This window comes from Aureimonas glaciei, assembly GCF_014643375.1.
Taxonomy (GTDB): domain Bacteria; phylum Pseudomonadota; class Alphaproteobacteria; order Rhizobiales; family Rhizobiaceae; genus Plantimonas; species Plantimonas glaciei.
This window is the reverse complement of the sequence record NZ_BMJJ01000012.1, coordinates 1-57,671: the sequence shown is the minus strand read 5'-3', so window position 1 is coordinate 57,671 and position 57,671 is coordinate 1. Positions and strand designations below refer to the sequence as shown.

The window sequence follows — 57,671 nt, the reverse complement described above, 5'->3', positions numbered from 1 at the left end:
GACGAGATCGACGACCTCATCGAGGTCGACGGCGCCGCCGAGACGATGGCGGAGCTGCGCCGCCGTTTCGGCGACAGAATCCGCGCACTGCTGTCCACCGAGACGCTTCGGCTGGCCCGCTTGGATGCCGGTACGGCGACGGGGATGCGGCTGAGCTGCACCGAGGCCTTCCTGCCCATGGATGGCTCTCTAAGGACGCGTGCCGCGACCGACGTGGTCGACGACGACACATCCCTGTCGTGGCCAGCATCGCCGGGTGCCGGCAACGTTGCCGGCCGGATCAGAAATAATTTCCGTTCTGCGGCCCCGCACATACCGCGCACCATCCGCGTCGGCTTCGCCAGAGCGCGCCTCGACGCCTGATCCCGGCCGCGGCTCGTGATCGCCGACCGATCCCGAACCGCAGCCACTCCTCACCCTCAGATTCAACCTCGCCGCCGCCGCTGAATGCCGGGGCGATGCAAGGGAAAGCCATGTCCATGCCCCAGCCCCACACACCCGCCAACCGCCCGCCACAGATCCAGCCGCAGCCGTCGCCCCTGCGCCGGAAGCTGACGGACACCGTTGCTCCGTCAGCGATCGACGCCTGTGAGGCGGCCCCGTCCGCACTGCCCACTGAACCGGTCGCAGCCATCGCTTCGTTGCCGACAGCAAGCCCCTGCGAGCAGGCCGATGGACACGACCCCGCCATGCTGGTCGGCCTCTCCCTCTGGACCGCCCGCCAACACGAGCGCTACATCGAAGCTGCGGCAACCCGGAACGACGGCCGGCCGCTCCACATTTACCCCACCGTCCTCGTCGACACCCTGCGCCGCCATGCCGATGCCGGGGACCCGACCTGCCGTCTCGTCCTCGACTGGCTGCTCGGCAAGGGCCTCCTCGAGACCGGCGCCGGACGCTCGCGCAAGGGAGCCTTCTGATGGCGGCACCCAAGCAGAGCGGCAAACTGCGCAAGCGCCAGTTGGACGCCGGATCAGGCGCCTCGGCGCTCGAGATCCACTACGCCATCGGCGAACACCCCGTCGCCGAGAGTGTCGCGACGCTGCTTCTCGTCGAGAAGGCCTTGCAGCAGAGCGGCATGGTGATCGGCGATCTCGCCGCTCGTTTCGATCGGCCGGGCTCGGTGGTCGTGCTGCGCGCCGAAGTCGCTGGCTTTGCGGCGTCGGCCCTGCGCCTCTTGGAAGACGGATCTATCCTGCCCGGTCGCACCCAGACACTCGACGTCGGCTATGTCAGGCCAGGCGGGCATGTGCGTTTTGCCGACGACCTCGACATTCGCTGGCGCATCGTGTCGATGCTGTGCGAGCCCGACGGTGATGACCCCGAGGGCGAGAGCGACAGCGTCCTGCGCACGCGCATCGCCAACGTCACCCGTGCCGGCTATCCGCTGCTTGTCATTGCCGAGAAGATGGCCATTCCTGCTCTGCTGTCGCTGGCTGCCGACCAGGTGCTGGATGCCGGCGCTCTCGACGTCGACATGATCGCCGAGACGGCGGCAAGTATCACGGGAGACGATCAGGCCTGCATCCGCTCGGCGCTTGTGACGGCTTCGTTTGATCCGGCACACCTCTCCGTCGACGATCTCTCGGTGGCGATCCGGTTTGGCGTGCCGATCGACCGGATGATTGAGACACTCACCCACTTGGCGGCCACCGTAGACGGTGGCGACGGCGATGGTCGCGCAGAGACTTGGTCCGGCAGCCGAACCGCGTCACAGGACGACCGCGACTGGGATCGCCGACCAGCGAGCCTGTCGACCGTGAACAAGGGGCGCAAGGAGAAGGGGCGCAGCGACAAGGGTCAGTCCGATAAACGCAAGAGCGGTGCGGGCTCTGTGAGCGGCTCCGCGGTCATCCTGCCGGATGCCTCGACCGATCCCTATCGCCTCAGCGTCGAGACCCTTGCCGGCTATGGCGACGCAAAAAACTGGGCGCTCGACCTGAAGGTCGATCTCGATCTGTGGCGCACAGGTTCACTCGCTTGGGACCAGCTCAGCTCGCGCCTGCTGCTCTCGGGACCGCCCGGCACTGGCAAGACGACGTTTGCCCGGGCGCTCTGCAACAGCCTCGACTTGCCACTGCATATCTCCTCCGTCTCCACCTGGCTGGAGGCTGGCTATCTCGGCAGCGTCATCTCCCGCATGAATGCCGCCTTTGAAGAGGCAAGGGCCAACGCACCCTCGATCCTCTTCATCGATGAGTGCGACGGCATCGGCAAACGGCAGTCCCAGGACCGCGACTTCGCCGACTATTGGAATGCCCTCGTCAACAAGATGCTGGAGCTGATGGACGGCGCCGCCAAGGCCGAGGGCGTGATCATCGTCGGCGCGACCAACAGGCCGGAGGCCATGGACGAGGCGCTGAAGCGCTCGGGCCGCTGGGAACGGCAGATCGCCATGCCAATGCCCGACCGCGAGGCGTTGACTGGCATTCTCGCCCACCACCTCGGGCCCGACCTCGCCGCCGTAGTTGCGACGGGGGCGGCGTTGAGCAAACCAACGTCACCGTCATCAATGCCGCATCGCCGCGAAGAGGTTGGAGCGGTACTGACACGTCTTGCCCGGCAGGCAGTCGGCCTCAGCGGCGCCGATGTCGAGCGGCTGGTCCGTGAGGCCCGCGCCAAGGCGCGCCGCGACGGTCGCAGCCTGGCCTATGCCGATCTTGCCACCGGCCTGGCCGCTGGACGTCCGATCCGCCCGCGCGACCTGCGGTGGCGAATGGCTATTCACGAGGTGGGCCACGCGCTGGTCCGCCGCGCGCTAAAGGTCGGCACCGAGGTCGGCCTGTCGATCGAGGCGGCGAGTGGCGGCTATGCCGAGTCCATGCTCGACGTCGACGTCGTGCAGTCAGAGGGTTGGGTGAGCTCCCTGATCGCGGTCTGCCTCGCCGGGCGCGCGGCCGAGACGCTGATCTTCGGCGACACCACGAGCGGATCGGGCGGCTCGCCGACGAGCGATCTCGCCAATGCCACGCGTCTCGCTTTGTCGATGGAGATCGAGCTCGGCTTCGGCCGCTCGACGCCACTGCTGCATCGCTCGATGGATGGCGCCGAACTGCTGCTCTTGCGGGACGACCCACTGCGCGACGCCGTCCATGCCCGGCTGGAGGCCGCTCTGGCGCTGGCGACCCGCACGATCGAGGCGGAGCGGGCCTGCCTGCTGCGGCTGGCAGAGGCTCTGGCGGAAGCCGGCAGCATGAACGCAGCCGAGATCGCCGCCGTCTTCGCGCACGCTGCTACCGACGCGAGGCAGGCCAGCGCGCCGGATCAGCCCGAGCCGCCCGTCTGAACACGTCGTCCTGCGCGCCTATGCAAGCCGCCGCACGCACGTTGCCGCCAACCATCACCACTCGGTCCGTCTCGATGTGGACACCTGTCAAACGATCAAAGGAACATTGCGGATGAGCATCATCATTCTGCCGAACGGCACCGCTCTTCACATGGATCAAGAGCTGCACCTCCTGACCCAGCTACAGCGCGACATCGCCCGCATCGACGAGGGACCGCACCCAACCACCAAAGATCTGGCCGACGCCCCGATCCTCGAACACTGGTCGCTCGGCATGCGCATGCAGCCGTGCCTCACGGGCGAGGTCTACAACCACCCCAAACTGCGCACCGGCGCCAAGACGGTGACATCGCAGCTCTTCGTGTTCGCGCCGCATCATGGCTATGCGCGTACCCTCAGCCGCTTCTACCGCCTCGGCCGTCCGGCGACCGACACCGAGCGGTAATTGCCGATATTGCGAGGCTCCACTGGCGACAGGCTTGCGCAAGGCCGAACCCGTACCCATCTGGGTCATGTGCAGCGCGTCCGGCATGACCGGGCTGTCGCGCAACAGGCTTCCAAACTGCCGTCCGACCACGGATGTACTGGCGAGTTGGCAAGAGGAAGCCGGGATCCCCGCAAGGGGACGTGGGCCGCCGGAGGAAACTCTCGGCGGCTTCTTCGTATCTGGGGCATGGCATCGACGCCATTCTCGCCTCGATCACCAATCGGCTTGCGCCTTCCCCGCGGGATCGCGTCACGATCGTCGTCGGCACCGCTGCGCGACCTCGATGCTGATCGAGGTGCGCGTGACCTATAGCGACTTCCCGGCAACGCAACTCAAGTCAGGTCAAGTTGCGCATAGGCGTTGCAGACCTCTGAGCCACCGTTGCAAACCTGCAGTTTGCCGTTGCGAAGCTCGAAGCCCGCGTTGCGAATGTCTGGACACGCGATTCAGCGGACCGATCGGCGACGCTGCCCTGCGGCCCGCCCCCTCTCGGCAGCCGCGGTTACGCTGTCTCAAAGTGCGCGCACGTCGAGTCGACCTGAGATGAGTTGAGTCAAGTTGCGCATCTTCGTTCCGAAGCTCTGTGCAAACGTTGCGAACATCCGGATCGTCGTGTCGAGGCTACGTTCAACCGTTGTCATGCTCTGTCACGGCGTTGCGAAGCTCAGGCGGCCCGATTCAGCGGCAAACGCCGTTGTCGCTGGCGCAGGTGGACACGTCGAGAAGCTGGAGATAGTCGCCGTCAGCGAGGGCTTCAAAATGGCCCCAAGGCTGCGCCCAGGCGACAGGCCAGCGATACTTGTCGTTTACATCGCGTTCGCCGCAGAAGGCGGATGGAGCCTCTCTGCTGAAGGCGCAGGCGGCCCATGGGCCCCGCTTCGGTGAACGCGAACAGATAACATGCATCGGCGCCATAGGGATCGACAATCATTCAAAAGCTTAATTGCCGTCGAAAAAAGTTAACAACGAGCAAGAAAGCCATTTATACTATAGGCGACGCAAGCAAAATCATCTGAGTGCAGCGAGTTTAGCAGTCTATTTGGCGATTTTTGCTTGGTTGACAATTCCAGTGACTTTGACTGATCCCGATTTATGCAGTATGTTCAATGGGTTGCGGCCATTCAGGCAACGCAGCATAGGAGACTGACATGAGCGAAGACATGAACCCGCCCGAGCCGAACGACGCCGACATCACGCCGCAGGAGGCCGCGCCCGCGCTGCCCGACGCGCCCGATGCGCCCGATGCGCCCGACGCGGGCGGCGTGCCCGCAGAGAAGAAGGAGCGGCGCGCGAAGCCGAAGGTAACGAAGGGCCCGACGGCAACGAAGGCTGCCCGCGGCAAGAAGGCGCCCGTCGAGAAGAAGGAGAAGACCCCGAAGCCAGAGAAGCGGCGCATCTTCGACAAGTCGATGCTGCCGCCCGAGAAGCGGGAGCGCGCTGACCAGCGCTTCGAGAGGCTGCACGTCCTCGGCCGCAAGTCCGTCGAGAACATGCTGGACATGGGAGAGGAGTTCCACGGACTCGCCCTCGACGTCGAGGACCCGAAAGACTGGGAGGACCTCGTGAAGGCCGAGACCGACTACGAAGTGAAGACCGCCAGGAACTGGAAGGCGATCCACGCGAAGATGGGCCACCACCGGGCGGAGATCATCACGCACAAGGTGACGCCGACGGTCCTCATCAAGCTGCTGCCGGCGACCGAGGAGACGATCGACGCGGTGATCGCCTCCTTCGCCGAGGGCAAGCGCCTCAAGGTCTTCGAGGTGAAGGCCCTGGTCGACGGCTCGAAGGAGCCCGGAGAGGCGGGAGCCGACGGATCGGCCCGGCAGGGCGGCGCCAAGGGCATGCGGCTCTTCGGCCTCGCCAAGCTCGCGCGCCAGCAGAAGAGCGTGATCGGGGGGCTGAAGGCGATCCGGCAGACGTTCGCCGCCGCGCTCGAGGCGAAGAAGCTGGAGAAGGGCAAGCTCACGGGCGAACTGGTGCCGATCGCCAAGCTCGCGCACCGCGAGCTGACCGAGATCCTCTGCGACATCGACCAGAGCTCGCTCGTCGGCGGACAGGCGCTGCGGCACCTGAAGGTCGAGGACGAGACCTGGGCCGAGCTCCTCGGCATGCTCTACGCCATGGCGGCGGCCGACGGCTGGCCCGACAAGGTTCTGCTGAAGAGCTGGATGACCGACAAGGTCATGCCGCTGCTCGCCTTCGCCCTCGACGGCGCCGCCGTTCCGTCGACGAACGAGGTCGAGGTCGCTGAGGGCGAACCCGTCGAGGGCGGGATCGAAGAGGAGGTCGTGGTTGCCCAAGAGCCGCAGGCGATCGCTGCCGCGAGCGATGCGCCAGGCGGTGGGTCCGAGCCGGAAGAGGCGAAGGCGGTGACGGCCGGATTGGCGAACAGCTCGGTCTCGCCGGCGATGGCCAGGCTCCGCAAGCTCCGGGCCGATCGCTCGAACGTCGTTAGCTTCCTCCCCGAGACGCAGGATCAGGCGAGCCGGGCCGGGCGCGAGGTCACCGGACCGAACGGCGCGAGCTGATCAGGTTGCCCTCACTACTGGCCCCGCCGTCTTCGGACGGCGGGGCCCATCGCCCTTCATCACAATGACCGATCTAAGAGACCTGTCGATGACCGACACACCGCCGAAGCCACCGAAGCCCGCGCGAGGTTCCAAGGCCAGCCGTGAAATCCCCATCGTTCGGTCGGCTCGTAACGAGCGCCAAGCCGAGTACCAGCGAGCCTATCGCGCCGACCAAAGGCTAAAGCGGATCCCGTCGCGAGATGATGCTGCCCGTGTGGCTCTTCACTGGGCAATCACCCAAATGATCGAAAAAGGTGATGAGGATGGGCTTTCCCGTATCCACCGTGGGATCGTCCGGCGGTTGGTCGCGCTCGGCTTTGACCCGCAAGGCGCCGACCGCCGGGTCAGCGATCTCATCGACCGTTACGAGGACGGCTGGACCTTCCAGGCGAAGCCACACCTGCGCGCGAACCCCGAGGGCGATAAGCAATCGTGACGTCGGTCGGTCGCCTTGGCTCTGCGGCGACGAGGGTTGCGACGCCTCCCTGGCCTTCGGGTCGTCCAACGCTGATTCCGGTGCCATGCGATCGAGGTGATCTTAGCGTCGAGGTGCCGAAGGGGCGGTTGCGGCCATTACTACAGCAAACGGCGTTTGCCATTGAAACGGTTATCCAGACCAAAGCGCTTCCTGCGGCTTGGCTTCGGCAGGATTGCAGAAATCATTTCCGGGCTCGGCAAAGGCGATAGCCAGGAGCGGCTGCGGCGCCGCACCTCGCCAGACCGGCTCGCACCGGAACGTCTCGGCAAAGCCGCGCTCGCCAGCCCCGCTGATCCGCAGCGTCCGGCTCTTCGGCACGCGCGCGAGCCAGCCGAACTCGATCGTGCGTTCGAGGATGGCCGCGCCGAGCTTGCCGGAGAGATGCAGGCGGCGTTCGCTCCAGTCGAGGCAGGTCCGGCAGAGCGGGCGCTCGGCTCCGGCGAGCGCGTCGCTGTCGATGCCGAGATCGGCGAGGAAGCGGCGGCCCTCGCCCGAGACGCGGCCGACGCCGTCGTCGAGATGGACAATGCCGCGGCGCTCCAGCGCGTCGGCGATGGCGACGCCAAGACGGCCGGCGAGATGGCCGTAGCAGGACCGCGCCAGCCGCATCGCCGCATCGCGCGGGCCCCTAGATGCGGGGGCCACCCGGCGGCACCGCCCGATAGCGCCATGAGCCCTTCCAGTGCCTGCGCCACGTCGGGCGAGGCCAGGCGGAAATAGCGGTGGCGGCCCTGACACTCGACGGCGACGAGCTGGCCCTCCCGCAGCCGCGCCAGATGGCCGCTCGCGGTCTGCGGCGTGACGCCGGCTTGGGCAGCCAGTTCCCCGGCCGTCAGCGCCATCCCGCCCATCAGCGCCGCCAGCATGTTGGCGCGGGCGGGGTCGCCCATCAGGAAGGCGGTCTCGGCCCGCGAGACGCTGCTCGGCCGGCTCCAGATACCATACAATCACAGCTACTGCAGGCTCTACGGATGTACGAACCCATCACAACAGGCCCGGCCGCAAATGGACTAACCGCGCGTTGAACGGGTGATGGTCAACGCGGCCGCACGGAAGGCCGGTTAAGAACAAAGATATTCTTGAGGTCATTTTTCGGATGGCGGATTGAGAGAATTCGGCCATCGAATTGATCAATGGTGACTTCGACCTCATCGCCCGCACGATTAACTGCCGTCACTGTAGGAGGCTGTCGCCGGGCAACGCGGATGCTCCGGTAGCCCTGTACAGTCAACCTCTCCTTCGCCCAATAATACGCCTCCAGCGACGGGGGCTTCGCTATCATACTATCGTCAACCTGAGCCGACGTTTTTTGCAGCATAGCACCTGCGATGCATGTTGAGACCCCCAATAAAACTGACTTTCTCATACAAACTCTCCTTTACTGGGACAATTGGCATCTTCAATCTGAAAACATCGTTCAGTTTGATATAGATAGTTATATATTCTGCCCGTAGTCACAAGAATTGGTGCGCAGGATACAAGTGCTCTTCAGCCGACGACCCTGCTCTGCGAGATTAGTAGGAATCGGTCCCTACTGCTGCGCGACCACCCTCTGTTCCGATATCGCGCGCTTTGCGCGGCTCGCAGCAACCTGCTCAGACAGGCCGGCGGTGCATCTCGCCTTCAAGCCGCTTCGAGGACCATGTTCAGCGGTGTCGACGCGACACGCTGGACCCTTTCAAAGCCGCCTGACCGGATAACTTCGGCAAGCTGCTTCTCGCCTGCCTGGGCGCCGAGGGCCAGGCCGGTATCCTGCGCCAGCGAAGTCGGTACGCAGATCATTGTCGAGGCCGAGTAATAGATGCGCCCGATCGGGTTCAGGTTCTCGTCGAGTGAATCGCCTGCTGCCGGCTCAACAACCATCCACTTACCGCCCGGCTTGATCGCCTTGCGGATGTGCGCCGCCGCCGCCGCCGGGTCGCCCATGTCGTGCAGGCAATCGAAGCAGGTGACGAGGTCGTAGTCCTTACCCGGGAAGTCCTGCGCCCGTGCCACCTCGAATCGCACGTTGTGGACGCTATGCGCCTTTGCATGCGCCGCCGCCGCGGCGACGGAGCCCATGTGAAAATCGTAGCCGATAAACTCCGAGCTGGGAAAGGCTTGTGCCATGACGATCGTCGACAGTCCGTGGCCACATCCCACGTCAGCCACCTTCGCGCCGGCTTCCAGTTTGTCGACCACGCCGTCGAGCGCCGGTAGCCAATCCTGCACCAGTGCGTTGACATAACCGGGCCGGAACAGTCGGGCCACGGCGCAAAACAGGCACCCGGCCTGATCGCCCCAAGCGACCCCGCGGCCCGTCTTGAAGGCGGCCCGAACCTTGGGCTGGTTCTCGACCATCGCCGCCGCAGTGTCAAAGGCGCCAATCAGGTTAACCGGACTGTCGAGGGTCGCGAAAACCATCGCCTGCTCGGGGCTCAGCGAGAAACGTCCCGCGTCGACGGTTACGTAGCCCGACGCCGCCTGCGCCGAGAGCCATTCGCGCACATAGCGCGCTGCGCATCCGGTAGCCGCGGCCAAATCCTCGGCCGTTACAGGTCCACGGTCGCGGAGCGCCCCATAGAGGCCGAGCGCGTCGCCGATTTGGACCAGCGGCACGCTCACCGCACCCCCGAGGTCATTCAGCACACGACCGACAAACTCATTCAGCTTTGCTTCATCGAACTTGGTCATCTCTGTTCTCCGATCCAGCGGCGGAAATCGCAACCGCAATCGGAGGATGACACTGCGTGGGGCGTGGCGCATGGGCCATGCGTCCCGCCAAGCCGCACAAAAGCCCTTTGGTGCAGAGACAAATGCCCCGAACAATTCGCGGTCGTTAGTGCCTAAGCGTCAGCACGATCGCCTGCGCGCGACTGTGCACGCCGAGCTTGTCGAAGATCGTCGAAAGCTGATTTCTAACAGTCTTCTCGCTCTTGCCCAGCTTCAGCGCGATCTCGCGGTTGTTGAGCCCATTGGCGACCAGTTCCATGACGGCTGCCTCAGTTGCTGTCAGAGCGGCACGCTTCAACGCAATCGATGGCGTGCTGGCATCGTATCCCAGAAAATTGGCGATCTCCCGGTGCAGGACGTTCCATGCCGGCTCGTCTGGCAGCAGCACATGGTTGCGGCTTTCGAGCGGAACGAACAGTGCGCCAGGAATGGAGGCCGCCAGCTTGCAGCCCTCATCGAAGGGCACGCGCATGTCGCCCCGGCAATGCAGGATGAGGGTAGGCACCCGGACTTGGGATGCTATGTCGATAACGTCGATTCCCTGCACCTCTCGGAGGATCGCTGCCGCAACCTCTGCGCTGGCCGTCCTCTGCTCCAGGTTGCCCCACCAACGGTGCTGCTCATCCGAACCATCGGGAATAAACAGGTTAGTGTGAAAATGGCAGAACGCGGGATTCTCCCGCCCCCAACCAATGCGGGTAAAGTTGACGTAGGTTTCGGCCTCGAACAGTTCCTCGGCCGTCTTGGCCCGCACACGGGCGCCTTGCGCATAAGCATTGATGAGCACCAAGTGCGTTACTCGCTCAGGACAAGAGGCGGCAAACCGCACCGCAAGAGCTCCGCCTTGTGACAACCCCATTAGTACGAAGCGCGGCTCCGGGATCGTAGCGGCAACGGCCTCAAGGTCGGCTTGCCAAGCGTCGAGCGACAGGTCGGACACGAAACGGTCCGACAAGCCGCAGCCACGCGGATCGTAGCGCACGAAGCGGTGAGAGGCCGAGAAGGCGTAGAGCCATGGTCGCCAAACGGGGCTCTCAAGGTCGTACTGACAATGGCTCAACCAGTGCGCGGCACGCAGAATGACCGGGCCTTCCCCGCAGGTCGCCACGGCTATCTGCGTGCCGTCAGCAGATTTGCAGAACCGTATGTGCTGGCGCAACGTCATGGAAAATGAGCATACCTTTGACCTTGGGTCCTGACCAGATGCTGCCAATTTGGTGCGGTGGAAGTGTCGGCCCCGCAACTGCGTAGTGCGGGAATGGCAGGCTTCTTCTGGGTCACCAGCCGAACGACGGGTTTCGCCGGGCGTGGGCCCGGAAGCGGACGATCAGAATGCGACGCGAACGGGCCAGAGAGGGACGGAGAAATTTCGGGCGATCAGGCGGAAGTCGCCGTTCGGCTCTCGACGCTGTTTCCCAAAGTGTCGTTAGGCGCCACTACTCCTTTAGCCTCCAAGCAATGGCACGCTTATCGAACCGGGTGTATAATGGCTGTCTGCCGCATGTTTTGGCGGCGGATGCGTGATCGGCTAAAGCGGCGAACGGGGCTGGCACAGCCACACGCGAACGCAGGAATGTCGTTGCATTCGATCCTCGAGACCGGCGCGAGCTGGACGCTCGCGTCTTGGCGTGAACCGACTCATGGAGTTCGTCATGACGATAGGAAACGCAGGGCGTCGCCCCCTCTCAACGCATGCCCCCTTGTTCGCAACCGTTGCCGTCACCATGCTTCTTTCAAGCAGTATCGTTGTGGGTTGTCCCCTAGACGGACATAAGGGACCACGAGCGCACCACCTCCACAGGCTTTGGCAACTGGCACAGCTTTCGTCCGAAGGAGAGCAATACCGCGCTGAAGCTCGCGCCCCCGCGCAGAGCAAACCCGGCGGCACCGAAATTGGAGCCTATGGCCGCGATCTGCCGTCGGGCGCCGCTGCTCCCCAGAGCAAGGCGCGCCCGAAACTCTATGACAACTTGGGCAGGCTAAGCTGGCCGGCGGCCGGGCAGATGGTGCCCGAGGCACGCTCCTATTTTGACCAGGGCTATCGCCTTGGCTGGGGTTTCAACCATGCCGAGGCGGCCAGAGCCTTTCGGGCGGCGCAGGAACTGGATCCCAATTGTGCCATGTGCTTTTGGGGGGAAGCCTGGGTATTGGGGCCGCACATCAACTATCCCATGCAGGAGGATGCCAATGCGCGCGCACTGGCGGCGCTGCAAGAGGCGCGCCGGCGCCTGCCGAACGCCGACGAGAAGCAGGCAGCCGTGATCGAGGCGCTCGCCAGGCGGCACTCCGCCGACGCGGCCTCCGACCGCAGGGCACTCGACGAAGCATACGCCGACGCCATGCAGGCAGTGCAGGCACGTTTTCCCGAAGACGCCCATATCGCCGTGCTCACAGCCGACGCGATCATGAATCTTTCGCCTTGGGACTACTGGGGCGAGGATGGCAGAACGCCGAAGGGCCGCACCGCCCACATGGTGGCCCTGCTCGAGGCGGTACTCGGCGATACCCAGCTCAGACCGTTGGTGCCGGATCCGGATCACCCCGGAGCTATCCATCTCTACATCCATGCCGTCGAGGCATCGAACTACATGGAACGGGCGATACCGCATGCGCGACGGCTCGAGGCGTTGATGCCGGGCGCTGGGCATCTCGTGCACATGCCCAGTCACATCTGGTACCGCACGGGACGATGGAGGGACAGCCTGGAGGCAAACATCCGCGCTGCAAAGGCCGACGAGGATCTGATCCAGCAAGGTGGTGCGAGCCTGCTCTATGCCGAGGGCTATCATGCCCACAACGTCCACTTCATCCTGACCTCGGCCTTGATGGGCGGCGACGGAGCCACGGCCTTGGGCGCAGCCGAGGCGCTCGCCGACATGGTCTCAGACCGAGCCAAGCGAGATGTTCCCTGGACGCAACCCATCGCGGCGGCACCATACGCTGTCCACGCGCATTTCTCCGCGCCCGACAAGGTGCTCGCCCTCCCCGAGCCCGCGGCGGGTTTTCCGTTCGTGCGGGCGGCGTGGCACTACGCACGAGGCGTCGTCCTGGCCAGAACTGGGCGGCGACAGGCTGCCCTCGACGAGGCGGCTGCGATCGATGCCCTAACCCAGGCACCCGACATAACGGCGATGCCAGCCCAGGGCGTGCCCGGTCCCGCCCTCCTTGCCATATCCGCCAAGGTGATCGAGGCCAGGGTCGCGCAGGCCGACGACGACCATGCTAAGGCCGCCGGCATGTTTGCTGAACTGGCGGCGATTCAGGATCAGATTCCCTATATGGAGCCGCCGTTCTGGTACTATCCCCTGCATCAGTCTGTCGGTGCGGCGTTGCTGGAACAGGGCAGAGCTGAGGAAGCGGAAGCAGCCTTCCGAGCGGCCTTGGAGCGCTCCCCTAACAATGGCTGGGTGGCAGCAGGATTGCTAAGGGCGGCCGAAATGCGCGGGGATGTCCGAGCGGCCGAGGATGCCCGACTGCTGATGCAGAAAAACTGGTTCGGTGCCTCGCCGCCGGACCTTGGCCAGTTATGACAAAGGGGAACTGAAAAGCGCTTGTCAGTGCTCGGAGGCGGCACTTTTTTAGTCGCGTTCGCGCTTTACCACCGGACACTCGGCCTGGAGAAGCAGTGCGGCGCGAGATCTGGAGAGCAGGTGAAAGACCGGATTGTCGCTTAACGACCTGGAATAAGGGACCCTGACGAGTGGCGTGGACGACTTAATCCGGCCTGCATTAAGCGTATCGATCTCATCGGCGCGCGTCCTCTTTGGCGACGAGAGGGGCGCGATCGGCGACCATTGTCCATTCTGGTCAGTTCGCGTTGGCGCCCAGACGCATTCTTCGGTCTTCCGCTTCAACGGTCGACGGCCTATCTCGCGTAGCGAGCATCGCTCCTGGGACGTCCGAAGCCCGCTACTGTCAGGCGTAGAGCCGCCGACCGCACCGAGATGCTCCCCTGCACGGCAGGGAAGGACGAGGTCCGCCTTTTTCAGAAGTTCGCCGACCAATCGGGCGTCTGGCGACCGGGTCGCGCAGCCGAAAACCAGAGCGCGACTGTGACAATCTCGCGCAACCCGCGAATGTCGACGGGGCGCAGCCCGTCCGGCGGGTTCGCCGATCCGCGACCGGGTTCCATCGCACCGAGCAGCGCTGCCGACGCAGCCATGACTGCTCCTTCGCTTTTCGCTACCTCCATCAGCCGGCTAGCAAGATTGACGGTGTTACCACTGACGCTGATCTGCTGGTGGTCGCGATGACCCAAGCGCGAGAGGATCACGGGCCCGAAATGCAGGCCGAGCCTCACGCCCAAACCATGGCCATCGCCCGCTTGGTGCTCCAGCCACTCGAGCGCCCGCGATGAAAGTTCGACCCCCGTCTCGAAAGCCCGTCCCGCCGGATCCGGCACCGTGTCCAGCGCCCCGAACACCATGATCGCACCGTCTCCCATGAAGTTAAGCACGAGTCCGCCATGGGACTCGGCGACGTCCACGACAAGCGTGTGGAAGCCCTTCAAAAGATCCTGCGTTCGCACCGGGCCGATGGCTTCGCTGCGTGTGCTGAAGCCGGCGATGTCAATGAACATGACGGCGGCCTGCTGCTCGACCGGCTCTTGCAGGAAGGTCGCGTCATGGGCAATCCGCTCGGCGATGGCGGCCGGCTGAAACCGTCGAAGCTCGGTCTCGGCATCGGCAGCGGCCCGGGCCCTCCGTCGCTCGGCGAGCTGCCGACGGAAAGCGGCGGCAGCGAAAGGCGGAACCGCGGCGACCAACGGCAACCCGCTGCTCATCCAGATTCCGGCGGAGAACGCGACCGCCGTTCCGGCAAGAACGAATGTGAGCAAAAGCGCCATGATCGGGAGGCTCTGCGTCAGGGGGAGGCAGAGGGCGAGCAGGGTTCCGCCAGTCGCCAGGGCCAGCGCTATGGCAACATCGCTCCGGCGAACGGCATCGTTGCGAACGAGCCGGGGGCCGCCAACGAGTGCCGCGATCCCGGTCGCCTGCACCTCGACGCCTGGCGTCACGGGATCGAACGGCGTCCCGAAGGTATCGCCGACAGCGGTTGCGGTGACACCAACGACGGCAATCGTTCCATCGAGCCGGGGCGCGTTGTCCTGGCCAGACAGGAAGGCGCTCGCGCTGATCGTGCGGATCGATCCAGACGGGCCAGAAAAGCGGATCGGCAGGTGCCAGTTCAGGTCCAGCGGGATGGAAAGGCTGCCGATCTGGATGCTGTTCTTCGTCAGGATCGGATCGGTGGACTCTCGGAGCGCGGCAGCTCGAAGGGCGAAACCGGGTATGGGACCGGCGTCGCCCATGAACAGCAGCGGCAGGTGGCGCGGCGTGCCGCTATCGGTCGTCGCGACATTGGCAAGACCGACATCGGCGACCGCCTCAAAAGCCCGCAGGGGTCGAAGCTGCTCGGTCACCAAAGGGGCGCCGGCGGCACCCCGGCCTTCCCTTGCGAACCGGCCTGCCGCGGCTATCACGGTAGGCCCCGCCGACAGCGCTCGTGCCAGTGCGGCATCGCTCTGCGCCGCCTGCGGGTCGATTAAGAGAATGTCGATTGCCAGCACCTGCGCCCCAGCCGCCCTCACGGCATCGAGAAGGACGGCCAGGCGCTGCCGGTCGAGAGGGTAACCGCCTTCCGCGGCTACGGTCGCATCGTCAATGGCGACGATGACGACCGTGGCGGGCGGAGCGACCGGCCCCGCCAGGAGCGTGCGCCAGTCCGTCAGCGGATCCTCCAGGACGTCGACCGCGCTGCGCTCGCCTCCAAGATGCCGGGCGCCGAGCCAGGCGACCCACGCCAGCGCAGCGACGACGAGCGTCGCGCCGCCGAACCGGCGCAGCAGTCCGCCGACGCGCATCGACGTCAGCGACCGAAGCGGGACAGAAGGCGCCGCACGCGTTGCTCGGGCCAGCGGCGCACCGTCAGTTCGACGCCGGAGGTCACGTCCACACCCTCGCCTGGTCCCAGGATTGCGACACCGCGCCCGCCTCTCTTCGCGACCTGAACCTTGCCCTCCGCGACGAACACGGCTGTCGAGCCAGTCGTGACCTCGACAGCGTAGACCGTCCCGCGTACTGACGCGATCGCGTGGGGGGTGCGGATCTCGAAGCGACGCGGCAGGCTAAGGTTAATCAGTACGGCCTGACCAGACACCTCGGCAGAGGTCGGCGGCCCGCCTGAGGTCGGCGCCCGGATTAGCAGCCCTGTCGCCGCCTCTGCCTCGAGCACGAGACCCCCGGGGCACCGAACGGCCACGCGCGCAGGATTGCGCAGCTCCACGGAAACGCAACTGGAGGCACTCTGCGCAAAGCTTGCGGCACAGGGAAAAGTGGCAAGAAAGGCGGAAGCCGCGCCAAGAAAGACATCGCGCTTTGCCATGCGATAGGATCCTCGCTGCGCCATTTCAGTCTCAAGTCACGAGCTATGGCAGGTCGGCCCCAAGCTACGATAAAATCGTATCATTGCCAGCGCGTGTCTTGTAAAGACCTAAGAGTAGTCCGCATTCATAAGTTACAGAAGTCGTTGTTCTCGATCGTCAGCAATTTGGTTCAGTGCCATTCGGGACGCGTCGTGCCAGTTCTCCGGTTTAGAGAGTTGCGCAATGTACGTTCGACGACCTACTTTGTCTTACTGCCGCGATGTCCCTGACGTACCGCAGGAATGCATAACGGTATCGCAGGCAAGAGGCGTTTTGGCGCCGTGGAAGAAGTGTTCAAGCTGGCGTCCATGTCGAGTCGGAGGAGCCTGCGTCAAGCCAAATCGAAAGTAGTCGGCACCACCGGGATCAACACACTGGCAAGATCACGGGTACCGTCTGCGAACTGGAAGCTCTCGACGTCGATGACGGTGTCGATGCCATCCGTTGACAAATTGCCGCCTGGGCGAAGGTCGCGCACGGTCAGGGAGCCGTCGGCGTTGTGCGTGATCTGGTAGTCTGACCAGTTTCCGCTGTATTCCGCCGTATCAGTCCCGGCGCCGCCGTCAACGATGTCGTTATCGCCCCGCCCCCTCAGGATGTCGTCCCCGGCATTGCCCTGCAGGATGTTGGCCTGCCCGCCGCCGCGGATCCAGTCATTCAGGGACGTGCCATTCACGTTGCGGATTTCCACGATCTGGTCTCTGTTGCCGAACGTGTCGACGGCCGTATCATGGGGCAGTGGATCACTTGGGTCGTCTATTCCCAACTGGTTGACCTCGACCCCGCGCAGGGTCTCTGCATTCCCGCGCTGGATCAGTTCCTCGGCCCCGTAGTCTACCCAGTCCTGCCCCGCGCCACCCGTCATACTGTCGGCGCCCCGTCCGCCGATGAAAGTGTCGACCCCGTTGCCTCCGATCATCAGGTCGGCGCCATCACCGCCCTCGAGCCTGTCGTCATTATTGCCGCCATCAAGGAAGTCATCTCCGGCACCACCAAGCAGGGTGTCGGGACCCTCGTCACCCAGCAGGGTGTCATCCCCGTCACCGCCATCCAGCAGGTCGCCGCCGCTTCCGCCGGAGATGAAATCGTTTCCGCCGAGACCGCTGAGCAGATCGGCCATCGTCAGACCAGAGATGGTGTCTTCCTCACCCGTTCCGACCAGCGTGTCCTGTCGCTGATTGACGTCCTGGTCCCCGACTAGGATACTTCCGGGAAGGTTCGAGATCGTCACAGCAATATCCTGTGAGTCAGTCCGCCCCGTACGATCCGTCACCCGGACCGTGACGTCGTAGACGTTGTCCATGTCAAAATCGGTCGGGTTCTCGAAATCGGGCGCCGCCAGGAAGGCGAGGTCACCACTCCCGGAGATCGAAAACAGCGCCGCGTCGGTACCTTCGACAGAGTAGAGGACCTGGTTCACGGCCAGAGCCGCAAAGGGCGCGAGCGCAAGCGGCCCTCCGTCGTCGTCCGAGTCGGTCACAGTAATGGCGGTCACAGCCAAGCTGTTCTCGTTCAACGAGAGCGTCGCCGCGGCCCCGCCGCCATTTGAGGTAATGAGCGGTGCGTCGTCGTCCACGGGCGCGACCTCGATCGTTATAATTGACGGCGTCTCGTCCCGCGCCTCGTCGTCGTCCACCGCGACGTATTCAAGCGTCACCGTTCCGTTCAAGACGGGGCCTGGGATAAACCATATTGTCGCCGAGTTTGCCGCATCGGCCGGGATGTTGTCAGGATCGACAGCCTGGGTGCCGGCTGCATCCAGGAACAGCCCTCCGTCGTTCGGAAGGGACGTGACCTGGAAGGATGCAACTGTCCCGTCCGGGTCGGTACCGGCCAGTGTTATCGCGATCGCCACACCCTCGTCCGTCGCGACCATAACCGCCGCCGTATCGGGCGCGACGTTCGGTTGCCCGGAGATCACTTCAACGTTGACGGTAGCCGTCGCCGCGGCCCCCTTGCCGTCTCCTATCGTGTAGTCAAAGGACGCGGGGCCGCTATAGCCCGCTTCTGGCGTGTAGGTGATCTGCCCGCCTTCCAGAAGTACCGTGCCATGCGTGCCATCCGTTGCGGCAACACCCGTGACGGCCAGAACATCGAGACGGTCGATATCCCTGTCGTTGGCCAAAAGATCCGACGCGGCGATGATCAGTGGCGTGGCCTCCCGCGCGGATGCCGTATCACTGATGGCGACCGGCCCGTCGTTCTTGCCGTATATGGTCAGCTTCACCCTGGCGGTAGCGAAGCTCCCGGAGCCGTTGCCGACGATGTATGAAAATTCCCTTTCGAGCATTTCCCCGGCGGACAGGGAGTCGTAGGAAGCACCGGGGTCGAGCGCGAGTTTGCCATCGAAATCGAGCTTGACGGCAATGCCGTCGACCACTGCAACAGTATCCCCGGCCCTGGCATTGCCGCCGCCGATCTTCTGGATCTTAAGCCCGCCGTTCGACAGCGACTGGTCGTTGGCCAGAACGTCGACTTTGATGGCCTGGTTTTCAGCGACCTCGACGCGATCAGTGCGCGCGATCGGCCCCATGGCGCTGTAGGTCTTGTCCCCAATTTTTAGGTACTCGAACCCTTGAAGCGTATCTTTACCTTCGGATCCTTGCACCTGAAGGATGCCGCCCCAATGGTTTCGAAACACCATGTTGTCGACCGAGCCCTCGAAAGCCGCCGTATCGGTTCCGCTCCCCCCGATCAGCGTGTCATCACCGCGGCCACCCCGGACCATGTCGTCGCCTTGTCCGGCCACAACGAAATCCGCACCTGCCTTCGCATCGATGCTGTCGTCACCGGACAAGCCGAGGATCAGATCAGCCATGTCCGTTCCGACAAGAGCATCAGCCCGCTTCGAGCCTCTGACGATGTGCATGGCTTGCATCCCACCTTCTCTGAGGCGCCCGCGCGCCGTTAATTGGCAACCGCAAATTAACATGTCTAAGATCAGAAGCGATTATCCCTTAAGCAGATGTCCCCGACCCACGGTGGGGAGGGATCTGATGCGATGTCGGACCGGAGCGTGTTCTGATGCCTCTAAAGGCGGTGTCCGCCCGTCCCACTCAATACCTACCGAAGGAGAAGGTCATCGCGCCGACAGCCTCTTGTCGCTATGCTGCATGACAAGGCAACTAGAATCGACTATAGTCTGCCGGTTATGGCTTATGGAGGCTACCTCTTTCTGGCCGGGCGGCATGGCCGAGAAGGCACAGACATCGCCTATAGCTACAACTGTGTCGAAAGCTCTGATGATCTTAAACGCGGGCGACTCCGCGCTGTTGTTCCGCAGAAACGGCGCGGAGATTGCCCCCCTCCCCATCGTTCAATTCGTGACGGCGCATGGCAACCTTCCTGGCGGGAGGTCGAACCAGCCAACGATGCCGGCGCAAAGCCGGCTTATGATGACAATGCTCAGCGCACTTCCCGCCTAGTACTCACATCAGTTGGTAAGCCCTGGTTGATATCGAGTTTCTGCACTTCCGGGCCGCGGCAGTAGGACAGCCTGGTGCCGGACCATGCGAGGGACCATCTGACTGCAGTCGAGACTCTACCTCGAAAGAGTGAGGTAACTAATCGACAAAACACGACAGGTGTCCGCCGCGACGGGATATGATCCTACTCCTCAAATCAGGGGAGCAGGAAATGGTGACGAGGCTTGTTGCGACAGTTGAGTTAAGTGATGAATCAGGCCAGTTGCATTACGCCAGCAAATTCGAGAGGCCTATTTCTCCAAATCCAAAATCGAGCGATCGTTCCGGCGCCGAAGCTTTCACATGGCAGATGAGGGATGGTCGGGTACTAAATACGAAAGACGAATGGACGTTTCAGGGCCTCGATGGCAGCACTTATGATCTGATGAGGTGAGTTAGGAATGACCGGCATGGTGGATTTAGCAAAGGTCATCGCGCTAGTGCCGACGCTCGACGACAACGAGCTGCGAGCGCTTGCTGTGCGAATATACGAGGAGGCAAAAGCCCGCGGTCTCGCGCCACGCCGGAATGTCGTGCGAGGTGAAGGTCATCAAAGTTAAGGTCAGTTTTTTCATATTGTGGCGAGCGGCGGCTCTGGTTGGAAGTTCAGAAGCTGCGAGATCCGCGGAAGGACGATGTATTATGGCCGACGAGACCGATCCTGACGTAAAGCTCTCGAGCCTCGGCGGCCCCACCACACGGGACGACGCACAGTCCAGGCCCACATCTACCGTGTCGCCGGCAGCGGCCACGGTTAGGCCCTTGAGGTTGTAGATGCAGACGACGTCTCGACCACCTGGATAAACTCTATGCCACAGGCCTGGCACTTTGAGGAATGCAGTTGGGTGCTCGACGAGGGCGGCGACCAAACGTTCTTGGGTGATAAATTCTTGCCACATTAAGCGGCTGCGACTGCTCAGAGCCTGAGATTGTAGCCTTAACTGCTGAGGTAAGCTGAATGAGCTATCGTGGCCGACATTCAAGCGTAGTCACAATTTATATATCAGTTACCCTTTCAATATCTGTTACGCTGTTACCCCTTGCAGCCGGACCCGCAGTCGCCAATGGCATAGCCAAAACTTGGCCACTTCGGATGGTGGTTTCCCGCGACCCCAGTCCAGAGCGGTTTATCGGCATCACGCTCCAGAATCTATCTGTTATTGTTTTTACTGGCGAGTGCAACACTTGCGCTGATGAGTTTCGAAAAGACGCGATTGTGCTGTGGTCCGCCGCCGCCGAAAGCAAATGGACGATCTTACCGCCGCGTCGCATCGAGCCGACAGTGGAGCAAGGACCCTAGTGCGACGGACCCAACCCATAGTGTTCGATGCTGCGCCTACAGTGTAGACCAGCACGAGGTAGGTTCTCTTGACAAAGCGGATTCCCAGCTCGCCTGAGGCTTGGTTCAACGCTTGCATTCAGGAGCCGGCATAAGCGCTTCCACTACGACAGTCACGACCAGGTCCGGCAACATCTTGCGGACTTCGTTGCGGCCTATGCTTCGCCTGCAGCCTTAAGACCCCACGCAGTGTCACTTCATACGGCCATCTGCCAAGCCTGGGAACCGGCCGTCGAGGTTCACCCGGCATCCGAACCACAGTGACAAAGCATTTAGCAGCAGCTCCGGTGCCGGTGGTGCCTGCGATGGTGAGCCGTCCTACATCCTAAGTTCACCCGATGCGGCACTGTCCATGGCTCTTATGAGGTAGACCTGCATCGTCAGACAGGACAAAAAATAGCATCTTGCGAAAATATACCAGGTACAAGTTACTGCGCGAATGGACTCCAAAAGCGAATGTAACGTTCACAGGAAGATGCTCCGCGGCCTGACGCGCTCTGAAGCGGCAACGCTGTATTTTCTCCACTCGCGGCAGCTAAGCAACTCGGGAGGCGCAGGCGTCTGCGACTTGGATGAAAATCAGCGAGCGAGGATCAAGGTGCTCTTGGTTCGCGGGCTCGCGGAGTTTGTATTGGCGCTAGACGGAACCCGCCGCTGCATTCCCACCAAGACCGGGCGCGCGATCATTGCCTGCATGGCGCCTCAATAGGCTGGATTGGTCAGTCGACGCTGTGCTGTTCACCCAGGGGCAGCCGTATGCTCACACAAGCGTCGGATAGCGCTGGCCTAGCTCGGGCGCAGTGCTCGATCCGCCGCAGTGGTCGTCCTCGTGCGTCGTGCCGTTGATCCGACACTCCGTCAATACCGCGTCGACGATTTGCAGGCCGACGGTAAATGCGAAGGCAAGCCCAACACCGGAGCCACGACACGGGGCAGCAGGAACGGCAGGGCAATTGTCATAGAAGGCCGATTTGATCCACTGATGCGTAAGTATGCGTACAGCGTGCCTGTGTCATACCTACAATGGGGCCCTTGCACTTAGATCGGCAACTGCAATCATGTCGGAATGGAAAAGGGGCCCGAAGGTGACACTTATAAAAATTCGCTTTGCGGTCTAACGGCGGCGGAACTCCGAACACTTTCGCTTCTCAGTACCTTTCAGTTATGCGGCTCTCCGGGAGATATGTTTATTGGACTGACCGGATCCCGCCGCGCGTGCTTGAAAGTGCTGCTGGTTCGCGGGTTCGCAGAATTTGTTCTCGCTCCGGACGGGACCTGGCGCTGTATCCCTACGACGGCCGGCCGTTGTTTACTCGCGCGGGCGGGTGGGCCCAGCCATGTATAACGTCAGCCGTTTTAATCCACATTGATCCTTGTCCACGCTACCTGTCGGCTGCGCTTGCGGGAACATAGTGGCCGCATCCGTGCCCCCTGCGTCGATGAACGCCTTCATGCACAAGCTCATCCCGTAGCGTAGCCGTTCTCGTCTGCGCAATTTAGGGTCCGTACTACTTCTGACACCTTGCATGACAGTTGAATTTTCCGATCATTCGGGAATGGAGGCAGGATCAGGTTTTTATCCGCATCATAAAGCGCTTCGCGGCCTGACGGCTTCCGAGCTGCAGACACTCCTGCTTGTCCATGCACATCAATTGGGCTCGGCCAGGGGCGCCAAGCTGAGTGAGCTTGATGACATCCAACGCCAGAACTTCAAAGTGCTGTTGACAAAGCGGTTGGCAGACTTCGTCTTAGCCCCCGACGGAACTTGGCGTTGCATACCGACAAGAATGGGGCGGGGCGTCCTAACGATCTGGGAGCTACACAAGCTCATGGATCTGCCGTAGAGAAAGTTTTGCGTCTCGGCACTCGAGAACAGTGTGCCGCTGCTTAGCTATCCTTGTCTGCGCCGCCTGACGGCTGCTTCCGCTCGAGTGGTAGGGGCAGTGCAGTTGGGGCGAGCGCTACTCGCGGCTCCCGGCCCTCAGAGTAAAAGTATGGGTCGTGTCCGTCAACGTGGTGGAGATTGGGTGTAACTGAAGCGGCACCGTTTCAGGCGGCTGCGGTGGAAATGCGTACGGTTTCGGGCTTGGTGCTGGCGGCCATGAGTTCGGCCATGGGTTCGGTCTGCATGTAGCGGTTCTGCGTCTGCCATTCGTCGTTGGCCTCGAGGAGGACAGCGCCGATGAGGCGAATGATGGAGCCCTCATTCGGGAAGATGCCGACGACGTCGGCGCGCCGCTTCACTTCCTTGTTCAGGCGCTCCAGCGAATTGGTCGAATGGATCCGGGTCCGATGCTGGCCGGGAAAGTCCAGATGCGCCAGCACGTCGGTCTCGCTGTCGTCGATGAAGCCGCCGAGCTTGGGACACTTTCCCCGGAGCTGATCGGCGACGTGGCGCAGCGCCTGGGCCGCGCCGGCGCGATCGGGTCGGATGAAGGCCTGGCGCAGGGCCGCAGCCGCCATGCTCTGCTGCGCCTTCGGGGTATAGGACAGGGCGTTGCGCATCCAGTGGACGCGGCAGCGCTGCCAGGAGTCACTGAACACCCGGCGGATGGCGGCCTTCAACCCTTCATGGGCATCCGATATCACGAGCTTCACGCCTGAAAGGCCGCGGCGCACGAGGCTCTTGAGGAAGGTCGACCAGAAGGTCTCCGCTTCCGATGGCCCGATGTGAAGGCCGACGATCTCGCGCTTTCCGTCGGTGTTGACGGCGACAGCGATTATTGCCACCACCGAGACGATACGGCCGCCTTCGCGCTGCTTCAGGTAGGTCGCGTCGAGCCAGAGATAGGGCCAGTCGCCGGTGAGCGGGCGATCGAGAAAGCCGCCGACGCGCTCGTCGATATCTTTGCACAACTTCGACACCGTGCTCTTGCCGATCCCCGACAGTCCCATGGCCTGCACCAGATCGTCGACGCGACGCGTGGACACGCCGCTGATCCAGGCTTCCTGGATGACCGCAACAAGCGCCTTCTCCGAGAGCTTTCTCGGTTCCAGGAACGGCGGAAAGTAGCTGCCTTGTCGAAGCTTGGGATGCGAAGCTGCAAGAAGCCAAGCCGGGTATCGAACGAGCGGTCCCGGTAGCCGTTGCGATAGGTCGCCCGTTCCAGGGTGCGTTCATGGCGCCCGGCGCCGATCATGCCCTCCACGTCGGCCTCCATGAGAAGCTGCATCACGCTCTGGGCAATCGTCCTCAGGAAATCGCCGTCTCCGGCTTTCGCCAGAAGCTCGGCAAGCGGTAATCTGTCCTCGGTCATCGGGTGCTCCGGTCAGGTTGAAGTCTCGCAACTCCACCTTAGCCGGCCAATCCGGTGGCCACCTCCGTCACACCATCTGAGGTCCGAGTTTCCACCACCAGCACGGACACTACCAAAGTATGCGTCGTCCTCAAGCCATGTCGACGAGCGCATCCGTGACGTTGCCGCCTCTGTCTGATCCAGTTTGAGGTTCGTTCTGGCCCACCGAGAGGGCCAGGACATGAAGCGCAGTCGCTTTTCGGAAGAGCAGATCATCGGCATCTTGAAGGAGCACGAAGCCGGGGCGCCGGTCGCCGAGCTGTGCCGCAAGCACGGTGTCAGCGATGCCAGCGTCTACAAGTGGAAAGCCAAATACGGCGGCATGGACGTCAGCGAGGCGCGGCGCCTGCGAGCGATCGAGGATGAGAACGCCAAGCCGAAGCGGATGCTGGCGGACGCGATGCTGGACGACGTCGCGCTGAAGGATTTCCTGGGAAGTGGTGACGCTCCGGCCCGGCGGACTGCCGTCGCTCCTCTCGTGCAGCGCCACGAGAGGAGCGACGGGGAGCGTACACAGATCCATCGGCAGCTGCCGCATGACGTCCGCTATCAGTCCACTCGACCACAGGACGAGGTCCTGCGCGAGCGCATGGTCGCCCCGGCCCCGGGAGCGCCGGCGCGTTGGATACCGGCGCCTGCACGTTTTGCTGAGGCGGGAGGGATACGCCGTCAATCGTCAATCACAAGAAGCTCTTCCGTCTCTACCGCGAAAAGCGATTGGCTCTGGGCCGCCGCGGCGGTCGCAAGCAGGCGATCGGGACCAGGCGCCGATCCGGGTGCCCCTGGCGCCAGGCAAGCGCTGGTCGCTGGACTTTGTCTTTGACCCGTTCACCAATGGCCGGCCCTTCCGGATCCTGACGGTCGTCATAAGTGGAAAATCCCAGCTCAAAACGGTCCGAATTCCTGGGGCACGCCAGCCCGCCCGCCGGCGTACCGCCCGAGGGCGGATTTCGCATTCGCCTCACACAGACTCTATGCTCAACCCCATCGAGGATGGCGCTTCGCGAACAAAAGCCTGCGCTGGACGGGAGGCCTAAGCGGCCGGTAGTCGATTGATCATGCTCGCCGTCACCTTGGGCAGCATGAGGCTCTCCATCTGGTCGATGCCATTCAGTGCATGTGTCGGCTCGTCGGCATTATACTTCGCCTGTGCTAAAAGAGCAGCCTGCGTTCGATTGCTTGCCCCCATTTTGCGCATGATCTGACGGACATGCACCTTTACCGTTGATTCCTGCATCTGAAGTTCGCGGGCAATCACCTTGTTCGACTTGCCGCGTCGCAATCCGTCGAGAACTTCTGCCTGACGCTTAGTGAGCGCTTCTCGGGTTCCGTCATGCTCAAAGAGACGGGCGTTCTCGAGACCACGCTCACCTTGTGAGCCAGCCAAGAGGGCTTCGAGTGGGAAATACGTCCCACCGTTCATCAAAAAGCTAAAAGCTTTAAGTACTAGGGCAGGATCAAGATCAGAGGAAACGAAGGCCTTGCGTCCAAGCCGACAGGCGATGAGCGCCTCCGCCGGGTCGGCACGGTCGGAAACAATGGCACATGGCACTTCAGGACATTTAATGCGCAGTGTGTCGACAAGTCGTGACATCTGTGGGTCATGAAGGGACGCGCTGCCAACGTTCAGTACGATCAATTTCGCCTTCTCAGCGTAATCCTCGACCTGCCCGACGTCATCAGAAGAGATCGCGATAACCTTCAGATTTAAGCCATTGGCCCATGGCGCTACAAGTGCCGTGAGACAGTCCCTGCGCAAGTGGTGACCGTCGATAATGAGAATGATGCCAATTAACTCCATCACGAATGCCCCCCACCTTTGATGAATGCATGAGAAACTATAAGGAACACGTACCAAATCCCTCAGGAGAAGACTGGAATAGCCCTTCATCCCGCTCCCTGAATGGATAGCATATAATACCAGTTCCTTAAAGCTACGACAATTTCGTGTAATATAGCTTTTGAGGTATCGATATCCGCAGCAGGCTGCATCCACGTAGTGCTCATACGGATGCTACACAATGTACTTTAAGCTGACGATAAAATGATGGGTGGCTAACATTCAGATTTATACGGACTTCCAGAATGCGTATAGGCGATTCGGATCTTGTAATCCTTGGGCAGCAATTACACCTTCAGTATCAGGTGGTTGCTCAGATCGGCATGGCGCATCAAAAATTCAAACTGCTCTACGCTCTTCTTTTCCGGCGCCGTACCAGGGGAAAGGTGAGAGCGCCTCTCCCTTGGCTAACTCTTCCGGCGGAGTGTCGGGAAGAATGCGCGTGCCGGTTGAGAGGTGCGGATCCAACAAATAGAAGTTGTAATACTCCTTTCGCTATTACCTTTGTGTAGGACTAAGTATCTTAAGGCGTATGCTCGCTTGCGCGCATCCGAAATCTGACTTCGGACCTATACTTCCTCTGAAGCTTGAGAGGGATGAAATCATGCGTAGTCATGGAGAATGCGACACGGGCCACGATAGAGCCAGCAGCCGCTGCACACCCCTATCTCGCGATAAGACCTCTTGCCCGCCGGCGCCTACTCATTCGGTGCAGAAGGACATGGCCGTGAGCATTTCCGTCTCAGCCGAAGCGGTTGGAACATCGACGCTTGCTGACGTCTCGCTTTCGAGCCGCATGCTCGATCGCGGCCTTATGTCCTTCGCGCTCGGGCATGTCGCACTGTCAGCGGCGGCGGCAACAGCCGGAGAGGGGCTCAACTTCGTCTCCGTTGACGCCTCGATCCACGTCGCAAATGCCGACATGTCCGTCGTTCATTCAACGCGTTCCGCGGCCGACGGGTCCCGGGACGGTGTTTCGATATCTAGCCAGACTCTTGAGATCGACTTCATTGCAGTGGACTTCGGTGGCCTGAACCCCTTTTGCGCCCCCCTGGTGCGGGAACAGAGCGAGACCGCGCCGGGACACCTGCCGGCCAGCCCGTCGGGCAATGCCGCCGTTTTTGACATCGCCGTGACGGCCTCGGGCGACAACTCCGCGATCGATCTGGCGCTCGACGCCTTCACTCTGGAGGACCAACTCTCCTCCGTGACGGCTACGGCCACGACGGCGGTCGAAAACCAGACCACCTACCGGATCTGTAATGGCACGTCGCGGGCCGATACCCTGACGACCGCGGATGACGACAGCTTGGTCCGCGCCGGCCGCGGCGACGACACCGTACGCACTGGTGCGGGCGACGACTGGATCTTTGGCGAGAGCGGCAAGGACAGGATCTATGCCGGCGGCGGTGACGACAATGTCTTCGGCGGCGAAGGCCGCGACTGGATCGCCGGCGGCCACGGCGGGGACTGGCTGTTCGGCGGCGACAGCGACGATGAGGTTCAGGGTGATGACGGGCATGATTTGCTCTTTGGCAATGACGGCGACGACCGCCTGACCGGCGGCAATGGCGACGACATCCTCGTCGGTGGCGACGGAGACGACGCCATGTCTGGTGGGGCAGGTAACGATCTCTTCGTTTTCGGTGCCGTCGACGCGCGGCGCGATGATGGCGACGATCTCTATGACGGCGGCAGCGGCGCCGACACTTTTCTCCTGCGGGGCGAGTTCGGCGACGACGTCATCCGCGACTTGCGATTGGCCGAAGGTGACCAACTGGTCGCCCTCAACGGCGACTGGGGAAGTGAGGCCGGACTCCGGGCCCTCAACGGGAGTGTGGTCCTGCTGGAACGCGCCCGCGCCGACAAAGACGATCTTGTCGTGACTTTCCGTTTCGGGCGCGAGACCTCGACCCTCATGCTGGACGAGTTCTTTGCCCTCAATCGGGGCTTCGATACTGCGCCTCGCTCTGGCGCTCTCAGCGACGCGCAGGCGCTGCCGCTCCTGCACGCGCTGTTTGCCGACGAAGGCGCATTGAGCGTTAATGTGGCGTACGCCGATCTCATTCAGATCGGGGAGGTATTGAGCCTGCTGGGTTAGGCGCCCGCAAACGGCACGACGTTTCTGTCGTCGGTTGACGCGGGCGAGGACTGCGGAGCCACTTTTGCGCCAATCTACCTCAAACTTGCTGAGGCAGGGCCAATTCGCACGCCGGATCAGTCCTTTGGACGGATCGCACATTGACAGACTGAGAGAAGGAGCCGCGACGCTGTATCGTTCTTTCACCTCGATACGAAAGCCGACAGCACCGCCATGGGATCGTCAGTCACCTCATCGCAAAGCGTTTCTCAACAAGTTAGTTTGGGCGCTGACGAAAACAGTAGCTTTGTCAGCGCCTCGACTTTGGATCTGCTCGTGATACTCGGCTCTCCTCCATCGCCCAGCGGCACAGGAGACGCGCTTCTGATCAGCGCTGATGTCACGGCCCTAGGCGTTGATACCTTCGCCTCGCTTGAGATCGTCGCCGCTCTTGTCGCGACTTCGTCGACCCAGCAGGCATCCGCCTCGATCGATGCATCCGCGGTTGGGCAGGACCTGACCGGCCAGGACGCAGCCTTTACTGTGGCCAATGTAGACTTTTCTGGAGACGCCACGGTCTATGTCTACATCCAGCAATCGGAGACGTCTTTTACGCAGGAGGCGGAGAGCAGCACCTCAACGTCCAGTCTGACTATCGATTTCTTCGCGCTCGAGATTCTTGCGCCGGGAACAAGCGGGGGCGGCGCAGCGGCCGATCCGAACCCAGACGCCGTCACGGTGGCGCCGGCAGCCATCCCTGACCCGCTTCTCATTCCTCCGCCGGCGGTCCTCGGCATCGACTTCAACATCGACGGCAATGTCGCGCTCTTCCATACCGAGGCGGTGGCGATCGGAGACGACAGCTTCGTGTCGATTGATCTCGCAGCCTTCACCCTTGAGGACCAGCTCTCTTCGATAACCGCCGTCGCCACATTGCTGATCGCCTAAGACGAAAACCGTTAGTGCGCCTGGCACCGGGCTGGCAGAGGCAGCCAGTTTACCGTCAGCTGGGCTGGCCGTTGACGGCCTTTGCGGAGCCCGGGGGCATAAAGCCTGCCGCGCCAAGAACTCCAGGCGTTCTCTTGCCCGTCGCTCAGACCCTGGCAATCTCGATCTGCGTTGAATCGAGCACCCGCGTCCGCTTTTCCATTGCATCAAGGAAGCGGTCGACTTCGGTGTGCAATCCGGACACTTGGTTCTCGACCGAGGCAAGCGCCCGGACCATGCTTCGCTGCTGCCACGTCGCCAGCGTCAGCGCCGCCATCGAGACGACCAGCATGACATAGATCCCCGTCTCTTCCGACCTCGGCGAAATCGCAAAAACCGCCAATATGGCTCCGGCCGCGATCGCAACGATCCAATATCTGACGATGAGAGAAAACAGTGTCAGCACAATCAATGTCGATGCTACGGCAGAATCTTCCTGAACTACGCTCAATAAATGCTGGAGCTGAGGGTTATTACTCAATTCATGCCAATTTAAATCGATAGCTCTAAATATATCCATTTTACATCTCCGGGTCTCGATTTTGAACTTAGTCGTGATTGTAATATTATTACTTAATAATATTTGCTAACCTGGGTAATGGCAAATGCAATTTGAGCAAAACCCGGCGCATGCGGCGTACGCCTTATGGCGCACCCGTACGCCACGGTGGCGAACGTCGCCGGGCCGGGAAGCGACTGAAGGCTTCGCCCCCGCCATGGCGCTGCGATCATCTCCGCTAACCCCGACGAGACCGATCGCAGCCCACATGCCCGCGCCCGTGGCGGGAGAGGCCGCCGGGCGCCAGGACCGGCTGGCCGCGCCGACATCACGCTGCCGCCGGACAATCTCGTTCAATACGCCTGAGGAGAGAGGCAGGCCCAGATCGCACTCGCCTGGGGACGTAGCCGGTCCAAAGCACTGCGCCCGAAGTGACTACCTCCATTGGGCAGAACGCGAATCACATTTCAGCCCCGCTCTCCCTGCATCCTCCGACGAAATCTTTTTCAAGAAGGTAGCGAAGCTAAAGCGGGCTGCTGGAGGTAGGACTATGGCGGATGGCACCGCGCAGGCCGACGGATCAGGGGTTATCGGGCCGATTACGGACGAGGACTACAGCGAGCGCTGCCTGGACTGCCAGGCCGACCTGGCGCCCGACTTCTGCATCCTCGTTCAACGGGCGGTGAACGCCGGCTGGACTGAGGACGACGTGGCTTCCGCCTTATTCGAACTGGCCAGGGCGCATATCAAGGTGCTGATGGCCGAGCGCACGAGGCCGGCACCGCGCGATCAAGGTCACGGCTGGGCGTCGGCGGGCTGACCCACGCCGCCCGCTTCCGTCCCGCATAGGCCGGCGATCGCAACCGTAAGAATCGCCTTGGCCCATGGCCGAACCTGCGGCGACCCGCCCCCGATAGCCCCCAAGCGAGATCGCCTCGGTCGCGCCGTGTTGGCGGCGTTCTCGCCCGCCCATTCGCGCTTTCCAAGCAACTTCTATTCGCTGCTCACTCGCGTAATCTAGATTCAATCCGGTATTTAATAAATACGCCGAATTTCTGACTCCGGTCGCTTGGCGCTCCGCGAAACCATGTTTTTTATGATTTATAGTTGTAATCATGAATTGCATAATGACATGTATTCACTTCTTTCCCTAAACTCTCTTTGCTGCAGACGGAGTCAGATGGTTTCGACGTCTTCCGCGGCGGGAATGCGGACCGGCTGGGACAAGAGGGATGATAGGCCCAAGGCCTATGCGAAAGGCGATGGTGAAAACAAACATTCAGACGCATGTGATCATTGTCGATGGAATGCAACTGCGGCGCGCGCAGATTGCGGCCTTCTTGCTTCCCTGGTGCGTTCAGCACGGGCTCAACTTACAGACGGTCGAACCAGAAAAGATCGACGCTCTCGAAGTGGCTCGGATGATCGTGCTGCCGTTCAGCGCCAACTATCTGACCTCGGCCGAGCGGCTGCGCCTGATCCGGGAACTCCGCCAGGCCATGCCGCAGACGCCTATCGTGATTCTGACCGACCATTCAAGCCAGGAGGAGATCGTGGCGGCGCTGGAAGCGGGCGTCATGGGCTATATTCCCGGATCAATCGAACCGCACTTGGCTCTGGATGCGCTGACCTTTATCCTGGAAGGCGGCCACTATTTTCCGACACCGCCCGCGGTGGAAAAGCCTGCATCGGGCTGAAGGCGGATCTTCGGGCATGCGTGCGCCGCTCTCGCCCCCGTGCCCGACTGGCTCGACCCGTCAGGCTCCGTGGGGGGCTCAGTCCTCGCGTAGACCCCGCCGGAACGCGTCCTCGAACGGCTCGAGGAGATACCGCGCCATAGTGCGGTGACCGGTGACGAACAGAACTTCCGCCGGCATGCCCGCGACCAAAGTGAGCTTCTTGTCGATCCCGGCAAGCTCTTCTGGGGAGACCTCGACCTTGGCCAGATAGTAGGGCTGCGCCGTCACCGGATCGACGATCCTGTCGGCCGAGATCGATCGCACGGCGCCCGATATCCGAGGCAGGCCGCGGGCGGAAAAGGCGTTCAGGTGGACGGTCGCCGGCATGCCGATGGTGACGACGTCGACATCGAGCGGCGAAATCCGGGCGTCGATGAGAAGTTTCTCCTCCGAGGGAACGATGTCGAGGATCGGCTCGCCACGTTGCACCACGCCGCCCGGCGAGGAGAACTTGCTGTCGACGACAGTTCCGCTGATCGGCGCCATCACCACGGTCCGATCGAGAATGTCCTGGCTGGTGTTCAGCCGTTCCACTGCCAGAGCAAGATTGCCACGGGCGAGGTCGAGGTCGGAGGCGAGTTTGTTCTGCCGGTCCGCGTCGAGTGAGGCGATCTGAGTCTGCAGCTCGCCGATTTTCTGACGAGCCTCGGCAATGTCGCCCAGATATTCACCGCGCCCCCCCTCCAGTTCGGCGCGGGCGCGCCGCAGCCGCAACACGTCTGGCTTTGAGACAAACCCCTTCTTCAGGAGCTTTTCCTTTCCGACCAGTTCCTCGGCCACCGATTCGATCTGGCTTTCAGCGCTTGCCACCCGTGACTGCGACGCCAGGACCTGCTCGTCGAGCTGGGCGATGCGGTCGGCCAGGACCTGACGCTGGACCTCGTGCGAGGCTCTTTCCCGTTCGAAGATTGAGCGCTGCCCCTCCATGATGGGGGCGACGGCGAGCTGATCAACGTCCTCAACAAGGTCTCGGGGGAAAGTGATATTCGGCGCGTCGCGCTGCTGTGCCTCGAGCCGGGCGAGCGTCGCCTGCAGCGTGCGGTGCTGGTCGAGCGAGGCGCGGTTGCTGGAGGCGGCCTGGATGCTTTGCAGCACGACCAGAGGGTCACCCTTGCGCACGCGGTCACCGTCCTTGACCTTGATCTCGGCGATGATGCCGCCTTCCAGGTGCTGCACCGTCCGCCGGTTGCCGTCCGGACTGACAATGCCGGGCGCGATGGCGCCCGCGGTGAGCGGTGCCAGGACTGCCCAGCCGAAGAAGCCGACCAGGAAGACGACGATCAGCCCGTGGCCCAGACGCATCGTCGGCGCCACGGTGCGGCGCAGCGGCACGGTGGCGGCCAGAGCATAGACCGTACCACGCGCGGTCGAATGCGGTTCAAAGGGAAGTATTTCTCTCGATGTCGGGGCCAATGCCCTCTCCTCCCATACGATGCAGGCTTTCGCCCTTTGTAGTCGCATGCTCTTTTCAACAGGCCGGATGGCCTGCTTTCGCCGTCACGCTAGATCGCGGCGCCACGCTCGTCGTTGGCCGACTCGACCGTTGGGGGAGCTTTGCCAAGTTGCGGACCGTCTGCGACATTCGGCATGGCCGCCGCCTTGGCCACCTCGGTCGCGGCGTCGCGCAGCCGCTTCAGCACCTCCTCCCGCGGACCAAACATCTCGATCCGGCCGTCGCGCAGCAGCAGCACCTTGTCGGCCTGGGCCAAGGTCGAGGGGCGATGGCCGACGATGATGATCGTCCGCCGCTGGCTCTTCAGCTCGGCCACGGCCGCGGCGAGCGCCGCCTCACCGACCTGGTCGAGATTGGCGTTCGGCTCGTCCAGAATGATCACCCGGGGATCGCCGAAGACGGCGCGGGCGAGCCCGATGCGCTGACGCTGGCCGCCGGAGAGCCTCGTGCCAGAATCGCCGATCTGCGTCTCGTAGCCCTGCGGCAGCTTCTGGATCATTTCATGCGCGTGGGCGAGCTTGGCGGCGGCCACGATCGCTTCGTCATCGGCGTCCTTCATCCGCGCGATATTCTCGCGCACACTGCCAGAAAACAGCTCAACGTCCTGAGGGAGGTAGCCGATATGGCTGCCGAGCTGGTCGGCGTCCCAGTGCTGCAGTTCGGAGCCATCCAGCCGCACCTCGCCCTGCGACGGGCTGAGGATACCGGTCAGGAGCTTGCACAGCGTGCTCTTGCCGCTGGCCGAGGGGCCGATGGCCGCCACCGCCTCGCCGGGCACCAGCCGCAGGGTGATACCTTGCAGGACACTGCTGCGGCTCCCCGGCGGTGTGAAGCCGACCTGACGCATTTCCAGAACGCCGTAGGGGTCGGGCAGGCGCGTGCGCCGCGTTTCCGGGGGGACTGCCTGCATGCGCGCTTTCAGGCGGTAGAAGGCGATGCGGGCGGTGCCGAAATTGCGCCAGGTCGACATTGCCGCCTCGACCGGCGCCAAGGCCCGGCCGAGCAAGATGGACGAGGCGATCATCGCGCCGCCCGACACCTCGCCGCGCAAAACGAGATAGGCACCGAGGCCGAGCGTGGCGGACTGGACGAAGATGCGGATGAACTTGGAGAGGCCGGTGACGAAGGCCCCGATCTCGGACGACCGGCGGATCGCCGCAAGCGCGGCCTCATTGGTGGTCATCCAGCGCTCGGCCAGCCGCGGCATCATGCCCATGGCACGCACCACCTCGGCGTTGCGGATCGTCGCCTCGGCCTGTTGGTTGGCACGGATCTGAGCGGTACTGGCGTTCTCGCTGGCGGTGCGCGTCATCAGCTCGTTGGCGACGCTGAGAATCAGCAGCACGATCGCTGAGCCCACCGCGAACATGCCGAGCACCGGGTGCAGGAACCAGATCAGCGCCAGGAACAGGGGCGTCCACGGCGCGTCAAAGAAGACGGTGAGGCCCTGCGATGAGATGAAACCCTGCAGCGTCGCCAGATCCCGAAGGGGCTGGGCGCCGGAGCCATCACCGGCGAGCCTGGTGCTGACGCTGTTGGACAGCAGGACTGGGCCGAGCCGGCTGTTCAGCCAGCATCCCATTCGCACCATGACGACCGAACGGAGCGCGTCGAGGGCACCCATCAGCAGCATAGCGGCGACGGTCATGCCGGTCAGCAGCAGCAGCGTCTCCACCCGTCCGGTCACCAGCACCCTGTCATAGACCTGCAGCATGTAGATCGGCGAGGCGAGCATAAGGAGGTTGATCGCGAAGCTGAAAAAGGCGATGCCACCGAACAGCGAGCGGCATTGCCCCATCGCCTCCTCGAGATCAGTCCTGGCTCGGCGCCCCCGCGATGCTCTCGAAGCCGCAGCTGTCACGCTCATGCTGGATTCCCCCTGCACCATCTGCCCCAGCCGACCCGGCGTCCCTGCGGGCCCAATACCTGTCATCCCGCCGATTCCCCGCCCGCACGGGCTCAAAGCAGGTGCGGGGCGTTTTGGCACCGCGGGGCCTCGCCGGAGGGGTGCCGCGGCCCGGATCGCGTCCCGCAAGAATTCGTCATACCCTGCCCGCCACCGGCGGGGTCTCCGCTTTCCCTGTCGCCGGCCGCCTCGCCCAGTCAGGCGATGAGGCCGGGATCCACGAACAGATCGTTGTTGACGAGCGTCGCCAGCGCCGCCTGTGCCGCCGGCACGTTCGTGGGGGTGCCGAGGATGACGAAGGTCGAATGGGTGGCACCGATGAAGCGACCGGCCAGGACCGCCGTGCCGTTGACCGTGATCTGGCTGAGGGCCACCGAGGTCAGGCTGTTCAGCTGCAGGTCCTCGCCGGTCTGATAGTCGAAGATGATGTTGTTGGTGCCGCCGAGGATGCGGAACGTGTCCTGCCCCGCCGTGCCGCCATCGGCAAAGCCCTCACCGTAGAGCGACTTTGTGCCGGTGCCGTTAGCGACGATGAGATCGGCGCCACTGCCGCCCTGCAGAAGGTCGTTGCCGGCGCCGCTCACCAGCTTGTTGGCCACCGTGCTGCCGCGCATCTGGTCGTTGAAGGCCGAGCCGATCAACGCCTCGATGGTGTTCAGCTGGTCGCCCTGGGCGTCGCCGCCCGTGCCGACCGCGGCGCTGGCGGGATTGGCCGTCAGCTGGATGGCGATGGCGGCGGCGGAAGTCGAATAGTCCGCGGTGTCGAAGCCATCGCCGCCGACGAGCACGTCGGCGCCGCCGCCGCCGCGCAACAGGTCGTCGCCGCCGCCGCCCTGCAACGTGTTGGCACTGGCGCTGCCGATCAAGAGGTCGCCGAAGGCCGAGCCGATGAGGTTCTCGATGGTGCTGAGCTGGTCGCCCTGGGCATGGCCGCCGGTGCCGGTGACGGTGACGCCGTCGATGAGGGCGATGGAGACCGCCGCGTCCGAGTTGGAGTAGCTGGCCGTATCGACCCCGTCGCCGCCTATCAGGAAGTCGGCACCCTGATCGCCGCGCAGCAGATCGTTGCCGCCGCCGGCCTCGAGCCGGTTGACGCCGGCGCCGCCGATCAACTGGTCGACGAAATTGGAGCCGACGAGATTCTCGATCTGGCTGAGCTGGTCGCCCTGCGCATCGCCGCCCGAGCCGGTGGTGACGATGGTGGGATCGTCGCTGGCAAACAGCGAGACGATCACCCCGGCGCCCGACGTCGAATAGTCGGCCGTGTCCGTCCCCGAACTTCCGAGCAGGCGATCCGCCCCGGCACCGCCCCTCAGGAAATCGTCGCCCGCGCCGCCGTCGAGGCGGTTGGCCTCGGTGCTGCCGACCAGGCTGTCGGCAAAAGCCGAGCCAATGAGATTCTCGATCCCCGTCAGCTGATCGCCGGCGGCATCGCCGCCGCTACCGACCGTGGTCGCGGCCGCATCGAGGGAGACGGTCACGGCGGCGGAAGAGGTCGAATACTCGGCCGTGTCGACGCCGTCGCCGCCCGTCAGCTGGTCCGCGCCGACGCCGCCGACGAAGGTGTCGGCCAGGCCGCCGCCGATCAGCATGTCCGCGAAGGCCGAGCCGATGACGCGCTCGATGAGCTGGAGCTGGTCGCCCTCGGCGTCGCCGCCAAGTCCGGTGCCAACGGCGACGGGATCGGCCACCGTCGAGTTCAGCTGGATGGTGACGGCCGTGGCGGAGCCGGAATAGTCGGCCGTGTCGAAGCCGCTCTGGCCGACGAGCAGGTCGGCGCCGGCCCCGCCGGTCAGAGTGTTGTTGCCGCCGTCGCCGATCAGCTGGTCGGCCAGCCCGCTTCCGATGAGGTTCTCGATGCCTGTCAAAACATCGCCCGCCGCGCCGCCGACCGCGATCCCGTTCAAAAGGTCGATGCCGACCGCCGAGCCCGAGGTGGAATAGTCGGCGGTGTCGATGCCGGCGCCGCCGTTCAGTTGGTCGGCGCCGAGCCCGCCGATCAGCCGGTCGTCGCCGTCGTCGCCGTTCAGGATGTCGTCGCCGTCGCCGCCGTCCAAGACGTCGTTGCCGGTACCGCCCGACAGAACGTCGCTGCCGCCGCTGGCGAGCAGAGAATCGTTGCCGTCATCGCCGTTGAGGATGTCGGCGCCGTCGCCGGAATTCAGGTCGTCGTCGCCCTCGCCGCCGTTCAGCGTGTCGTCGCCGATCGAGCCGTTGAGTGTGTCGTTGCCGCCGCCGCCGTTGAGGATGTCGTTGCCAAGGCTGCCGATCAGCTCGTCGTCGCCCTCGCCGCCGTGAAGGAGATCGTCGCCGTCGCCGGCCGACAGCAGGTCGTTGCCGTGGCCGCCATGCAGGATGTCGTTGCCGAACCCGCCCAGCAGCGTATCGTTGCCACCACCGCCAAAAAGCCTGTCGTTTCCGAAGCCGCCATCGAGGAGGTCCGCGCCGCCCGTCGTCGCGGTATCGGTGCCGTCGGGAACACCGTCATTGTCCTCGTCGTCGGGCACGCCGTTCTGGTCGACGTCGAGCATGGCGTCGCCGATCAAGACGTCGTTGCCGTCGAGGCCGCGCAGCGTATCGTTGCCGGCATTGCCGACGAGCTGGTTATCCAGCTTATTGCCGCCGAGGAGATCGTTGAAGGCCGAGCCGATGACGTTCTCGATGCCGCCGATCGTATCGCCGGCGGCGTCGCCGCCCGAGCCGCGCGCCGTCCTTGCGGGATCTGACGCCAGCATGACGGTCACCGCCGCGCCGGAGGTGGCATAGTCGGCGGTGTCGATGCCGCCGCCGCCGATCAGCGTGTCGCCGCCGCTGCCACCGCGCAGGATGTCGTTGCCGTCACCGCCATCGAGCGTGTCGGTGCCGGTGCCGCCGTCGAGGAAGTCGTCGGTCTGAGCCGCCCGGAGCTGATCATTGCCGTCACCGCCAATGAGCTGGTCGTTGCCGCTCGTGCCGACAAGGACAGTGACGATGTCGTTGCCGCCGAGGGCCTCGATCCGGTAGCTGCCCTGAGCCGTCAGCTGGTAGGAATTCGCAGCGCCCGTCAGCTGGACCAGCTGGTAGCTGGGAACCGCCAGAAGGCTAGCCACGAGCGTGGGCTGTGCCAAAACGCTCCTGGCCGTCGCGGGGGGCGGCACGACCGACGTAATTTCCGCGATTTCTAGTGCCTCATTCGATGAGGTTTTCTTGCTCGTGGATACAATCCGGGCCAGCTTTGCCATAATACTCATCCTACGGTGAATTTTTGGAGCCGTTATTTCGTGCCGATAGTCAGATTTTCATAGCGGTTCTCGAAAGGCTAAGACGCGTTGGGTGCAACAGCTTTAGTTGTAGACCTTCCGGTCACGCGTCTCAGTCAAACGGGGTGGATGGTCAGGCGCCTGATCACATAACGAACGAAGCCCCGCAGAAGCGGGGCTTCGCTGCGAGCATTGGCGAGGGGACAACCGATGCGGCTGAGGGACGCCCCGTCGGCTGAGTGCCGATGCTTACCCGGTGACCGAGAAGCCCGATGCCGTGATGCTGGCATAGTCTTCGTTCGTGAACACAACGAGGTTCAATTCGACGGCCCCGTCGTCGCCGTAGGACTGAACATCGAGATTGAACACCGCGGAGTTGCCTTCCACGTCGACGCAGACATCGAAGGAGTAGTCGACATCGACGTCCGAAGTGATATTGACGTCGCTGTCGAACGAGATATCGATATCAGAGGAGAAGTTGTACTCGCCGCTGAAGTCAACCTCGTCATGTCCCCATGAATAAGTCATTGAATGCTCCTCTACGCCTAAGCGTGTTTTGTTGTGACCGTCGGTTAGGCCGACTGCTATCGATTATAATATTATCGCCGTCGATACAAAGCTCCGAAAGATGTATTGCCCCGAAGGTGTACGAATATCCGATGATGGTACGCAGGTTGCGACGTATGGTGTGGCTCATAGGGTGTTCTAGTCACCTGAATCGAGCGGATCGTGTCCGGGGTGAGATCGGCCGAGATCCTGTCTGGACCGGCGGTCCGGTGCTTTGAGTCACTTGCCTTCCAATCGTCGAAGATGGCCGAGACGAGCGGCCGGGTGCAGCGTGACCTCGCGGAGGACTTCGAAGTTGGGCTTTCCACACCGCGGCACTGGATCGACAAGCCGCGCAATGCCTTGATGGAGAGCCCGCCTCGAGACGGCGTCTAGGACAGGGCGACGGAGATGAAGCGGCTGCGGCGGGAGAACATATCCTTCGCCAGCAGTGCCGTCGCCGAGGCGTACTCCTGCACCCTGGGAACCCCAAGTTAGTCCTCGGGTGGCTTGTGATCATGTCGCTCAGGGTTAAGCCCGACGCCGCCCTTGGGACGGTGGCCGTCGCCTACGAAGGCTGCCTCCTTCCCCTCGGCGTTTTGATCCTCTCCACTTAGGCAGTTCTCTTCCCAAGTGCACCGGTGATTCGGGGCTATGGCGTCGCGCTCGACGCTGGATCGACGGGGCGATGGTCGTTTTGTTCCCAGATGCTGCATCCGTCCGATTATCTCCTGCTAATCGTGCCTCAGGAGCCGAGCATGACCTTTGCTTCGCCCTTCCAAGGTCTGTCCGCCTTCCCAGTCACGCCTGCCGACGAGAACGGCCGTGTCGACGTCGAGATGCTCGCGCAGCTGGTGTACTGGTTGTGCAACGCGGGCGTCGACTCGATCGGCCTCCTTGGGTCGACGGGCACCTACGCTTACCTGACCCGCCAGGAACGGAGCCGCTTCAGTTACGCCCCAATTTCAACACGTTGACGGACGCGACCGATCCTCCCGCGCGAGGGAAGGCTCCCAGGGGAAGGTGCAGGCGGCAGCTGGACCCTCTCTGACCATCAGCGAGGATCAGGCGCGCCGGGTGCCGCATCGCACGAGGGATGTCTGGTTAGCAGAACGGTGAACTGCAACCCGAGCATCTCTGGTGGTCGAATGCGGAATGGCATCTTTTTGATTGCCTTGTCCGAGAGCCGACCGTCCGCTCTCGGCCCACAGCAGCGTCAGAATTATTCCCTAGCTCTGCCTATCGGCGGCAACGGGAATAATTTCTGAGCTGTGCCCATGCCGGCCATGTGCTCAAGCCTCTCAACGAAGTGCGCCGGGCGGCAGACGTCAAGCAGCACACTTCCTGTCGGCCATTCTGGCCGTGGCCGACCGGCTCGGTCCCCGAGGTCGTCGACGACGGCCGATCCGGTTTCCTCGTCTCTTCCATCGAGGATGGCGGTGGATGCTGTTCACAGGATCGGCAACCTGCCGCGGGAGACGGTGCGCCGCCGTTTCGAGGCGAGGTTCACCGTCGGGCATATGGCGGCACAATATTGCAGCTTGTACAAGACCTTGCTCGCTCGCTCGCGAGCGAGTGAGCCTGATCGATACGCGAATGGGCGGACCATCTCTCTTCCAACACGCTGTTCACCTTCGTCCGGAAGGCCGGATGCCGCCCTTCGCGGTCGAAGCGAGATACTCAATGCCCGTTTCCGGAGACGCCCGATGAACTCCGCCTCGCGGCCCGCCCAAGATCGTTTCGAGAGCGACGATCATCCGTCGGAGCACGCCATCACGGCCGACACCTCACTGGTGGAACGGTCGCTGCGCGCCTTAAAGCAGGACAACGCCTTCGCGGTGCTGGATGCCTATGGCGACATGGGTAACGAGTCTGACCGGGCGGAAGGCCTGTTCTATAACGATACGCGCTATCTCTCAAAGTTCGAGATGCGTCTGGAAGGACGGCGGCTCCTGCTGCTGGGTTCGGCGATCCAGGATGACAACGCCGCGCTGAAAACGTAGCGTGAGCGGCCGGGTTGGCTGATCGACACATTGGGGCGTGCCTATCATAAGGCTAGCCGCCATAGGCCGTCCCTCGCGATCAGTGTTAATCCGCTTCCTGCTTAGCGTTGGATTGCCACTCCTGCGCCGCCAATCTCGGACATGACGGTCGCTGACAAATTTTCCATCGTCGAGGCACCCCGCCGCTTCGGCCTGATCGACGGGCGGGCGCATGGCCGGCCGAGTGAGCTGCTCGCCCTCGTCGGATGCGAGAACGTGCATCCGAGCGAACTCGTGAAGAACGTGCCGCTCTCGCTCAGCGCGCGCGGGGAAGAGATCTCGCGCAGAGAGCGATCTCTGGTCTCGCCAGAATAGTAATGAATACGAATGTTTACTTGATTGCCTATTTTCTCATCAGTTCGCTTACAGCTTCAGCGAAATTGAGCAATCGCAATAGACTTGCCGCCGGTAGTTAATCACGATTCCGGACAATTTCGGGTCTGGGCACGGATTGCCATTGATTGCAGTGCACCTTTCATGGCTTCACTGAACCAATATAACGCATCCCCTCATGTTTACATAAAATACAGAATATTCATCCCTAGGAGTATGGCATGCGCGCCCTTATGACGTCCGCCCTGTGGATTGTTTCCGCGACTATAAGTATTTTGCTCATTGCTCAGCCCATTAGCGTGGACACTCAGATGCACCTGTCGCTGACGGCTATCGCGCTATGCCTTGCGATATACGTCCTTCGTCTCAGAGGGGTATGGAGATACGTCTTTTTGGCAACGGCGACCGCCGTTGTACTCCGCTATGCCTACTGGAGAACGACATCGACGCTGCCTTCCCCGGAGGATATGGTTAGCTTTGTTCCGGCGATCGTCCTCTATGGTGCCGAGATGTACTGCCTCCTCATGCTGGCAATGAGCCTGTTCGTGGTGGCGGACCCGATCGAGCGCAAGCGCGCCAGGCAGTATCCGGGCGACGAGCTGCCAACGGTCGACGTATTCGTCCCGTCCTACAATGAATCGGCGGAGATCCTCGCCCTGACGCTCGCGTCAGCCAAGGCGATGGACTATCCCGCGGACAAGCTGCGGGTCTATCTACTTGATGACGGCGGCACGGACGAGAAGCGCCACTCCCGCGATCCGAAAACTTCCAGTCTGGCGCTGCGCCGGCACGAGGAGCTGAAGCTCCTCTGCCTCGAGCTCGGCGTGACCTACCGCACCCGCATCGCCAACGTTCGGGCCAAGGCCGGCAATCTCAATGCAGGACTTGTCGGCACGGACGGCGAGCTGATTGTCGTCTTCGACGCCGACCACGCGCCGGCCCGCGAGTTCCTGCGCGAGACGGTCGGGCATTTCGTTGAACAGTCAAAGCTCTTCCTGGTTCAGACGCCGCACTTCTTCTCCAATCCCGATCCGTTGGAACGCAATCTCGGAACCTTCGACAGGATGCCATCGGAGAACGAGATGTTCTACGGCACCATCCAGAAAGGGCTCGACAAGTGGAACGCCGCCTTCTTCTGCGGTTCCGCTGCCGTGCTGCGACGCGCGGCGCTGGAGCAGGTCGACGGGTTTTCCGGCGTGACCATCACCGAAGACTGCGAGACCGCGCTGGAACTGCACTCGCGCGGTTGGAAGAGCCTGTATGTCGATCGGCCGATGATCTCAGGCCTGCAGCCCGACACCTTCGCCAGCTTCATCGGCCAGCGGTCGCGCTGGTGCCGCGGCATGATCCAGATCCTGCTGCTGAAGAACCCGCTGATGCGTCCCGGCCTGACCTTCGCCCAGCGGGTCTGCTACCTCTCCAGCGCGCTGTTCTGGTTCTTCCCCTTCATGCGCCTGATCTTCATGATCGCGCCCTTGCTGTTCATCGTCTTCAACCTGAAGATCTATGATGCTTCGGTGCAAGAATTCACCGCCTACACGATCACTTATCTCGTCATCAGCGAGCTCCTGCGCAACTACCTGTACGGACAGGTCCGCTGGCCCTGGATTTCCGACCTCTACGAGTATGTCCAGTCGGTCTATCTGGTGCGGGCGATCATTAGCGTCCTCGTCAACCCCCGCCGGCCGACCTTCAACGTCACGGCCAAGGGCGAGACGCTCCAGCAGAACCGGCTGTCGGAACTGGCCTGGCCCTACTTCGTCATCGTCGGCGTGCTGCTGGTCGCCTTCGGCATCTCGATCTATCGCTACAACACCGAGCCGGAAGTCGGCGGCCTGCTCCTCGTCGTCGGCGCCTGGAACGTCCTCAACCTGATCGTCGCCTGCGCGGCGCTGGGCGTCGTCACGGAACAACGGGAACGCCGGACGGCGCCCCGCGTTGCATGCCTTCGCGATGCGGAACTTGTCATCGACGGGGACGTCATCCCGGTCTGCGTGAACGACATCTCGCTCGGCGGCGCCAAGGTTTCACCGCTCCGGGAACTGCCGACGCTCGGCCCCTCCTCCTCGGGACGCCTGTCGGTGATCGCCACCGACGGCAAGACACGCCTCGGCTCGATCCCGGTCACCGCCAACATCGTTGCCGAGGGAGGCGACCTCGTCCTCGGGCTGCGCTTCCATGCCACCACCCAGCACTACCCGCTGATCGCCGAACTGATGTTGGCCGACATTGATCCGATGCGGTCGAAGCGGTCCGCCCGGCAGAAGCGCCACGGGATCGCCTCGGGCACCGCCGGCTTCCTGCGCTGGAGCATCCGGCATCCGTTCGTGGCGCTGCATCACCTCGTCTTCGACCGTGACAAGCCGGCGGAGGGCCAGGCTGTCCAGCCCCGTATCGCCAGCGCCGATGGGCAGCCGCTGCCCGCAAGCCCAACCGTCTGACCCGGAGCGCACCGATGACCCTCTATCGATCCCTTGCCTGTGCCGCTCTTGCCGGCTTGTCCGCCATCGCCGTCACAACCGCCGCGGCGACCGCGCAGCAGACCGCAGCCGCCTTCGCCATCGGCGGCACCGCGCGCGCCATATCCCCCGCGACGGAGGCGGGCCGGCTGGCGCCGCTGCCGGCCACGGCTGAGCAGTTGAGCTTTTCAGGCGAAAGCGGCGCGCGCCAGTTCGCGCTATACGTGCTGCCGGTGGAGACCACGCGGACGAGCAGACTGGTCCTGTGGCTGCAGAGCGCCGTCTCGATCATGCCGGAATCATCGAGCCTGCGCGTCTTCGTCAACGACCTCCCAGTCGGCACAGCGACGCTCGGCACCGGCGAACAGGCGCTGTCGATCGACCTGGCACCCGGCACCTTGCAGCCGGGTTTCAACCAGATTCGGATCGCCGTCGACCAGCACCACCGAGTCGACTGTTCACGGGCCGGAACCTACGAATTGTGGACGACGATCGATCCCAAACGCAGCGGCCTGTTCTTCGATGGCGGCATGACGGCGGTCACCGCGCTTGAGGACATGCCGGCCCTTGCGCGCCGCTCCACCGACGGCGTGACCACCATTCATGCCTTCTTGCCTGCCGGAGCCTCGCCGGCGGACGTCGACAGGACGATGAGCGCGGTCCAGTCCGCGGTCCTCCTCGGAGAATTCAGCAATCCGCAGGTGACGTTCGCCAAGCCGGCCGACCCGGCGGCCATCGAGGTTGTCGTCGGCACCCAGTCCACGCTTGCCGGCGGCAATCCGAGCCGGCTGGCCGGCAACACGCCCATTCCCTCAGTCACTTTCGAACCGGGCGCGATAGGACGGGCGCCGCGACTGATCGTCAGCGGCACGACCGTCGAAGACCTCGAGCAGAGCCTGCAGCAGTTGTCGGCGGCCGCGGTTAAGCATCGTCCGGCCGGGACCGCCTCCGGCCAGCGCGCCCTCGCCGAGGCGAAGGGCCGCGCTTTGGCCGGCGGCCAGAGCATCAGCCTGGCTGCGCTCGGCATGCAGACGCGCCAGTTCACCGGCCGCTTCTATACTGAGCAGGTCGCCTTTCAGCTCCCCGCCGATTTCTATCCCGCCGACTATGCCGACGGTGAGCTGGCCTTGAACGCCGGCTATACCGCTCGGCTATCGGACGGGGCGCAGCTCGTCGTGCGCGCCAACGGCAGGGTCGTGTCGACCATCAAGCTCCACTCGAGCCGACGTGGCCTGATCGACAACCAGAAACTTCGTCTGCCGCTGAGCGCCCTTCAACCCGGCAAGAACATCCTCAGCTTCGAGGCCAATCTGCCCAGCGACAGCGATGCGGCCTGCGATCCCGCAGTCCAGGCTAATCCCCCTGTCCGACTGTTCATATCGGATACCTCGACGCTGAAGATCCCGCCGTTTGCGCGGGTCGGCCATCTGCCGGAACTGGCCGCCATGACGGGCGGCGGCGGCGGGGCCAATGGCGGCAGCCAGCGAGACCTTTCGGTCGTCGTCGGGGCGCTCGACCCCGCGCATCTCGACGTCGCCGGCAGCTTCCTTGCCAAGCTCGCCTGGTCGGTCGGTCGGCCGGCCGACCTGCATTTCCAGACAACGATGCCGCACGAGGAGACCGGCGACCTGATCGGCTTTGGAACCTATACCCAGCTTCCCCAGGAGCTTCTGGCAGCCGCCCGTCTTGCCTCACCCGAAACCGGCTTCGGCAGCGGACAGACCTCGGGCCTTCTGGTCCGCGATGCGGCGGCCGCCGACTTGAGCGAAGACTGGAAAAAGGCCTTCGAGACGGACACCGGCGACCAAGGCATTGCAGAAGCCGCAGCGCGCGGTGCAACGGCCGCGGTTTCCGGCTTCCAGAGCTTCGTGTCGAGCTTTGCCGAGCCGGTGGATCTCGCAACACGTCTGAAGACCCTCGGCGCGGATCTCGGCGACCGGGCTTTGGCCTTTGCCGGCCTTTCGCAGTGGGCCGGTGACGACGATTTCGACCCGGCGATGGCCTACCGCCCCGCCAGCGATGCCTCCCTCGTCATCGCACAGGGACCGGCTCCGGAAGCCGAGGGCGCGGCCTGGACGATCGTCGCCGCCAGCGACGCACCGGCGCTGGCCAAGAGCGTCGCCATGCTGACCACGACGAGCCGCTGGAATGCGATCGGCGGCGGCTTCACCAGCATGCGCGGCGACGCCGGCGCGATGGAAAGCCGCCCGGCGGCCGAGGAGCGGCTGTTCGAGACGCAGCCCCGCTCGCTCGGCAATCTGCGCCTCGTTGTCGCCGGCTGGTTTTCCCGCCACACGCAGAGCTACGTGACGGGCCTTCTGGCCATCTGCCTGCTGCTGGGGGCGACGACCTACCTCTTCGTCAGAAGCATCGGCGAGCGTCGCCCATGAGCCGCCTGTCTACCCTCGCGGTATCGGCGCTCGCCCTGCTCGTCGCCGTCGGCGCGCTGCTGCCGCAGCCCGCCCGGGCTGCTGGGGACAGTGCCGGCAGGATCCTGCCGAGCGACTACGTCGTCGGATCGTGGGAGCTCTACCGCGCCCGGTTCGTCACCGCCGAAGGAAGGGTGACCGACGACGACAACGGCATGATCAGCCACAGCGAGGGCCAGGGCTACGGGATGCTTCTGGCCGTGGCGGCGGATGATCGCCGCTCCTTCGAGCAGATCTGGGCCTGGACACGGCAGGAGCTTTTCATCCGCGACGACGGGCTGGCGGCCTGGCGATGGGACCCGAAGGCCACGCCGCACGTGACCGACCTGAACGACGCGACCGATGGCGATTTGCTGATCGCCTGGGCGCTGCTGCGCGCCGGCAGCAAATGGTTGGTCAGCGACTACAAGGCCAAGGCCCGCGGCATCGTCGATGGCCTCGCCGAACTAGCGCTGGCCGACAGCCCCTATGGCCGCGGCCTTTTGCCGGCGGTCACCGGCTTCGACGCGCCGTCCCAGCCGGATGCGCCGGTGGTGAACCTGTCCTACTGGGTGCTGCCGGCGATCGCCGAACTGGAGGTCATCTCCCCAAAGCTCGCCAAGGCCGGGCTCATCGACAGCGGCCTTCAATTGATCAAGGCGGCCCGCTTCGGGCCGGAGATGCTGCCGACGGACTGGATCGGATTCGGCGCGGACGGCATTCGGCCGGCGCAGAACTTTCCGCGGCACTATGGCTACAACGCGGTTCGCATTCCGCTTTATCTCGCCTGGTATTCGGACGACCATGCCGATCTGCTGGCGCCGTTCGCCGATGCCTGGCGAAAGGATGGCCCCCTGGTGCCGCGGGTGGTGGAGGTCGACGGCGGCACCACGATCAACGAAATGGTTGGACCGGGCTATCTCGCCCTCGACGACCTCCTCCAGTGCAGCCTGCAGCGAGTCGAGATGGTCGCCGCGGCAAAGAATTTTGAGCCGACCACCTATTACCCCAGCACCTTGCACATCCTGAGTCTGATGGCGCTTTCTGAGAGGTACCCGCAATGTCTTTGAAAAAGTCCCTGCTTCTGGCGTCCATCACCCTTGTCAGCATCACGGTCGCCGATGCGCAGCAGTCCGTCCTTTTCAACCAGCCCCAGCAAGGCGCGCCAGCGGGTCAGCTCGACGATCCCTTTGCGGCGCCGGCGGCGACGAACCTCTCCGCCGCGGCCAGCCCGTCCCCGACCCCGGCGATGCTGCAGGCACAGGCCGAGGCCCTTGCCTTCGGATCGCCGGCGGGCACCTTGGCCGCTCCACCGGCGGACTTCCCTGCGCCGCCTGCCAGCGCCTCGCCTGCGCCGACCTTCTCCCCCGCCGTCGCTTCCCCGGCGCCCAGCTTCGTCATCGCCGCGCCGGCGCCGGCGCCGGTGGCAGCCGCGGCTCCCGCGGCCAACCCTTTCGCCGCTCCTTCAGCCACACCCGCGCCCTCCGGCGCCGCGCAGGGTGCTTTCGATCCCGGCCTCGCCGAGGCACAGGCGACGACACCCATCGCGACCAACAAGACGGACGAGTCGGCTCTGCGCTACTACGCCTCGCAGCGCGACCTCGTTCGCGTCGGCGCCGAAATCCGCCGGCTGAAGACGCTGTATCCGAACTGGCTGCCGCCGAGCGACCTGTTCGCACCGCGCAGCACTGCCGACGAGCAGCCGCTGTGGGACCTCTACGCCAAAGGCGACTACGCCGCCGTCCGCCGCGCCATCGACGCGATCAGGGCGACCAAGCCGAACTGGGCGCCGTCCGAGGACCTGGTGACGAAGCTGGACGACGGCGAGGCCCGGCAGAAGGTCAACGCGGCCGCCACCGCCGGCAACTGGCAGGGCGTGATCGCCTCGGCGCAAGCGCGCTCCGGCCTCCTGGTCTGCGCCAGCATGGACGTCCTGTGGAATGTCGGCGAAGGCTTTGCCCGCACCGGCAACATGGCGCAGGTCTTCGACCTCTACGCCTATGTCCTGTCCCATTGCGACAAGCCGGAGGAGCGCCTTGCAACCTTTCAGAAGGCCAATGCGCTGCTGCCACCCAAGGGCACCGAGGCGCTCGTCTCGTACGGCCGCACCCTGCCGAACGGCCAGGGCGAATTCGACGACCTGCGCTTCGACCGGCTGCGCCAGCAGATGGCCGACGTCGCCTCGGGAACGTCGTCCCAGTTGCCGCCCGTCGAAGAACTGACTGCTTACGCCAATTTCGTTCGCAGTTCCCGCTCCGCAAGCGACATGGGTCTGGTCGGCTGGTACTTCTTCGGTCAGCAGAACTGGTCGCGCGCGGCCGAGTGGTTCCGGGCCGGCATCGAGGCTGGCGGCGACGCGAAGCTCACCGAAGGCTATGTGCTGTCGCTGCGCAACGACGACAAGATCGCCGAGGCCGAGACCTTTGCCTATCGAAGCCACCGCTTGTCGCCCGACCTTGCCAAGATCTACATCGAGATGGTCGCCGACGAATTGACCGCGGACGAAGCCTCGAACCCCGTCGACAGCGGTCTCATGGATCGTTTCCAGCAGGTCGTCACGGAAGCAAAATCGCCACTGGGCGCCCAGGCGATTGGCTGGCGGCTCATTCATGAGGAGGAGTTTCCGGACGCGCAGGAGTGGTTTGCGCGGTCGGTGAAGTGGAAGCCGACGGAGGAGGGTGTCGTCGGCCTTGCTGTGGTCGCGACGCGGCTGAAGCAGAATGCGGCTCTGAAGGACGTCCAGAAGCGGTTCCAAAAGGACTTTCCCGCTCTCGCCGACTTCAAGGACTACGTGCCGCCGACGGCGGCGGTCAGCCGCTCGACCCGTCAGGCCCAGACGACGACCGCGAAAGGCGGCAACCGACCCGCCAAGCACGGCGCGCGCTCGGGTGGTGGTGACCGTCTGATGGCGGAGGCGAACCGTCTGTTCAAGTCCGGCGACTATCAAGGGGCGCTCGCGGTTCTCGACAAGCGCGAGGCGCGGCGCGGCAAGGAGTATGGCGCGCAGATCCTGCGCGGATGGGCCAATCACAAGCTCGGCCGCTGGGATCAGGCGCGCCAGGTTTTTAAGGAGCAGGACAAGAAGCGGTCTACCAAGGATACCCGGTTCGGCCTCGGCGCGACTTCGAACTCTCAGTACCGTATGTGGAACTGATACAGCACTGCCGAGCTTTCTAAGCGCTGACGCGAACAGGTGCCCGACCTTTGATCGGGCACCCGTTCGCCACTTTGAGACCGCCGCTGGTCATATCGCCTGCGTTTGCTGTCCTCATGTCGTGGCATTTCGACGTGGAAGCCATTGCGACATTTGCGGCCATTTCTCTCTCGCCCCTAGAGCCAGCGGCGCGATATGGCCTATTGCGCCACAAACGACCCATACTGAACAAGACGCTGTGCGGTTCGCGTTCTGCCAGCATCGAGGGCAGTTTTGCCTTGCTTCCATGCCGCAAGCCAAGCTTTCGTTGTCGCCCCAATCGCGATGCTCAGGGCAGATGATCGATCCAATCCAGAGGCGGGTTATCCTTGGGCCGACCCAAGAGAAAGCCCTGCCCAAAATGAACCCCATTAGTGCGCAACCATTGCAGTTGCAGGGCATTCTCGACGCCTTCGGCCACGAGATGGATGTTCAAATCTGCCGTCAGCCGTGTAACAGTCCGAATAATCGCCTCGACTTTTCTGTCCGGCAATTGCCTCAGGAAACTTGCGTCGATCTTTAATCCATCGACATCAACCATTTGCAGGTAGCTGAGCGACGAATACCCGGTTCCAAAGTCGTCAAGAACCAGCCGGATCCCTTGCGCCTTGATGGCCGAAAGTTGGTCAAGCACGCTCTTTGAAAAATCAACAAAGATGTTTTCGGTGATCTCGATGCCGACCCGTGCGGGCAATAAGCCAGTTTCCCGCAGAATGGTCGCTAGAACAGTGGGGAATTGACCGCTGACCAATTGCTGAGGCGAGAGGTTGACGTTGACCTGCACAGTCGAGGGCCACTGGGCCGCTCGCTTGAGAGACTCACGCAAAATCAACTCACCCAGCCGGTCGATCAGACCGCTGGTTTCCGCAACGGGAATAAACGTAGCCGGTGACACTTGACCGCGTTGGGGGTGATGCCATCGCGCAAGTGCTTCCAGACACAAGACCTGACCGGTGAAAAGATCCGCGATAGGCTGATAGGCAACGGTGATTTCCCCGTTGTCGATCGCTGCGGCCAACTCCCCTTCCTGCACGAGACGCGCCTCATATTCGTCCTCAAGGTCGCTGGTGAAACGCCGAACTGCCCCTTTGCCTTCAGCCTTTGCCCTGTAAAGCGCTAGGTCAGCCTTGAAGAACAGGCGAGAGGCATCATCGGCCGTGTCCTCTAGCGCAGCAACGCCGATACTTGCGCTGGGGGTCACGCTATGGCCGCGGAACACCAGGCGTTCTGCAATCAGTTCAGACAGTCGTACCGATGCCGTCGCGCCTTTTTCAAGATCGGCATCAGCAATGAGGACCGCGAACTCGTCTCCTCCGAGGCGTCCACCCTCGTCCGAAGGGCGAAGGGCGGATTTTATTCGGTTGGCGACAGTTACCAGCAACTCGTCGCCAAGGTGGTGACCATAGGTGTCGTTCGTTTTCTTGAAATTGTCGAGATCGATGCTGGCGAGAACGAAACGACGCCCTTCCTCGCAGAATTTTGCCACCCGCCCAACAAATTCTTTGCGATTGAGAAGCCCGGTCAGCCCATCGTGCTTAGCTAGGAAAGCGAGCTTTAGATCTGCTTCGTAGCGCTCGGTTATGTCACGCCCTATGCCGCGAAATCCGCTCATATGGCCATCCCCGCTGTGCACCGGATGGCCCGTCAGGTTGAACCAAAGCTGTTTCGAGCCGACCCGTGCTGTCGCCGTGACATCCCGAAAAGCGAGATGTTGTTTTAAGTAGTTTGTCAATTGAGAATGATTTGTGCTTTTTTCCGTAGCCCTGAAAAGGGTGTCCAGACGCCATTCTCGACGGATTGCGGCCTTTGAATCCACGATGGCAGCAAGGCTTGCTGGCACCGAGGTCAGCCGTCCGACTGCGTCGGTCTCCCAGAGCCAGTCGGAAGACCCTTCCTGATACTCACGCAGGAAAATGTTCACCGTTGCGACTTCACGCCTTAGAGCTGCTTGTGCTTTCGAGCGCCCGTCAAATGCGATGTTCGTGCAGATGATGCCGACAATGGCGAACACCGTATAACTGCCGAAGGCCACCGTGGTGACAGTATCGGCTATGCCGAGCAGGGTCACTGCCACCACCGACAAAAGAGCGACGGGAACAAAAAAACTGAAAGCCACAATCGCCGGAACGCAGATGATTGGCGTCGAAACCACCCCGAGCGCAAGACCGATGATCAGCGCGCGCTGGTCTACCGTACCATAGTGCGCCAAGGCATTGATCAGGGCGCCCCAGCCGATCCCCAAAGCTGAATATAGGAGGCGGGCCCATTGGAGATAGCCAAAGGCGTTGTCGGTCCGTCGCCATATTAGAGACGCGGTCACGATGAGCCCGTAAATCGTCACGATGACCGCGCCAATGACAGGAAGAAGCGGTCGGTCCAGCGGCTCAAAATTCAGCACAATGAAGATCGTATTACCGATCCCGGTCACCGCGAACAGCATGCTCAGGCTGAACAGGAGGCTTGCCTGATCGCGCAGTGCCTCCTTATTCTGTTGGGAAGTTGGAGGCCTCAGTCGAAGGAGACGGCGCAGCAAAGCTGCGCCGTCCCTTGTTCGAGAGACGATTAAATCCCAAAACATTACCAACGCAGCATCCCATGCACCCTTGGCACGATCATTCCCGTCCGGCGCCGGTACCGAGTATAGGAAGCTCCCATTAACGTATTAAAAAACCGCGCTTCTTCCGACTTCGCGATCGCGACATACCAGCCGATCAGCAGGGCGGCAGCCAACCATTGCAGCCCGCCGGCGGCAACGGCAGAGCCAAGCCAGAACAGGCAGTAAGCCAGATAGAACGGATGGCGGACAAAGGCATAGGGGCCATTCTCGTAGAGCGAGTCTGGATCGGACTGGCTATGGGCGAGCTGGGGTGGCCTAGCCTTGGTCGTCCTGACAGCCCACCAGAACAAGGCCGCCGAAGCGCTCGAGACGGTAACAAAGACGAGAACCCTGAGACTGCCCACATCACCAGTCGCGACGAGAACGAGGAAGAGCAGCGCCGAAAGGCTGCTCGCGGCCGTGAGGGCGTGCATTGCGGCTGGCATGCCGCCGCTGGAGCGGAAATGTCCCCGCAGGCCCCAACTAAACGAGGCAAGTGGCAGGGTGAAGAACACGATGATCAGCACGGTCAGCATCACCTATGCTCCCCTGACCGAGAGGGTCACGGGGCCACCTTCGAAAAAGGCGCTGAGGTTCCCAGTTCGGCCGGCCAGCGGATCCATAGCCGGAACGGCAAGCCGAACGCTGTCGTATCGTTCGCGGTCACTCGCCATCAGCCGCATCGGGCAACTCAGCCCGGGATAGGGGCGCAGTTCGGATGCAGCCTCGTAACCAAGTCGCCGATAGAAGGGAGTATGATTCTCACGAATGCAGGCAAGATGAACTTGGCTATGCGCGCACAGCGCGATGTAGCCCGCCATCCGATAGAGCAGGAAGACGAGGCCCTGATTGTTCTCCGCTTCGGGGCTGCGGACGAGCCTCGTTACCTCAATGCCCCGCCCTGAAAACGGGCTGCCGGCATCACGGCCCAACAGCTCGTCGACCTCTTTCCGGAACGCGTCCCTGGCCGGTGAGGTCAAGTCTGTTCCACGGGCTAGGGTGCAGGTGCGCACTGAAGCCACAGCGACGCCCCTGTCGTAGATAACGATCGTGCTGGCGTTGGGCATATCGTCGTAGATATCCTTGAACCGGCCGGAAATGTTTGGTTCGATATGCTGGCCCGCGACATAGCTGCGATAGCGGAGCCGAAAGGCGTCATCCTTGACTGAGTCGTCGACGGCAAGTCGCGCGATATACTCGTCGCATCGCGTTGCCGAGCCGACGCGCCGGGCCGGGGGAGCCTTGGCTGCCGGCTCGAAAACCGGTTCGTGCTGAAGTTGCTCACCAATTGGAAATGACGAAAGTGTATGGTCCATCAAAGAAGCCTCATCATTGAAGCCGCGCAAACATCTATGGCCCCGGCATGGGCCGGGCAGCCGGATGATCCGACTGGGCTTCATGATTGTGAAGTTCCCGGTGATAAGGTGATAGGCCTACCGCGGAACAGATGTGCATGTAGGGAGGAGTAGTGTCGTGCAGGTCTTCCAATCCGTCGAAAACATTGCTGATTTTCGCGCTCTGAACGAAGGCGAAATCCTGTGTGGGTATCTGGACGGTATGAGCGGCTCGACCTGTTCGCTGTCGAAAGTCTCCCGCTCCTACTGGCATGGTTGGCGAAACGGACTTGTCGACGGTGGCTTTGCCGAACAAGACGATCCGCAGCTCGATCTTGAAGCGCAATTCGCGGCTCTTCCGACCTGAGGCGTGCTAGCGACGCTGACCCAGATCGTACCGCATCTGTCTCCAACGAAGCCGCGGGTCGTCTAATTTCTCAAGGTGCCGCGGAAATCGCCAACCTGGTACGGGAGAAAGGGCAGCTTCATCGTCGTTCCGGTCCAAAGCTGCCAGTCCGCTTTCGGCCCAATGTGGAACTGAAAATCATTCCCGAATCTGGCTGCCGACGCCTCGGCGGCGCAGAGAGATATCGGCAACGAGAGGAAGATGATCGGAAGCCCTGGTCGCCAGCGTGCACGACGCGGTGATTTGGAAATGGTCCGAGGCGTAGATGCGGTCCATCCATGCGAGAGGGCGGGCCGAGGGCCAGGTTGCGCACGCGGCGAGCAACGGGAGTTGTCTTGTCAATGAGCGATGCACTGTCCCGGCTCTTCGCCATTCGTTGAAGTCGCCAAGGGCAATGGTCGGAAGCCGCGTGTCTTCGATCTTTCGGGCAAGGGCGACTGCCTGCGCCGGGCGCTGCCAAGGGAACACGCCAAGGTGCGTCGCGAGGATGCGGGCAGGTCCATCCGGGGTCATGCATGTCGCTTCGATCACGCCGCGGCGTTCAAGAGTTCCGCCGGGGAGAAGGCTGAACTCGACGTCCTCCAGCGGCCAGCGACTCCACAGGAGGTGTCCGTAGTCGCGGCCACTACGCCGAATGAGACGAGCTTCAGCGACATGTCCGCCGAGCCGGGCAGCAAAGTGCTCGAAGGCGTTGGCGCGCCGTCCGAGGTGAGTCCGTCCGTCGACTTCCTGAAGCGCGACGATGTCGCTCTCCGAAACTGCCAGCTCGGCGAATATCCGTTCCGGATCGCAGCGCCCGTCGCTGCCGATGCAGCCGTGAATGTTCCAAGTCATGAGGCGCATGGCTAATTTCACAAGCTTTCGAGAACGAGACGTCGCTCAGAGAAGGACGAGATCTGGCATGGCCTCACTTTCTCGCGGCGTCTTTGCTACACAGTCGCCAGGGCCGGGCGCTCGCTCGATATGGCTTGCTGATCTTTGGCGCCTACGCGGCGGTTGTCGCGCTCATAGCACCCCTTTTGAAGCACTCCGCTGGTTACGCTCGACCTATCTCTGGGTTTGAGGCGGTGCCATTCGGCGAGGATCGGCGGATGCTCGACGAACCATAGCTTTGCTTTGCAGCCGTGCGGCAATCATTGCCGCGAAACGATCGATCATCCCGGTGACGTGGCAGAGCCTGTCACCGCGACGAGCGACCCGTGTGCGGCTGAACCAACGACTGTCGTGCGAGGCCGTCGGTTGACAGCCCACAACCAGAATTCCAGCGCCGCCTGGGTGAGGCTTCGTACGCGCAGGTCCGAGCATCTCGCTCTTAAACACTATGTTCCTGTGTTAGCGCACCGGCGCATGGACCGATCCCTGGGCCGTCACTGAGCGCTCGATGCGCTCGCGGTCCAGAACACCCGAGCGACGCAGTTCCTGCTTAAGCTTGTCGATCGGCGGCGCGTAGAGAAAGCCGAAAGACACGCAGTGCCCCCGACCCTCCACAGCGTGGTGGAGCCGGTGTGCCTGAACCAGTCGCTTGGCATAGCCTCGATGCGGGACGTAGCGGAACGGCCAACGCTGGTGAACGAGCCCATCATGGACGATGAAGTAGAGCAGGCCGTAAAGCGTGATGCCCCACGCGATCGCCAAAATAAACGGTGACAATGCCTGTCCGACGAAGAACAGGGCAACCGCCATGACGCTGAACACAACGGCATAAAGGTCGTTCTTCTCAAAAATACCCTCTGTTTCCTCGTGGTGGGACTTATGCCAAGCCCAACCGCTCCGTCCGTGCATGACGAAACGATGCATCGACCAAGCAAAACCCTCCATCACCGCAACAGTAGCGAGCGCTATAAGGACGTACAGGAGAACATTGAATGTCATGGCGTCTCTGCGTATTGCGCTACTGGCAAGCGCGGCTTGCCCGCGTCGATCGGTTGCCAAAGATATGGGGACCAGGCCATGGCTGGCAAGCCTCGCCCTCTGCGCGTTATCCGCGCAGCCCGATCCCGCTCGTCACCCCTTCAAACAAGGCCGAGTACCTTTAGCGCCCCGAGCAGCAGACCGTCCCCAACAGACACCGACAGCGCCACCTCGATCAGGATCGCGATGAAAAGCGTGGCGCGCCAGCCAATCATCCGGGCGGCGAAGAAACCAAGGATCACGCAACCGGAATCACTCATGGAGTTGACGATGCTGTCGCCCGCATAGGCGCCGGGTTGGCTCGAATCGTTGAACAGGCGGATCACTGCAGGCGTGTTCTCGACGATCTCCCAGAGAACGCTACCCATCACCGCGACCACCAGCTTGGCGCGGGTAGACCAGCTAGGCTTGAGCCCGTCAATCAAGACGTAAAGGCCGGCTCCGAAGACACCGTGCATGAAAGAGTAGGGATCGAATAGATGCTGGGAGTTTGACGCGGCTCTGAAGCTTGCGCTCCACAACTGAAGCGGCTCGAGCCTTGGCAGGAACGGGCGCCCGAACACCCAGAGCGACCCAGCCGCGATGCCATTGACCAGGATCAGCAGCAAGCCGCACGCCGCAAGCGACGGCTTCTCCGCTTCGGATCCCTCCGGCGTCGCGCGCCTCTTGAGATGGTTCTGGCACGCGTCGTGTGAGGATTGTTTCATCAGTCGCAGGATATGGCGCCGCCATCGACCCAATCCATAGCAGGCGTCGCGCGCTGGGCCGATAAAACGCGCGTCGAGTGGCACAACATCGCCGCAGGCGAGCCGCGCAAAGTGCCTTCTCGACGGCCTGAACGTTCAATTGCGGGACGAACGGTCCAACTCGGCACTGTCTAGTCCCTGCACCAGGCGCGAGCGATCCTGGCTCTCTAGCAGACCGACGACACCGCCGCCGTCCCCATTCCGCGCTCGCCTGGAGCACCCCGCCCGCCTTCACCGCCGCCGTCCGTCAACGTCGGGCACGGCGCTGCACCTCGGCAAGGGCTCCACGCCGACGCCCGTCGCTTAAATCGCAATGGACAAAGCAAAAACGCGTGAGCGAACATACCACCAGATGAAATCTCGAGACACCGTCACAAGTTCTGGAGACGACAGCAGCGCCCCATCTCTTTAGCGGGTGAGTCAGGAGGCGATACGCCGCATTCCCCCCGCTGACGTCGCAAAATAGGATGGAGAGATGCAGATCAGCGACGTCGCCGCCTCGAGTGAACCGAGATCCTTCGTGCAACGCGAAGGCGCGCCTTTTTCTCGGCCTCGGGTCCGGCCATTTCAGACAGCGATCGGTCTGATGCTGGCGGGCTGCGTGGTTTTCGCCTGGCTGACCGTTCACATCGCTGCGGTGTTCTTTCTCGATCTTGGCTGGCGGACACTGCCGTTCGTTCCTCTCATAGTCGCCTTGCAGTGCTGGCTGACGGTGGGCCTCTTCATCGTCGCGCACGATGCCATGCACGGCTCACTAGCGCCGGGCTGGACGAGGCTGAACACTTTTATCGGCACCTTTATCCTAACGATCTATGCCGGTTTTGCGTGGCGCCAGATTCGCAGCGCGCACATGAACCATCATGACGCTCCCGGCACCGCCGACGATCCGGACTTTTGCGTCGACGAGGCCGATCGTTTTTTGCCATGGTTTGGTACCTTCTTCACGCGGTATTTCGGACTTCGCTCCATCCTTTTCGTATGCACGGTGGTGGCGACCTACATCTTCGCGTTACGCGCCTCGGTCTTCAACGTCGTCCTGTTCTACGGGCTGCCTTCGCTCCTATCGTCGCTGCAACTCTTCTATTTCGGCACCTTCCTCCCCCATCGTCACGAAGAAGAAAACGCATTCGCTGACCAACACAATGCGCGTTCGAACGAGTTCGGGTACTTGGCTTCGCTACTCTCCTGCTTCCACTTCGGCTACCATCACGAGCATCACACCCAGCCGTGGGTGCCCTGGTGGGGCTTGCCTGACCATTGGCGGGAAGGTCGACAATCCTGAAGTTCAAGTGGTCCCGGATGTGGATACCTCAAGTGCAAGGATCAGGAGCCTGCGCGAAAAAGGGCGACTCGTTCCCGTTCCAGCCGCAGACCCCCGACTTGGACCGCGTTAAATGATCTGGCGGTGTAGACACAGAGGATCTTGATATCACCTGCTGACTGATTGAATGCTGTTCTTTGCGGAGGGCGGCATTGCAGGTTGGATGGCGGGTGCGGAATTTGGCTTGCTGCTGCCTTATGGGACACGATGGAAGGCTCTAACTGCACTCGTTTTCTTCAAATTGCTCAAAACCTAGGGCGGCATCTGGCCACCTGATTAGAGATGCCTAAAGCGTAGTCGACACGTCCGCCTCACCCGATTGCGAATTCTTATTTCTGCAACCGTTACTTCGGTCTTAGCTTTCCCCGGGGCTCGGGGCGCCTCGTCGTGAGACCTTTAGGCGGTCGCACTCCGATGAGGTCGTGCGAAGGGCCACTCCTAATGGGAGGCTGGACCTTGCAAACCCGGGGGCGTGTGCACGGCGGTGACAAACCAGGCCACAGGAGCGCCGGCATAACGCCGAGTGCGGCGGAGTAAAATCCGGCCAGTGGTTAGGCTGTTCTCTTTTGCAGAG

At 62.8% G+C, this 57,671-nt stretch carries 40 protein-coding genes and 5 pseudogenes (1 of these 45 running past the window's edge); 24 read left to right on the top strand and 21 right to left on the bottom strand.

Features of this window, described 5'->3' with window-relative positions:
* From IEX88_RS21040 to IEX88_RS21015, 6 genes are all read left to right on the top strand, one after another.
* Positions 1-363, top strand: partial view of a hypothetical protein gene (locus IEX88_RS21040; protein ID WP_188854454.1) — the end only. It extends 639 nt beyond the left edge of the window; 363 of the gene's 1,002 nt are visible here — the last part of the coding sequence; the start codon falls outside the window, past its left edge; its stop codon occupies positions 361-363.
* A 116-nt stretch (positions 364-479) separates the two neighbouring features.
* The gene (locus tag IEX88_RS21035) at positions 480-920 is read left to right on the top strand and encodes a hypothetical protein (RefSeq protein WP_188854453.1); all 441 of its coding nucleotides are present in this window, start codon (positions 480-482) and stop codon (positions 918-920) included.
* Positions 920-3,286 (top strand): AAA family ATPase, encoded by a 2,367-nt coding sequence (locus tag IEX88_RS21030; RefSeq protein WP_188854452.1) that lies wholly within the window; start codon positions 920-922, stop codon positions 3,284-3,286. Before IEX88_RS21035 ends, IEX88_RS21030 begins: the two co-directional genes overlap by 1 nt.
* A gap of 112 nt (positions 3,287-3,398) precedes the next feature.
* Complete coding sequence (locus tag IEX88_RS21025) at positions 3,399-3,731, top strand: DUF6634 family protein (protein ID WP_188854451.1); 333 nt, start codon at positions 3,399-3,401, stop codon at positions 3,729-3,731.
* Positions 3,732-4,921: 1,190 nt separating this feature from the next.
* A complete protein-coding gene (locus IEX88_RS21020) occupies positions 4,922-6,304 on the top strand; it encodes a hypothetical protein (RefSeq protein WP_188854450.1) in 1,383 nt (460 codons plus the stop codon).
* Between the two features lie 88 nt (positions 6,305-6,392).
* Complete coding sequence (locus IEX88_RS21015; RefSeq protein ID WP_188854449.1) at positions 6,393-6,782, top strand: hypothetical protein; 390 nt, start codon at positions 6,393-6,395, stop codon at positions 6,780-6,782.
* Positions 6,783-6,953: 171 nt separating this feature from the next.
* Here the strand turns inward: IEX88_RS21015 and IEX88_RS27210 are convergent, their stop codons facing one another.
* From IEX88_RS27210 to IEX88_RS20995, 5 genes and pseudogenes are all read right to left on the bottom strand, one after another.
* On the bottom strand, positions 6,954-7,433 hold the full coding sequence (locus IEX88_RS27210) for a hypothetical protein (protein WP_308423862.1): 480 nt from the start codon (positions 7,431-7,433) through the stop codon (positions 6,954-6,956).
* 188 nt (positions 7,434-7,621) lie between these two features.
* A pseudogene (locus IEX88_RS27205) lies at positions 7,622-7,666 on the bottom strand (hypothetical protein); the annotation flags it as partial.
* Positions 7,667-7,860: 194 nt separating this feature from the next.
* On the bottom strand, positions 7,861-8,190 hold the full coding sequence (locus IEX88_RS21005; RefSeq protein ID WP_188854448.1) for a hypothetical protein: 330 nt from the start codon (positions 8,188-8,190) through the stop codon (positions 7,861-7,863).
* A gap of 257 nt (positions 8,191-8,447) precedes the next feature.
* Positions 8,448-9,497 carry a class I SAM-dependent methyltransferase gene (locus IEX88_RS21000; protein ID WP_188854447.1) on the bottom strand — a complete coding sequence of 350 codons (1,050 nt, stop codon included), beginning with the start codon at positions 9,495-9,497 and terminating at the stop codon, positions 8,448-8,450.
* Between the two features lie 145 nt (positions 9,498-9,642).
* Entirely contained in the window at positions 9,643-10,701 is a 1,059-nt protein-coding gene (locus tag IEX88_RS20995) for an alpha/beta fold hydrolase (RefSeq protein ID WP_188854446.1), read from the bottom strand.
* 535 nt (positions 10,702-11,236) lie between these two features.
* Here IEX88_RS20995 and IEX88_RS20990 point away from each other — a divergent pair.
* Positions 11,237-13,066, top strand: coding sequence for a tetratricopeptide repeat protein (locus IEX88_RS20990; protein WP_244640411.1), 1,830 nt, complete (start codon positions 11,237-11,239; stop codon positions 13,064-13,066).
* 455 nt (positions 13,067-13,521) lie between these two features.
* Here IEX88_RS20990 and IEX88_RS20985 read toward each other — a convergent pair whose 3' ends face one another.
* The 3 genes from IEX88_RS20985 to IEX88_RS20975 all read right to left on the bottom strand — a co-directional run bounded on the left by IEX88_RS20985 (position 13,522) and on the right by IEX88_RS20975 (position 18,829).
* Positions 13,522-15,399 carry a CHASE2 domain-containing protein gene (locus IEX88_RS20985; protein WP_188854445.1) on the bottom strand — a complete coding sequence of 626 codons (1,878 nt, stop codon included), beginning with the start codon at positions 15,397-15,399 and terminating at the stop codon, positions 13,522-13,524.
* A 5-nt stretch (positions 15,400-15,404) separates the two neighbouring features.
* Complete coding sequence (locus IEX88_RS20980; protein WP_188854444.1) at positions 15,405-15,920, bottom strand: FecR domain-containing protein; 516 nt, start codon at positions 15,918-15,920, stop codon at positions 15,405-15,407.
* A gap of 371 nt (positions 15,921-16,291) precedes the next feature.
* A complete protein-coding gene (locus IEX88_RS20975; protein WP_274604633.1) occupies positions 16,292-18,829 on the bottom strand; it encodes an Ig-like domain-containing protein in 2,538 nt (845 codons plus the stop codon).
* Between the two features lie 734 nt (positions 18,830-19,563).
* Here IEX88_RS20975 and IEX88_RS20970 point away from each other — a divergent pair.
* From IEX88_RS20970 to IEX88_RS20965, 3 genes and pseudogenes are all read left to right on the top strand, one after another.
* Positions 19,564-19,818, top strand: coding sequence for a hypothetical protein (locus IEX88_RS20970; RefSeq protein WP_188854442.1), 255 nt, complete (start codon positions 19,564-19,566; stop codon positions 19,816-19,818).
* 1,038 nt (positions 19,819-20,856) lie between these two features.
* A pseudogene (locus IEX88_RS27330) lies at positions 20,857-21,022 on the top strand (IS481 family transposase); the annotation flags it as partial.
* Between the two features lie 1,267 nt (positions 21,023-22,289).
* The gene (locus IEX88_RS20965; protein WP_188854441.1) at positions 22,290-22,607 is read left to right on the top strand and encodes a hypothetical protein; all 318 of its coding nucleotides are present in this window, start codon (positions 22,290-22,292) and stop codon (positions 22,605-22,607) included.
* 205 nt (positions 22,608-22,812) lie between these two features.
* Here the strand turns inward: IEX88_RS20965 and IEX88_RS20960 are convergent.
* Positions 22,813-24,020: pseudogene (locus IEX88_RS20960) on the bottom strand (IS256 family transposase).
* 220 nt (positions 24,021-24,240) lie between these two features.
* Here IEX88_RS20960 and IEX88_RS20955 point away from each other — a divergent pair.
* Positions 24,241-24,925 (top strand): annotated as a pseudogene (locus IEX88_RS20955) (transposase); the annotation flags it as partial.
* A gap of 167 nt (positions 24,926-25,092) precedes the next feature.
* On the opposite strand, the gene IEX88_RS20950 reads toward IEX88_RS20955, so the two are convergent.
* Entirely contained in the window at positions 25,093-25,950 is an 858-nt protein-coding gene (locus tag IEX88_RS20950) for a response regulator transcription factor (protein ID WP_188854439.1), read from the bottom strand.
* A gap of 676 nt (positions 25,951-26,626) precedes the next feature.
* Between IEX88_RS20950 and IEX88_RS20945 the strand changes: the two genes are divergently transcribed.
* Positions 26,627-28,000 carry a calcium-binding protein gene (locus IEX88_RS20945; protein ID WP_188854438.1) on the top strand — a complete coding sequence of 458 codons (1,374 nt, stop codon included), beginning with the start codon at positions 26,627-26,629 and terminating at the stop codon, positions 27,998-28,000.
* A gap of 213 nt (positions 28,001-28,213) precedes the next feature.
* Complete coding sequence (locus tag IEX88_RS20940; RefSeq protein ID WP_188854437.1) at positions 28,214-28,927, top strand: hypothetical protein; 714 nt, start codon at positions 28,214-28,216, stop codon at positions 28,925-28,927.
* A 145-nt stretch (positions 28,928-29,072) separates the two neighbouring features.
* On the opposite strand, the gene IEX88_RS20935 is transcribed toward IEX88_RS20940, so the two are convergent.
* Positions 29,073-29,486 (bottom strand): hypothetical protein, encoded by a 414-nt coding sequence (locus IEX88_RS20935; protein ID WP_188854436.1) that lies wholly within the window; start codon positions 29,484-29,486, stop codon positions 29,073-29,075.
* A gap of 529 nt (positions 29,487-30,015) precedes the next feature.
* On the opposite strand from IEX88_RS20935, the gene IEX88_RS20930 reads away from it, so the two are divergent.
* Together IEX88_RS20930 and IEX88_RS20925 are read left to right on the top strand one after the other, a co-directional pair.
* A complete protein-coding gene (locus IEX88_RS20930; protein ID WP_188854435.1) occupies positions 30,016-30,285 on the top strand; it encodes a hypothetical protein in 270 nt (89 codons plus the stop codon).
* A gap of 442 nt (positions 30,286-30,727) precedes the next feature.
* On the top strand, positions 30,728-31,162 hold the full coding sequence (locus tag IEX88_RS20925) for a hypothetical protein (RefSeq protein WP_188854434.1): 435 nt from the start codon (positions 30,728-30,730) through the stop codon (positions 31,160-31,162).
* A gap of 78 nt (positions 31,163-31,240) precedes the next feature.
* On the opposite strand, the gene IEX88_RS20920 is transcribed toward IEX88_RS20925, so the two are convergent.
* The 4 genes from IEX88_RS20920 to IEX88_RS20905 all read right to left on the bottom strand — a co-directional run bounded on the left by IEX88_RS20920 (position 31,241) and on the right by IEX88_RS20905 (position 38,330).
* Positions 31,241-32,617, bottom strand: a complete 1,377-nt coding sequence (locus IEX88_RS20920) for an HlyD family type I secretion periplasmic adaptor subunit (RefSeq protein ID WP_244640410.1) — start codon at positions 32,615-32,617, stop codon at positions 31,241-31,243.
* 89 nt (positions 32,618-32,706) lie between these two features.
* Positions 32,707-34,524, bottom strand: a complete 1,818-nt coding sequence (locus IEX88_RS20915; RefSeq protein ID WP_188854433.1) for a type I secretion system permease/ATPase — start codon at positions 34,522-34,524, stop codon at positions 32,707-32,709.
* A gap of 236 nt (positions 34,525-34,760) precedes the next feature.
* The gene (locus IEX88_RS20910) at positions 34,761-37,670 is read right to left on the bottom strand and encodes a calcium-binding protein (protein ID WP_244640409.1); all 2,910 of its coding nucleotides are present in this window, start codon (positions 37,668-37,670) and stop codon (positions 34,761-34,763) included.
* 381 nt (positions 37,671-38,051) lie between these two features.
* The gene (locus IEX88_RS20905; RefSeq protein ID WP_188854431.1) at positions 38,052-38,330 is read right to left on the bottom strand and encodes a hypothetical protein; all 279 of its coding nucleotides are present in this window, start codon (positions 38,328-38,330) and stop codon (positions 38,052-38,054) included.
* A 776-nt stretch (positions 38,331-39,106) separates the two neighbouring features.
* Between IEX88_RS20905 and IEX88_RS20900 the strand changes: the two are divergent.
* From IEX88_RS20900 to IEX88_RS20870, 7 genes and pseudogenes are all read left to right on the top strand, one after another.
* A pseudogene (locus IEX88_RS20900) lies at positions 39,107-39,295 on the top strand (dihydrodipicolinate synthase family protein); the annotation flags it as partial.
* A gap of 759 nt (positions 39,296-40,054) precedes the next feature.
* On the top strand, positions 40,055-40,351 hold the full coding sequence (locus IEX88_RS20895; protein WP_188854429.1) for a glycogen debranching N-terminal domain-containing protein: 297 nt from the start codon (positions 40,055-40,057) through the stop codon (positions 40,349-40,351).
* Between the two features lie 141 nt (positions 40,352-40,492).
* On the top strand, positions 40,493-40,705 hold the full coding sequence (locus tag IEX88_RS20890) for a hypothetical protein (RefSeq protein ID WP_188854428.1): 213 nt from the start codon (positions 40,493-40,495) through the stop codon (positions 40,703-40,705).
* Between the two features lie 239 nt (positions 40,706-40,944).
* The gene (gene bcsA, locus IEX88_RS20885; RefSeq protein ID WP_188854427.1) at positions 40,945-43,164 is read left to right on the top strand and encodes a UDP-forming cellulose synthase catalytic subunit; all 2,220 of its coding nucleotides are present in this window, start codon (positions 40,945-40,947) and stop codon (positions 43,162-43,164) included.
* Between the two features lie 14 nt (positions 43,165-43,178).
* Complete coding sequence (locus tag IEX88_RS20880; protein WP_188854426.1) at positions 43,179-45,572, top strand: cellulose biosynthesis cyclic di-GMP-binding regulatory protein BcsB; 2,394 nt, start codon at positions 43,179-43,181, stop codon at positions 45,570-45,572.
* Positions 45,569-46,660, top strand: a complete 1,092-nt coding sequence (locus IEX88_RS20875) for a family 8 glycosyl hydrolase (protein WP_188854425.1) — start codon at positions 45,569-45,571, stop codon at positions 46,658-46,660. The genes IEX88_RS20880 and IEX88_RS20875 overlap by 4 nt, the downstream gene beginning before the upstream one ends.
* The gene (locus IEX88_RS20870; RefSeq protein WP_188854424.1) at positions 46,651-48,744 is read left to right on the top strand and encodes an outer membrane protein assembly factor BamD; all 2,094 of its coding nucleotides are present in this window, start codon (positions 46,651-46,653) and stop codon (positions 48,742-48,744) included. Before IEX88_RS20875 ends, IEX88_RS20870 begins: the two co-directional genes overlap by 10 nt.
* Positions 48,745-49,072: 328 nt before the next feature.
* On the opposite strand, the gene IEX88_RS20865 is transcribed toward IEX88_RS20870, so the two are convergent.
* Genes IEX88_RS20865 through IEX88_RS20855 form a run of 3 tightly spaced genes read right to left on the bottom strand, consistent with a single transcriptional unit; the run spans position 49,073 to position 52,695 of the window.
* A complete protein-coding gene (locus IEX88_RS20865) occupies positions 49,073-51,361 on the bottom strand; it encodes a putative bifunctional diguanylate cyclase/phosphodiesterase (protein ID WP_244640424.1) in 2,289 nt (762 codons plus the stop codon).
* Complete coding sequence (locus IEX88_RS20860; RefSeq protein ID WP_188854422.1) at positions 51,361-51,915, bottom strand: methyltransferase family protein; 555 nt, start codon at positions 51,913-51,915, stop codon at positions 51,361-51,363. The genes IEX88_RS20865 and IEX88_RS20860 overlap by 1 nt, the downstream gene beginning before the upstream one ends.
* A 3-nt stretch (positions 51,916-51,918) precedes the next feature.
* Positions 51,919-52,695: an N-acyl amino acid synthase FeeM domain-containing protein gene (locus IEX88_RS20855; protein WP_188854421.1), complete on the bottom strand. Its 777-nt coding sequence runs from the start codon at positions 52,693-52,695 to the stop codon at positions 51,919-51,921.
* Between the two features lie 157 nt (positions 52,696-52,852).
* On the opposite strand from IEX88_RS20855, the gene IEX88_RS20850 reads away from it, so the two are divergent.
* Positions 52,853-53,080, top strand: a complete 228-nt coding sequence (locus IEX88_RS20850; protein ID WP_188854420.1) for a hypothetical protein — start codon at positions 52,853-52,855, stop codon at positions 53,078-53,080.
* A gap of 177 nt (positions 53,081-53,257) precedes the next feature.
* Here IEX88_RS20850 and IEX88_RS20845 read toward each other — a convergent pair whose 3' ends face one another.
* The 3 genes from IEX88_RS20845 to IEX88_RS20835 all read right to left on the bottom strand — a co-directional run bounded on the left by IEX88_RS20845 (position 53,258) and on the right by IEX88_RS20835 (position 55,821).
* Positions 53,258-53,962 carry an endonuclease/exonuclease/phosphatase family protein gene (locus IEX88_RS20845; protein WP_188854419.1) on the bottom strand — a complete coding sequence of 235 codons (705 nt, stop codon included), beginning with the start codon at positions 53,960-53,962 and terminating at the stop codon, positions 53,258-53,260.
* Positions 53,963-54,451: 489 nt separating this feature from the next.
* The gene (locus tag IEX88_RS20840) at positions 54,452-54,991 is read right to left on the bottom strand and encodes a sterol desaturase family protein (RefSeq protein WP_188854418.1); all 540 of its coding nucleotides are present in this window, start codon (positions 54,989-54,991) and stop codon (positions 54,452-54,454) included.
* 140 nt (positions 54,992-55,131) lie between these two features.
* On the bottom strand, positions 55,132-55,821 hold the full coding sequence (locus tag IEX88_RS20835) for a DUF2585 family protein (protein ID WP_188854417.1): 690 nt from the start codon (positions 55,819-55,821) through the stop codon (positions 55,132-55,134).
* Between the two features lie 430 nt (positions 55,822-56,251).
* Between IEX88_RS20835 and IEX88_RS20830 the strand changes: the two genes are divergently transcribed.
* Positions 56,252-57,058 carry a fatty acid desaturase gene (locus IEX88_RS20830; protein ID WP_210319314.1) on the top strand — a complete coding sequence of 269 codons (807 nt, stop codon included), beginning with the start codon at positions 56,252-56,254 and terminating at the stop codon, positions 57,056-57,058.
* Positions 57,059-57,671 lie beyond the last annotated feature (613 nt).

What these genes read in the sequence shown, in the direction of transcription:
- IEX88_RS21035 (WP_188854453.1), top strand. Translation starts at nt 480, where the DNA reads ATGCCCCAGCCCCACACACCCGCCAACCGCCCGCCACAGATCCAGCCG.
- IEX88_RS21030 (WP_188854452.1), top strand. Translation starts at nt 920, where the DNA reads ATGGCGGCACCCAAGCAGAGCGGCAAACTGCGCAAGCGCCAGTTGGAC.
- IEX88_RS21025 (WP_188854451.1), top strand. Translation starts at nt 3,399, where the DNA reads ATGAGCATCATCATTCTGCCGAACGGCACCGCTCTTCACATGGATCAA.
- IEX88_RS21020 (WP_188854450.1), top strand. Translation starts at nt 4,922, where the DNA reads ATGAGCGAAGACATGAACCCGCCCGAGCCGAACGACGCCGACATCACG.
- IEX88_RS21015 (WP_188854449.1), top strand. Translation starts at nt 6,393, where the DNA reads ATGACCGACACACCGCCGAAGCCACCGAAGCCCGCGCGAGGTTCCAAG.
- IEX88_RS27210 (WP_308423862.1), bottom strand. Translation starts at nt 7,433, where the DNA reads ATGCGGCTGGCGCGGTCCTGCTACGGCCATCTCGCCGGCCGTCTTGGC.
- IEX88_RS21005 (WP_188854448.1), bottom strand. Translation starts at nt 8,190, where the DNA reads ATGAGAAAGTCAGTTTTATTGGGGGTCTCAACATGCATCGCAGGTGCT.
- IEX88_RS21000 (WP_188854447.1), bottom strand. Translation starts at nt 9,497, where the DNA reads ATGACCAAGTTCGATGAAGCAAAGCTGAATGAGTTTGTCGGTCGTGTG.
- IEX88_RS20995 (WP_188854446.1), bottom strand. Translation starts at nt 10,701, where the DNA reads ATGACGTTGCGCCAGCACATACGGTTCTGCAAATCTGCTGACGGCACG.
- IEX88_RS20985 (WP_188854445.1), bottom strand. Translation starts at nt 15,399, where the DNA reads ATGCGCGTCGGCGGACTGCTGCGCCGGTTCGGCGGCGCGACGCTCGTC.
- IEX88_RS20980 (WP_188854444.1), bottom strand. Translation starts at nt 15,920, where the DNA reads ATGGCAAAGCGCGATGTCTTTCTTGGCGCGGCTTCCGCCTTTCTTGCC.
- IEX88_RS20975 (WP_274604633.1), bottom strand. Translation starts at nt 18,829, where the DNA reads ATGCACATCGTCAGAGGCTCGAAGCGGGCTGATGCTCTTGTCGGAACG.
- IEX88_RS20970 (WP_188854442.1), top strand. Translation starts at nt 19,564, where the DNA reads ATGATCCTACTCCTCAAATCAGGGGAGCAGGAAATGGTGACGAGGCTT.
- IEX88_RS20965 (WP_188854441.1), top strand. Translation starts at nt 22,290, where the DNA reads ATGACAGTTGAATTTTCCGATCATTCGGGAATGGAGGCAGGATCAGGT.
- IEX88_RS20950 (WP_188854439.1), bottom strand. Translation starts at nt 25,950, where the DNA reads ATGAAGGGCTATTCCAGTCTTCTCCTGAGGGATTTGGTACGTGTTCCT.
- IEX88_RS20940 (WP_188854437.1), top strand. Translation starts at nt 28,214, where the DNA reads ATGGGATCGTCAGTCACCTCATCGCAAAGCGTTTCTCAACAAGTTAGT.
- IEX88_RS20935 (WP_188854436.1), bottom strand. Translation starts at nt 29,486, where the DNA reads ATGGATATATTTAGAGCTATCGATTTAAATTGGCATGAATTGAGTAAT.
- IEX88_RS20930 (WP_188854435.1), top strand. Translation starts at nt 30,016, where the DNA reads ATGGCGGATGGCACCGCGCAGGCCGACGGATCAGGGGTTATCGGGCCG.
- IEX88_RS20925 (WP_188854434.1), top strand. Translation starts at nt 30,728, where the DNA reads ATGGTGAAAACAAACATTCAGACGCATGTGATCATTGTCGATGGAATG.
- IEX88_RS20915 (WP_188854433.1), bottom strand. Translation starts at nt 34,524, where the DNA reads ATGAGCGTGACAGCTGCGGCTTCGAGAGCATCGCGGGGGCGCCGAGCC.
- IEX88_RS20905 (WP_188854431.1), bottom strand. Translation starts at nt 38,330, where the DNA reads ATGACTTATTCATGGGGACATGACGAGGTTGACTTCAGCGGCGAGTAC.
- IEX88_RS20895 (WP_188854429.1), top strand. Translation starts at nt 40,055, where the DNA reads ATGAACTCCGCCTCGCGGCCCGCCCAAGATCGTTTCGAGAGCGACGAT.
- IEX88_RS20890 (WP_188854428.1), top strand. Translation starts at nt 40,493, where the DNA reads ATGACGGTCGCTGACAAATTTTCCATCGTCGAGGCACCCCGCCGCTTC.
- bcsA (WP_188854427.1), top strand. Translation starts at nt 40,945, where the DNA reads ATGCGCGCCCTTATGACGTCCGCCCTGTGGATTGTTTCCGCGACTATA.
- IEX88_RS20880 (WP_188854426.1), top strand. Translation starts at nt 43,179, where the DNA reads ATGACCCTCTATCGATCCCTTGCCTGTGCCGCTCTTGCCGGCTTGTCC.
- IEX88_RS20875 (WP_188854425.1), top strand. Translation starts at nt 45,569, where the DNA reads ATGAGCCGCCTGTCTACCCTCGCGGTATCGGCGCTCGCCCTGCTCGTC.
- IEX88_RS20870 (WP_188854424.1), top strand. Translation starts at nt 46,651, where the DNA reads ATGTCTTTGAAAAAGTCCCTGCTTCTGGCGTCCATCACCCTTGTCAGC.
- IEX88_RS20865 (WP_244640424.1), bottom strand. Translation starts at nt 51,361, where the DNA reads ATGTTTTGGGATTTAATCGTCTCTCGAACAAGGGACGGCGCAGCTTTG.
- IEX88_RS20860 (WP_188854422.1), bottom strand. Translation starts at nt 51,915, where the DNA reads ATGCTGACCGTGCTGATCATCGTGTTCTTCACCCTGCCACTTGCCTCG.
- IEX88_RS20855 (WP_188854421.1), bottom strand. Translation starts at nt 52,695, where the DNA reads ATGGACCATACACTTTCGTCATTTCCAATTGGTGAGCAACTTCAGCAC.
- IEX88_RS20845 (WP_188854419.1), bottom strand. Translation starts at nt 53,962, where the DNA reads ATGCGCCTCATGACTTGGAACATTCACGGCTGCATCGGCAGCGACGGG.
- IEX88_RS20840 (WP_188854418.1), bottom strand. Translation starts at nt 54,991, where the DNA reads ATGACATTCAATGTTCTCCTGTACGTCCTTATAGCGCTCGCTACTGTT.
- IEX88_RS20830 (WP_210319314.1), top strand. Translation starts at nt 56,252, where the DNA reads ATGCAGATCAGCGACGTCGCCGCCTCGAGTGAACCGAGATCCTTCGTG.